Here is a 57671-nt window from a genome sequence, read left to right on the forward strand (position 1 = left end):
GCCGGCAGGCCTGGCGGGACGCTCTTCCCCGCCGGGCCTGCCGGCTTCGACCAGCCTGGAGTGCCCGTAAGGGCCCCATGTCAAATCGAGCCGGACCCAACCCGAGCAGTCACACCGAACGGGACTTGACCTGAGCGAGCAGTCACCGAACGGGACTCAACCCGCCCCACCCTCAACCACCGAGCGGAACTCGAACTTCACCACCCCTCTCCGCGCCTTCACCGCGCCCCCACCAACAACTTGTCCACCAACGTCGCGATCTGATCCGCCACCTGCCGCCGATCGAACAGCAGCTCCACCCGCCGCCGCCCGTGCGCACCCTCCAGGTCAGCCGCCGACGGATCGGCCAGCCGCACGGCCACCGCCTCCGCCAACCCCTCGACGTCACCGGCCGGCAGCACCGCCCCCGCCTCCCCCACGCTCTGCCGCACCCCGCTGACGTCGAACGCCACCACGGACCGCCCGCACGCCATCGCCTCCAACGGCACCAACGCCATGCCCTCGGCCCGCGACGGCAGCACGACCACATCCGCGGCGGCGTAGAACTCCGCGACCGAATCGTCGTGCCCCCACCACCACACGGACTCGTCCTCGCACGCCGTCCGCCATCTCTCCGCCATCGGGCCGTCCCCGACCAGCACGAGCAGCGCGTCCGGCACCTGCTCCCGCACCACCGGCCACGCCGCGAGCAACTGGTCCTGCCCCTTGTACGGCACCAGCCTCCCCACGCACACCGCCGTCGGCACGTCCGGCAGCCCCAACCGCCGCCGCGCGGCCGCCCGGTCGCCCGGTCGGAACCGCTCGACGTCCACGCCGTTGCACACGACCTCCGCCGGCCCCCGCACGCCGACCGCACGCCCGGCGGCCAACTCGTCGTCGCTCACGCACACCAACTGGTGCGTCCACCGCGCACCGACCCGTTCCCAGATCCGGGCCGCCCACGCCACCACCCCGCCGGCGCTCTGGAACGACCACATGTGCGGCTGGAACAACGTCGGCCGCCGGCCGCGCACCACCAGCCGCCCGACCAACCCGGCCTTGGAGCTGTGGAGGTGCACGACATCCGCCTCCAGGCCGCGCAACACGCGCCGGAGTCGCACCGCCTCCCCCACCGTCCCGATCCCCGGCTGCCGACGGGCCCGCCACGCCCGCACACCCACGCCCAGCCCGCGCGCCCGTTCGGCGAGCGGCCCCGGCGGGGACACGACGGTCACCGACCACCCGAGGTCCCGTTGCGCACGGGCCAGTTCCAGCACCACCGCCGCCACACCCGCCGTGACGGGTTGGCTCACGTGCACGACCCTCACCGGCGCACCACCTCCCGGTTCGCGCCCAGCACGACCACGACGCACACCACCGCCAACACGACTCCCTCGCCCAACGCGGCCACCACGGAACCGGGTGGCCCGAACACGTCACCGACTCCGAACGCCACCGCCGCGCAACACCCGGCCGCCGCGACCACCCCGGCGACGCCGCGCGCCACCGAGGCCAACGGCGGGCCGATCCCCCGCCGCGCCAACGCCCACCACGTGCACGGCACCACCAGCCACGCCGCCGCGACCTGCACCAGCGCGACCGCCACCACCCCGTGCCGGGTGAAGACCACCAGCCCGCCGGTCAGCAGCGCGAGGTGGCTCACCTCCAGCGCCAGGTAGCGACGCGCGTGCCCGGCGGCCTTGAGCACCTGGTACCACAGGTGCAGCAGGCTGATCCCCAAGCCGTACAGGCACAACAGGGTCAGCGGCACGGCCGCCTCCGCCCACCTCGCCCCGAAGACCACGACCCGGTCGGCCAACGCCGCCGTCACCGCGTACAGGCCGCCGGTCACCACCAGCACGGCCGACGTGAACCGCCCGACCACGGCGGACAGCCCTTCACCGGCGCGGATCAGCTTGGCGCACAACGGCAGCACCACGCCGCCCAGCACCACCGCCACCAGGATGTACGGCACCCACGCGATCCGGTAGGCCAACGAGTACACACCGACCGCCTCCGGCCCGTGCACCCTGGCGATCGCCAGGTAGTCCACGTTGATCAGCAGCACGGCCACCAGCGCGCCGGGCCCGACCACCGCGATCCAGCGCGTCGCCTCACCCGCCGCGCCCGCGTCCCACACCGGCCGCACCCGCACTCCGACGACCACACCGAGCACGGGCTGCGCCACCGCCGTGCACAGCAACCCGACGACCAGCGAGTACGGTCCAGCGCCGGTCACCGCCAGCACCACCGCGACCACCGCGCCGAGCACCGCGCCGCCCGCGTCCGGCAGCAGCCGACGGCGGAAGTCCAGGTCCCGGTGCAGCAGCCCCATCTGCACCCCGGCCACCGCCGAGAACGGCAGGCTCACCGCCGCGAGCCGCACCAGCGGCGCGACCGACGGGGCGTCCAGCGCGTGCGCGATCCCGTCGGCCGCGAGCACCAGCGCTAACGCCAGCACCACCCCCGTGCCCGCGCTGAGCACGAGCAACGTGCCCGCCACCCGGCGCGGGTCGCGGTCGGTGCGGCTGACCACGTCGTACACGCCCATCGACTGGACGACCTGACCGATGTTGACCAGCGCGACGGCCAGCGCCACCAGCCCGAGCCCTTCCTCGGTGAGGAACGCGGCCAGCACCAGCGTGACGGCCATCTGGCTGCCCTTGCTGAGGAGGTTGACCAGGAACAACCAGAGCGACCCCCGCACCGCCCGCCGCCCGACCGACCCCGCCGCCTCACCCGACCTCGGCGCCTGACCCGGACCCGACACCCAACCGGACGCCACCTCCGAACCAGGCACCACACCCGAACTCGACACCACCTCCGAACCTGCCCCCGACCCCGACCCCGCCCCTGACCTCGACCCCGCCCCCAAACCCAAACCCGGGCCCAACCCCGGACCCGACCCCGACCCCGCCTCCGAATCGGGCGTCACGTCCGAACCGTGCCCACGGCCGAACACCGGCGGGTCGCCGCGAACACCGCCGCCAGCACCCACGCGACCACGACGGCCACACCGTCGACCGTCACGTCCACCCGCGCGCCCGTCACCGCCCGGATCGCCAGGCTGACGAAGTGCAAGTGCGCGAACGGGACCAGCAGCAGCACTACCGACAGCCCGAGCCGCCAGTCCCGCTCACACCGACCCCGCCACAGCACGACGCCCACCGCCACCAACGACGGCACCGCGATCAGCACGTCACCCGGCTGGTGCACCATGGCCGCCACCACCGCGAGGCACGTGAGCAGGTCCGCCGCGGCGGGCTGTCCCATCCGGTCCAGTCGCCGCACCAGCACCGCGCTCACCACCAGCACACCCACCAGCGCGACCGGTTCCGCGCCGCCGGGCAGCCAGCCCGTGACCCGGTACAGCACCGCCGCGAGGTCGATCCGCTGCGCCGTCATGGAGTCCACCGCTCCGTACGCCGTCTCACCGGCGTGCGCCAGGTTCGCCGCGATCACGTCCAGGAACGGCCCGACGCCACCTCCCCGCACCACCAGCGGCACCACCACGACCATGCTCGCCACCGCCGCGACCGCCGTCCCGGTCACCGCCACCCGCTGCGACCCGCGCACGAACAGCAGCACCGCCAGCGGCAGGCCGAACTGCGGCTTGAGCCACGCCAGCGCCAACGCGACCGCCGCCCACCTCGGCGCGTCCCGCCGGGCCAGCAACGCGCCCGCCGCGCCGAGCGCGATCAGCGGGTTCACCTGGCCGACGTACAGCTGCGCCTTGCCCACCTGGCTGAGCACGAGCAGCGTCGCGATCACCCCCGTGCCCAGCGCCAGCGGCACGTGCGGGCGCAACCGGCCGGCCGCCAGCACCGCGAGCGCGACCAGCAGCACCAGCGACGCCAACGCGAACGCCACGGCGCCCACCCGGTACCCCGGCAGCGCGAACGGCGCGTGCAGCAGCAGGTGGTAGGGCTGGTACAGGTTGAAGGTCTGCCGCACCGGCCAGTGCTCGACCATCGTGGCCGGGTCGTACGGGTTGCCGCCCGCCAGGAACTCGCGGATCGGGAAGTACAGCGCGTCCCGGAAGTCCTGCATCCGCTCCTCGGGCCGGGTGGCCCAGGTCGGCAGCGGCACCTGCCACGACGGCCGCAGCGCACGCCACGACGCCACCGCCCCGACCAACACCACCAGCGCGGTGAGCACCCGCACCTTGTCCTTCGACGCAAGAGCCTTCAACGCCGCGGTCTTCACCACAGCCGCCTTCAGCGCCACGGTCTTCAGCACGTCACCACCGCCACCAGGGTCGCCGCGGCCGGCAACGCGCCGACCACGGTCGCCAGCTCGTCCTGCCGCCCGCCGTGGGGCACGACCGCGATCACCGCGTCGCCGTCGGCGGGCTCGCCGGTCTTCTCCGGCAGCTCACCGGCCAGGGCCTCGGCGCGGTCGGCCAGCTCCGGGATTACCGCCACGACGCGCGCGGGCCGTGCCGACGCCTCGCACAGCAAGGCCAACCGCTGCGCCAAGTCGGGGTCGTCGTCGGGCAGCACGGCCACCGGCCGCCGCACGCCACCAGCGGTGAGCGCCGCGCGCACCTGGTCACGCGGCCGGGTCCGGCGCAGGTGGCCGACGGCGTGCGCGGCCAGACCGGCCAGCACACCGGCGATCAGCGCCAGGCCGTAGGCCAGCGGCCGGTCCGGGGCGACCTGCGTGGTCTCGGGCCGGTCGAGCAGGCGCAGCCGGGCGGCGGGCGCGAACAGGTCGGCCTCCACCACGGTCTGCGCGATCCGGGTCGCGGCCTGCGCGGCCCGGTCGGCGCTGTCGGCCCGCACCGACAGCCGGGCCAGGCCGGAGGCCGGCACCAGCTCCACCGACACCCGGCCGGCCAGGTCGTCGATCGTGGTGCCCAGCTCCCCGGCCGGACCCCGCAGCACGGACGGGCTGCGCGACACCTCGACCAGCGCGGGCAGCGACAACGCGACCACCTCGCCGAAGCTGGCCTCGGGCGGTTGGTCGGGATCGCCGACGGCCGGCACCGCGAGCACGCCGACTCGGCTCTCGTACTCCTTGCCCGCCACCTCCACCGCGACCACCACGGCGGTCGCGACCAGCAGCGCGATCGCGAGGCTGACCGCCAGCGGACGCTTCAGGACCGCGGGCACCTCCGGGACGCGCACGTCCCACAACACGCTCAGACCCCTCATGACGCTCCGATCGCGGTGCGCAGCAGTTCGTCGTAGGACCGCATCAGCAGACGCGGGTCGTGCTCGCGCCGCACGGACGCACGGCCCGCCTCGGCCAGGTCGGCCCTGGCCCGCGGGTCGAACAGCAGTGACCGCAACGCCTCGGCCGTCGCGCCGGGATCGCGGCGCGGCACCACCACTCCCCCGCCACCGGCCAACGCCTGCCGCACGCCGTCCACATCGGTCGCCACCACGGGACGTCCGGCGGCCAGCGACTCCAGCACCGCGATCGGCATGCCCTCCCAGTCGCTGGTGAGCACGGTGACGTCGGCGGCGGCCAGCAGGTCGGGCACGTCGCAGCGGTTGCCCAGGAACCGCACCCGGTCCGCGACGCCCAGCTCGGCGGCGCGCACGCGCAGCACGTCGCGGAGGCTGCCGTCGCCGGCCAGCCACAGCACCGCATCGCCGTCGAGCTTCGCCCACGCCTCCAGCAGCACGTCGTGCCGCTTCTGCGGTTCCAGCCGGGCCGGGCACAGCGCGACCGGCACGTCCGGCGCGACGCCGTGCACCGCCCGGACCGCGTTCCGGTCCACCCGTTCGGGTTGCGGGAACACCGCGTTCGGGATCACCACCGGGTCGGGCACGCCCGCCGCGCGCAGCCGGTCGGCCGTGGCGTCGGCGACCGCGACGACCGTGCGCGAGGTCCGCTTGAGGATGCGGGCCGCGCCGGTGTAGTCGGTCTCCGCGACGCCGTGGAACACGGTCAGCAGCGGCAGCTTCCCCGGCAGCACGGCCAGGCGCGCGACGAGGCTGGCCGACACGTTGTGCGCCAGCACGACCTGCGGCCGGAAGCTGCGGATCGCGGCCTTGGTGGCCGTGGTCGCGCGCAGCACGCCGGTCGCCCTGCGCCGGGCGACGGGCACGGTGAACGTCGGCACGCCGCACGCGCGCAACGCCTCGGCCCGGTGCCCGCCGCCGCTGGCCACGGCCGACTGCCAGCCGAACTGACCGCCCGACCTGGCCATCCCGGCGACGAGCGCTTCGGCGCCGCCGGTACCCATCTCACTGATCACGTGGAGCACACGCAACGTCGCTCGCTCTCCTCAGACGCAGGTCGGCCGCGGCCACGACCGCGACCAGCGACCACAACGGCAGGTAGTACTGCTGGGACAGGAAGGTCGAGGCGACCACGACCGCGATCAGGGACGCCTGGACGGCGACGATCGGCAGCGGGTCGTCGGTGGTGCGGCGCACGCGTGCGCACGTGACCGCGGTGAGCACCAGCAGCCCGGCGAACAGCGCGAAACCGGGCACCCCGAGTTCGGCGGCGATCTCCAGGTACATGTTGTGCGCCACCGGGGTCTGCTCGTCGATCTCGGCGTTGTTCGAGGCGGCGGGGTAGCCCTCGCGGAACCCGCCCGGCCCCACGCCGAGCGTGGGGTGTTCGGCGACCATGCGCGCGGCGGCCTGCCAGCGCAGTTCGCGGGTGTCCACGTTGGTCCCGGCGACGTGGGTCTTCTCCCGCACCGCCCGGTCCAGCTCCGGTCCGGCGAACAGGACGGCGGCCACGCCGAGCACGGCCAGCGCCGCCACGCCGCCCGCCAACGCCTTGAGCGGCACCGCGCGGCGGGCCAGCAGCCACGCGACGGCGGCGGTGAGGGCGAGCGCGCCGCCCCGGGAGAACGTCGCCGCCGCGCCCGCCGCCAGCACGACGGCCGCCGCCGCGGTCAGGACCGAGCGGCGCAGCGCGACCAGCAGCGGCAGGGCGGCGACCAGGAAGTAGGCCAGGTCGTTCGGGTCCTCCAGCGGCCCGGCGGCCCGGGTCTGCCCCTCGGCGACCATGCCGAGCAGCGCGCCGACGGCCGACACCACGGCTCCGGCCACGGTCGCGGCGAGCACCGCCCGCAGCGGCACCTCACGGGAGACGACGTCGATCAGCACCACCGTGACCAGCAGGAACGGCAGCCAGCGCAGGGCGTACCCGGTCGCGAACGGGCCTCCCGCGTGCACCGCCCAGGACGCCAGCAGCACGACGGCGAGCGCGGCGAGGACCACGTGGACCGGGTGCGGCTCGGGCGCGCGGCGTTGCCGCACCCGCAGGACGGCCCAGACGAGCACCAGCAGGGCGGACGGCGCCTTGGCCAGGTGGCCGTGCACGTGCAGGAGGTAGCCCTCCAGCGGCGCGGCGAACACCGTCGCGCACGCCAGGGCCCGCACCAGCCACGTCATCCCGCCCACCGCGCCCGCCACGTCACCGCCCGCACCACGCCACGCCGCATCACCGGCCGCACCACGCCACGCCGCGCCATCCCCCGCACCACGCCACGCCACGTCACCGCCCGCACCACGCGACGCGGCATCACGGGCCGCACCACGCCACGCCCTCCCCCGCATCCGCGACGTCATCCCCCGCACCGCGCCAGCAGCCCGGTGTCGTGCTCGCGCAGGCCCGCGTCGAGCCGGTCGACGTGGGCGCCGGTGCCGATCACCTCGAAGTGGTGCTCGCGCAGCGCGCCCAGCACCCAGCCGAGGAACTCGACCTTCCGCGCGCCGGGCACCGCCATGCCGGGGAAGAACTCCATGCCGGGCGCCTCGGCCGCGCCGAGCACGTCGGTGGGGTGCAGCAGCAGCGACGGCTGAACGCCGCGTGCCCGGCACAAATGCAACGCTGCGGTGAAGTACGCACGGGCCAACCGCGGCGAGACTTGGTGCAGTTGCAGCAGGTACGAGCCGTGGATCGGGACGCGCAGCAGCGGCATGGTGGTGACCGGCAGCTCGACCAGGCCCGTGCCGACGCGCCAGCGGTAGGCGGCGTTGGGCGCGCGGACGCGGGAGAAGCCGCCGAACAGGTCGCGTTCGCCGCCGGTCGGCGCGGTGCGGTTGTGGTAGGCGCGGGCGAGCGGGCCGATCCAGGTGGGCAGGGTGCTGGCGTCGTAGCGGTAGCCGCGTTCGGCGAGCAGTTCCAGCAGGTCGCGGGTGACGCTGTAGCCGGGACCGCGGAAGCCGGTCGGTCGAGGCGCGCCCGCGGCGACGATGGCCGCCTCGGTGCGGGCGAGCTCGGCTTCGAGCCGGTCGCGGGTGTAGCGGTGCAGCCAGGGTTCGTGGCCGTAGGAGTGGTTGCCGATCTCGTGCCCGGCGGCGGTGATGTCGGCGACGGCCTGGGCGCCGTCGTCGCGTTCGGCGTCCGCGCCGACGACGAAGACGGTCGTGGTGAGGCCGTGCGTGCCGAAGGCTTCGAGCAGTCGTGGCACGGCGGTGGGCAGGAAGCTGGGGCGGCGTTCCCACCCGGGGTCGCCGTGGGTCTTGAGGTAGGCCCAGAGGTTGTCGAGGTCGAGGGAGACGCTGGCGGTGTTCACCCGGTCACCTCCGCCGGCGCCTTGGCGAAGCGGTCGGCGAAGCCGAGCAGCAGCACGCCGGACACGACGAGCGCGACGCCGAGCGCCACCCACCACTCGCGGCCGGGTGTGATCCGGTCGCCGAGGGCGGCGATGCCGATGATCGAGGTGAGCACGACGGTGGTGGCGTCCATGGTGGCGACCGTCGAGGTGGCCGAGCCGCGGCGCAGGGACAGCGCGAGGTAGGACTGGCCGACCAGGGCTGCGGCGATCATCAACCACGCCAGCGGGTACAGCGGGAGGGTGAGGAACGGTTCGTCGGCGAGCGTCCGGCTCGTCATGGCGACCACCGCGAACGCCAGGCCGGCGGACGCGGCCAGCGGCACCACGCCGCCGATCCGGCGCTGCACCAGCACGAGCGCGACCAGGGGCAGTCCGAACAGGACGATGCCGAGGCCTTGGGGCACGTCGTGCGCGGCCGACGGCGTGGCCGCCGCGACGAGCAGCACCAGCCCCGTCGCCATCACGACGAGCACCACGACCTCGATCACGCGGACCCGCCAGCCGAGCACGGCGATGCCGAAGAGCGTGGCCAGGCCCACCGCGCACGACGAGCCGGCCTGGACGAGGTACAGCGGCAGTTCGGCGCGGGCCAGGAACGCCAGCGCGAACCCGCCCACCTGGCCCGCGAAGCCGAGGAGGTAGAGCCGGTCGCGGGCGAGCCTGGCGAGCAGCCCGAGCCCGCCGCCGCCTTCGTCGGCGCGCCGGGAGGCGATCGACTGGGCGACGATGCCCAGCGCGTACAGCACCGCCGACGCGGCGAGTTCGAGGTAGCCAGTCACGCGACCTTCCCCTGGAGATAACGGCCCGTGGAGACAGCCGGCACGCGGACGCGGTCGGTGTGATCCCGATATCGGAAGGGGAGCGTAGAACCCGAAAGACCTCGACTCGTTCGAGCGATAGGTGACTACACGATCGAGCTAACCCGCCGACTACACAACGACTTCACGCCTCGGTCGGCCGGCGCGAATACCGACGCTCGGAGCACGCCGCACCAGCCGGCGCATGGGCGGGCGAATGGCAGGCGCGCGGGCCGCCGGTGGCCGGTGTCCGGGCGGGCCGACGGCAGGCGTGTGGCGGTGGCCGTGGTTACGCGGCGTCGGCGACAGCCAGGCCGATCCTGGTCAGCTGCTCCTCGGTCAACGGCAGCGTCTCGCGTCCCGCGCCCGTGCGGTCGAACGAGCTGTCCTCCTCCCGCCACGAGAAGTCCGGGCTGCCGAAGTTCGCCACCGTGATCGCGTAGGTCGCGCCGGTCGTCATGTAGACGCGCAGCACCTGCGCCACCGACTGGAACGGCTCGCTCACCCGGATCGGGTAGAACTGGAGCACCGTCCCGTCCGCGCGGACCAGTCGTCGCGGCGGGACGCAGTTGCCTTCCGCGAACACCTCCTCGTCGGCCGCCGCGACCGGGTCGACGGTGGTGTGGCCGGCCTTCAGGTCAACGCTGCCGGTGCCGTGCTCGTCGGTGACGTCGAGCCACTGGACGTGCCCGTCCACCGAGTCGGGGTGCTTCTCCTTGTTGGCGGGGATCACACGGGTGTGCAGCTCGCTCACCTTCGCGGGTGACGCGACCTGCGCCACCGCGAGTTCCCACGCGTTCAGCACGGGCAGGGGCGGGCGTGGCGAGGTCCACGTGGTGAACCGGCTGCCGGCGCCCATGTCGCACTGCGGGATGGCCAGGATCTCGCGGCCGGCCGGCGGTGGCGCGGTCGACGCGGGGGTGAAGGTGCCGTAGGCGATGCGCGTCGGCCGGTCCACGGTCGTCCACTCCGGACCCGGGGTCGCGGGCGACGTCGTCACCACCGGCCCGTCGCTACCGGGTCGCGCGTCCGGCGGCGCGGCGAGCTCGCCCAGCGCGGCCGTGCCGAAGCCGACCGCGCCGACGACCGCCAGCACGCCCGCCGACGCGCCGACGCGACGCGCCAGCAACCTGCGACGGCCCCGTTTGAGCACGTCCGCCAAGTCCGTCCGCACGGCGGGCGCCGGTCCGTCCACTTCGGACTTCAGCCGGCCGCTCAACTCCTGCTCGTCCCACATCACGCACCCTCCGTCAGGCCTTGTCCGAGGTGACCGCGCCGCGATAGGCCTCGCGGAGCGCCTGCAACCCGCGGGCGGTCTGGCTCTTCACCGTGCCGGTGGAGCACCGCAGCGCCTCCGCCGCCTGCTCGACCGAGAGGTCGTGCACGTACCGCAGCACGAGCACGGCCCGCTGCCGCGGCGGCACGTGCCGCAACGCGGCCAGCAACGGCTGGCGCTCGTCGCTGGAGGTGTCCGCCTCGACGGCCGACTCCGGCGGCGAGGCCACGCTCTGCTCACGTCGCCTGCCCCGGCGCCGCGAGTCGAGGAACAGCCTGGTCACGATGGTGCGCAGGTACGCTTCCGCGCTCTCCCGCCGCACCTTGGGCCAGTGGGCGTACAGGCGGACGAACGCGCCCTGCGCGATCTCCTCGGCCTCGCCCCAGTCGCCGCACAGCGCGTACGCAGTGCGTCGAGCCTGGTCGAACCGGCTCGCGAAGAACCGGGAGAACTCGTCGTCGCGCCCCACCCGTCGCCCTCCCCTGATGTCCTGCGGTCACCACACCTACGCACTTGCGCCCCGCGGGGTTGCACCGGCCGCCGAGTTGCCGGATCGGCAACTTTCTTTGCCGGTCTGCCGGGGTGGTCCGCACTATCGGGGCATGGACGCAACTGAGGAGTACTGGGAGACGTTCTACCGCGACCGCGACCAGGTGTGGACCGGCAAGGCCAACGAGCTGCTGGTGCGCGAGGTCGCCCACCTCGACCCGGGCGCCGCGCTCGACCTGGGCTGCGGCGAGGGGGGTGATGCGTTGTGGCTGGCCGAGCAGGGCTGGCAGGTGACCGCGGTCGACGTGTCCGCCGTCGCCCTGGCCAGGGGTGCGGCCCGGGCCACCGAGCTGGGGCTGGCCGCGCGCATCGACTGGCAGCGGCACGACCTGGCGCGCTCGTTCCCGACCGGGAGGTTCGACCTGGTCTCGGCGCAGTTCCTGCACTCGTCGGTGGCCGCGGAGGGCGAGCGGGAGGGCATCCTGGCGCGGGCGGCCGAGGCGGTGGCGCCCGGCGGGAGGCTGCTGGTCGTGGGGCACGCCGGCTGGCCCACGTGGCTGGCGGACAACCCGCCGGTGGACTACCGGTTCCCGACGAACGCCGAGGTGCTGGACTCCCTCGCCCTGGGCCCCGAGTGGGTGGTGGAGGTGGACGAGTCGGTCGAGCGCGTGGTGATCAGCCCGGAGCAGGTGCACGGCACGCGGTCGGACGTCGTGCTGCGCTTGAGACGCGGCTGAGGACGGGCGAGCGGCGACGTCAGGCGACGGCGCCGCGCTCGGCCCGCGAGGGCAGGCCCAGGCGGTCGCGGGTGCCCTCGTCGAAGTCGTCCAGGAAGTCGTGCAGGGCGTCGGCGACGTGGTCCAGCGAGCGCGTCGCGTACAGCACCGGCTGGTACCCGGCCGCGACGTACGGCGTGTCCACGACCCGTTCGACGGCCCACGGCCGGATGTCGGCGCGGTGCAGCTGCCCGAGCTCGCCGTAGGAGGACAGCAGCGCCGCCCCGTACGCCTTGACCCGCCCCTGCTCGAACGTGACGCCGTACTCCAGGGTGAACCAGTACACGCGGCTGATCAGGTCCAGGGCATCCTCGCTGGACACCCGGGACGCCGCCGCGCCGACCAGCCGGTAGAGGTCGGCGAACCACGGCGCGGACAGGTGCGTGCCGTGGCCGAACACGTCGTGCACGACGTCGGGCTCGGGCGTGTACAGGGGCATCGCCGGGTGCCGCACGTACTGCACGGCGTGGAAGTACCCGCGCGCCATGGAGCCCAGGAACCGCTCGTCCGGCACGAGCCCGCCGGCGAGGGTGAACCGGAACCCGGTCAGCTCGTGGAGGCGGTCGCCGACCTCGGCGTGCTGCGGCACGTGGTCGGCGGGTACGGGTGCGGCGTCCCGGGCGCGCAACACCGCCCGGCACACCGTGTCCCGCTGGGCCGCGGTCAGCGCGGCGTGGACCTGCCGCCAGGTCTCGTGCTCCCGCTCGGTGTAGGCGACCGGAGGTGAGGGCGCGCCCACCTCGTGGTCCTCGGCCAGGGCCGCGATCGCGTCACGGCGGCGGACGTACGCGGGATCGCTCAGACCGGGGTGCAGCGGGGCGGCGCCGAGCCTCCCGTCCGGCGCCACCGGCGTCCGTGCGCGCACGTCGACGGTTTCGCTCGTCATGTCCCGGGGCGTACCCGGCTGTTCCGCCGGCACGCGGCCGAAGGACACCGCTCACCCCGTCGGGTGACATCGGGGCCGCCTTCGGGGACGGAGCGCTACAACCGGGCGAGCAGCTCGGTCAGGGCCGGGCCGAGGGGCCGGTCGACGCGGACGGTCGCGTGGACGTCGCCCCTGGTCTCGCCCTTGTTGACGATGAGGACCGGCTTGCCGGCGGCCGCGGCGCGCCGGACGAACCGCAGGCCGGACATGACGGTCAGCGAGGAGCCGAGCACGAGCAGCGCGTCGGCGCCGTCCACCAGGCGGTAGCACTGCTCGACGCGCGGTCGCGGCACGTTCTCGCCGAAGAACACCACGTCCGGTTTCAGCACGCCGCTCGCGCAGTCGGCGCACCCGACCAGCCGGAACGACCGCACCTCGTGCTCGGCCAGGTCGACGTCGCCGTCCGGGTTGATCCTGGTGGAGGTGGCCTCGAACGCCGGGTTGGCGGCGCGGAACCGGCGGTCGAGGTCCTCGCGGGGGCTCACCGCCCGGCAGTCCAGGCACACGACCCGGTCCAGGCCGCCGTGCAGCTCGACCACGTCGGGCGTGCCGGCGGCCTGGTGCAGGCCGTCGACGTTCTGCGTGATCACGCCGGACAGGTGGCCGCGGGCGCGCAGCTCGGCCACGGCGCGGTGGCCGGCGTTGGGCGCGGCGCGGGCGATGGTCCGCCAGCCGAGGTGGCTGCGCGCCCAGTACCGGCGCCTGCCCTCGGCGCTGCCGACGAACTCGTCGTAGGTCATCGGGGTGTGCTTGCGCAGGCTGCCCGCCGCGCCCCGGTAGTCCGGGATGCCGGACTCGGTGGACAGGCCCGCGCCGCTGAGCACCAGCACCCGACCGTCCGCGACCACCCGCACGACCTCGTCCAGGCTGGTGGTGCGCGGCAACGGCGCGCCGGTCGGCGTCCAGCTCAACGTCGGCCGTGTGCGCATGCGCTCCACTTTACGTGCGGTCGGGGGCCGGGCCCGTGGACTCGCGGACCACCAGTTCGGGCGGTCGGACCTCGACCGAGGCGTCCTCGATCTCGTCCAGGGACGCGAGCAGCACGCGCGCCGCCGCACGGCCGAGGCCGACGAGGTCCTGGCGCACGGTGGTGAGCTGCGGGTAGACCAGCTCGCCGAGCGGCAGGTCGTCGTGGCCGATCACCGACAGCTCGCCGGGCACGTCGACGCCGAGCCGGCGGGCCGCGCTCATCCCGGCCACGGCCATGGAGTCGTTGGCGAACAGCACGGCGGTGGGGCGTCGGCGGTCGGCGAGGAGCCTGGCGGTGGCGTCGACCGCGCCGGCCGCGGTGAAGTCGGAGACGATCGAGTGGCTGGGCGCGAGGTCGTGCGCCGCCAGCGCGTCCTCGACCACGCGCCGCCGGTAGAGCGTGTGGACGCGGTCCTCGGGGCCGGAGACGTAGGCGACGCGCCGGTGCCCGTGTGCGACGAGGTGCTCGACGGCCGCGCGGAGGCCGCTGTCGAGCCCGGTCGCCTGCACCGACGGCACGGGGTCGTCCCGCCACGGCGTGCCGATCAGCACGGCGTTCACGCCGAGGGTCCGCAGCAGCTCGAACCGGGTGTCGCCGATCCGGCTCTCGGTGAGCACGACGCCGTCCACCCGGCGTTCGTCGGCCAGCCTGCGGTAGGCGGCCTCCTCCGCGCTCGGCTCCTCGCCGACGATGTGCAGCAGCAGGCCGTACCCGAGCGGGGACAGCTCGCTCTCGATGCCGGAGATCAGCAGGGTGAAGTGCGGGTCGGCGCTGAGCAGGTCCGGCGACCGCTTGGCGACCATGCCGATCGCGCGGGTCTTCGCCGAGCGCAGCGCGACGGCGGCGGCGGACGGCGTCCACCGGAGCTTGCTCGCGGCGGTGAGGACGCGTTCGCGGGTGGCCGCGGAGATGCTGCCCTTGCCGTTGACGACCTTCGACACGGCCGCCACCGACACCCCGGCGAGGGCGGCGACGTCGGTGATCGTCGGCTTGCGGCTCGGCACCCGGTGAACGTTACACCGATCGGCCCCAGTGCCTCGACAGACGCCAGGTTAAACGATATACCTGTGGCCATGCAGCGCAACTCCGCCAAGCTCGCCGGCCCCGACACCTGGGTGGGGGTCAACTACTGGTCGCGGACCGGTGGCCCGTTGATGTGGCGCGACTACGACCCGGCGGTCGTGGACGAGGAGCTGCTGGTGATGCGCGACCACGGGATCGGCCTGACCCGCAGCTTCTTCTACTGGCCGGACTTCATGCCGACCGAGGACGCGCTCGACCCGGAGCTGCTCGCCAGGTACGACGACTTCCTCGACCGGCACCACGCGCTGGGCATGCGGACCATCCCGACGTTCGTCGTGGGGCACATGTCGGGTCAGAACTGGGACCCGCCGTGGCGCGACGGCCGGGACGTCTTCGCCGACGCGTCGTTCCTGGACCGGCAGCGCTGGTACGTCCGCGAGCTGACCGGCCGGTGGCACGACCACCCGGCGGTGGCGGGGTGGCTGCTGAGCAACGAGATCCCGATCTACGCCGACTGGCGGTCGCGGGGCATCGGCACGCTGGACCCGGACGCGGTGACCGCGTGGGCGGCGGCACTGATCGGGGAGATCCGCGCGGCGGGCGCGACGCAGCCGGTGTCGGTCGGCGACGGCGCGTGGGGCGTGGAGGTCACGGGGCTGGACAACGGCTTCCGGGTGCGCGACCTGGCGCCGTTGATCGACTTCCACGGGCCGCACGTGTACCGGATGGAGGACGACCAGCTGCGGCTGCACCTCGGCGCGGCGTTCGTCTGCGAGCTGCTCGACATCGGCGGCAGGCCCGTGGTGCTGGAGGAGTTCGGCGTGACGTCCGACTACGCGTCGGAGGAGAACGCCGCCCACTACTACCGGCAGGTCCTGCACACGACGTTGCTGGCGGGCGCGACCGGCTGGATACCGTGGAACAACACCGACTACGACGACCTGGCCGACCAGGAGCCCTACCGGCACCACCCGTTCGAGATGCACTTCGGCCTCACGGACTCCTCGGGACGGCCGAAAGCGCAGCTGCGGGAGGTGCGGGCGTTCACGGAGGTGTTGCGGCGCACGGACTTCGCGCGGCTGCGGCGGCCGGACACCTCGATCGCGCTGCTGGTGTCGTCGTTCCTGGAGGCGCGGTACCCGTTCACGCAGCCCGAGGACGCGACGAGCGTGGCGAACAACTCGCGGCAGGCGTACATCGCGGCACGGGAGGCGGACCTGCCCGTGGGCGTGGCGCGCGAGCTGGACGGCGTGCCGGACGACTGCGCGTTGTACCTGGCGCCGTCGGTCAAGCAGCTCACCGCGCCGACGTGGCGGGCGTTGGTGGAGCGCGCCGCGGCGGGCGCGGTGGTGTACGCGTCGTACTTCGTCGGCGAGCACCGGACGCAGCGCGGACCGTGGTGGCCGAAGCTGGACGAGACGTTCGGCGTGGTGAAGCAGCTGCGGTACGGGTTGGTCGACCCGATCGAGGACGACTCGCTGCGGATGGTGTTCCAGCGCGGGTTCGGCGGCATCGGCGCGGGTGAGGAGCTGGTGTTCCGGGTCGGCGGCACGGCGGAGTCGCGCGCGTTCCTGCCGGTCGTGCCGGACGGGGCGGAGGTGGTCGCGGTCGACGGGCACGGGCGGCCCGCCCTGCTGCGGCACCGGGTCGGCGACGGGTGGATGGTGCTGTGCACCTACCCGTTGGAGCACATGGCCGCTTCGACGCCGCGGGTCAACCCGGAACCGACGTGGCGGCTGTACGCGGCGCTGGCCGCGGTCGCCGGCGTGCCCCCGGCGGTCCGGGTGGACGACCCGCTGGTGATGACGGGGCTGATGGAGCACTCCTCCGACGGGCGGGTGTTCGCGTGGTTCGTCAGCCAGCACGCCTCACCGGTCACGGTGGACCCGGTCCTCGACGGGCGGTTGGTGGCGTTGGACGGCTCGCCGTTGGGCTCCGTGGAGTTGGACCCGTACGGCGTCGTGGTGGCCGAGGTGCGGGAGGTGGAGTCGTGAAGATCGCGGCGGTGGAGGTCGTGGTGACCTGTCCGGGGCGGAACTTCGTCACGCTGCGGATCACCACCGAGGACGGGATCACCGGTCTGGGCGACGCCACGCTGAACGGGCGTGAGCTGGCGGTGGAGGCGTACCTGCGCGAGCACGTCGTGCCGCTGCTGCTGGGGCGCGACGCCTCGGCCATCGAGGACACCTGGCAGTACCTGTACCGGGGCGCGTACTGGCGACGCGGTCCGGTGACGATGGCCGCGATCGCCGCCGTGGACACGGCCCTGTGGGACATCAAGGCGCGTGCGGCGGGGATGCCGCTGTACCAGCTGCTCGGCGGGGCGTGCCGGGTGGGCGCGCTGGCCTACGGGCACGCGTCGGGGCGTGACCTGCCGGAGCTGTTCGACTCGATCCGGCTGCACCTGGAGCTGGGGTTCCGGGCGATCCGGGTGCAGACCGGGATTCCCGGGCTGGAGACGGTGTACGGGGTGGCGGCGTCGGCGGCCGGCGGCGGTGACCGGTACGACTACGAGCCGGCGCGGCCGACGGCGTTGCCGGTGGAGGAGAGCTGGGACACGCGGGCCTACCTGCGGCACGTGCCCTCGGTGTTCGAGGCGGTGCGGTCGGAGTTCGGGCCGGCGTTGCCGCTGCTGCACGACGGCCACCACCGGATGACCCCGATCGAGGCGGCCCGGCTGGGGAAGGCGCTGGAGCCGTACGACCTGTTCTGGCTGGAGGACGCGACGCCCGGCGAGGACCAGGCGGCGTTGCGGCTGATCCGGCAGCACACCACCACGCCGTTGGCGATCGGCGAGGTGTTCAACTCGATCCACGACTACACGACGTTGCTGAGCGAGCGGCTGATCGACTACGTCCGTTCGGCGGTCACCCACACGGGCGGGGTGACGGCGTTGAAGAAGGTGCTGGACTTCGCCGCCGTGTACGGGGTCAAGTCGGGGATGCACGGGCCGACGGACATCTCACCGGTCGGCATGGCCGCCGCGCTGCACCTGGACCTCGCCGTGCACAACTTCGGCATCCAGGAGTACATGCGGCACTCGGCGCGGACGCTGGAGGTCTTCCGGACGTCCTACACGTTCGCCGACGGCCTGCTGCACCCGTCCGACGCGCCGGGGTTGGGGGTCGAGCTCGACGTGGACGCGGCCGCCCGGTTCCCCTACCGTGCCGCGTACCTGCCGGTCAACCGGCTGGCGGACGGCACCCTCCACGACTGGTGAGTGACCCATGCGGAAGATCGTGTATTCCCTGTCGGTGTCCGTGGACGGCTTCTTCGAGGACCTCGACGGGTCGATCGACTGGCACCTCGTGGACGAAGAGCTGCACGAGCACTTCAACACCGTGTTCGCGGAGATGGGCGCGTTCCTGGAGGGTCGGCGGACCTACGAGCTGATGGAGGCGCACTGGCCGACGGCGGACGAGGACCCCGACGCCTCCGCGCCCGAGCGGGAGTTCGCCCGGATCTGGCGCGGCATGCCGAAGGTCGTGTACTCGCGGACGTTGGCGACGGCGGGGCCGAACGCGACGATCGTGCGCGACGTGGTGGCGGAGGAGGTGCGGGCGCTGAAGGCGTCGGCGCGCGGCGACCTGGTCGTGGGCGGCCCGGACCTGGCCGCCTCGTTCCGCCGCCTCGGCCTGGTCGACGAGTACCGGGTGTACGTCCACCCCGTGCTGCTGGGACGCGGGCGGCCGATGTTCGGGCCGGAGGACGACAAGGCGGACCTCGACCTGGTCGAGACCCGGGCGTTCGGCAACGGGGTGGTGCTGCTGCGCTACCGCGTCCGGACCTGACGTTCACCGGAAGAGCGTGGCGCCCAGCGGGTGTTGCCGGTCGAACCCGGGCAGGACCAGGAACGTCGCGGCGGCGGTGGCGGTGGTGAACGGCAGCAGGGCGTCGACGGCGTCCATCCGGGTGAGGGTGTTGGTGAACGTCCGCAGGTCGTTCTGGAAGCTGATGAACAGCAGGCCCGGCGCGGGTTCGTCGATGGTGTACGAGCGGCGCAGCATGTGGCCGACGCCGACCGCGTTGGGGTGCGCCCGGCGGACGTGGGCGTCCGCCGGGATCAGGTAGCGCCCGTCCGGCGTCTTCGCGCCGAGGTCCGGGTCGGAGGCGATGACGCCGCCCGAGAGGGGCGCGCCGGTGTCCCGACGCCGACCGAAGACCGCCTCCTGGTCGGGGACGGGCAGCGCGGCGAACTTCGGCAGGTCGAGCTCCATGCGGCGGAGCACGGCGATCGTGCCGCCCGCGACCGGGGCCGGCCCGGCCAGCCACAGGTCCCGCTGCTGTTCGGCGGTCGTGTGCGGGCCCACGATGCCGTCGATGAACCCGAACGCGTTGCGCGGCGCGGTGATGCCCTGGTCCACCGCGACGGTCGCGCCGCGGCGCCCCGACTGCCGCCACCGTTCGCGCACCCGATCACCGGCCTGGCCCAGCAGGGCCGCGGCGACGACCGACAGGACGACCGGGTCGCCGGCGCAGACCTGCACCAGCAGGTCGCCGCCCCGTTCCCGCTCGGCGATCCGCTCGCGGGAGAACTGCGGGAGGTCCGCGCCGCCGGGCAGGGCGGGGTCGGCGAGGCGCACCAGCCGGGGGCCGATCCCGATCGTCACGGTGAGATCGCCCGGCGGCAGGCCGAGCAGTCGCGCGTCGGTCCCCTCGGCCAGCGTGCGCACCGCTTCGCCCAGCTCGGCCAGCAGCGGGCCGACCGCCACGTCGTCGACGACGTCGGCCACCACGACCAGCAGGTTGGGCTGGGCCTGCGCGGGGAGCGTGATGCCGGCCTGATGAGGACCTGTCGGCGACACCGCCGGGACGTCGTGCCGCTCGGGCGGGGCGGCGGCGCGCGGTTCGCACCCGGCGGCGAGACCGGCGGCCAGCGCGGTGGCCCCGGCGCCGAGGAACGTGCGGCGTGACGGGTGGTCTTCGGCTCGGCGCACGGTGGCGAGAGTGCCAGATTCGCCCTACCGCAGGCGAATCCGCCGGTCGTGCCAGACTGGGTCCATGCTTCGTTTCGGCCTCGTCGTGATCACCGCGGCGCTCGTCCTGGCCGGCTGCGGCGGATCAGGCGAGGGCGGCGCCGCCGAGGGCAGGCGGCCCGCCGGCACGCACGTGACGATCCGGGTGCCGGTCGACGCGCCGACGATCTCCGCCGCGGTGGCCCTCGCCCAGCCCGGTGACCTGGTCCTGGTCGCGCCCGGCGTCTACCACGAGTCGGTCGAGGTCGGCACGGACCGGATCACCCTGCGCGGCGAGTCCCGGGACGGGGTCGTGATCGACGGGCAGCTGCGGCAGCCGAACGGCATCGTCGTCACCGCGCCCGGTGTGGCCGTGGAGAACCTGACCGTCAAGAACAACACGCACAACGGGGTCCTGGTCACCGGTTCGGCGGCGGCGGCCGGCGGCACCCCGGGCGACGGCGGCTACGACACCGGCGACGAGCCCGTCACGTTCCTGAAGTCGTTCCTGGTCTCCCACGTGACCGCCACCCGCAACGGGCTCTACGGCATCTACGCGTTCTCCGCCCAGGACGGCGTCATCGAGCACTCCTACACCTCCGGCTCGGCCGACTCCGGGATCTACGTCGGGCAGTGCAAGCCGTGCCGCATCGTCGTGCGGGACAACATCGCCGAGCTCAACGCGGTCGGCTACGAGGGCACCAACGCGGGCGGCGAGCTGTACGTGGTCGGCAACCGCCTCGTCGGCAACCGGGTCGGGCTCACCAGCGGCTCCGACCACCAGGAGAAGCTGCTCCCCCAGCAGGACGCCGTCGTCGCCGGCAACCTGATCGCGGCCAACCAGCAGGACCCGACCCCCGAGCAGGCCGACGGCGGGTGGGGCATCGGCGTCGGCATCGACGGCGGCAGCGACAACCAGGTCGTCCGCAACCGGATCGCCGGCAACGCCACCGCCGGTCTGGTGATCACCGCGACCGCCGACATCCCGCCGAACGGCAACCAGGTCCTGGACAACGCGTTCGCGGCCAACGGCGTCGACGTCGGCTGGACGTTCCCCACCGCCACCCGGGGCCGGGGCAACTGCCTGCGCGGCAACGACCTCGTGACGACGGCGCCCGACGGGCTCGCGACGACCGCGGCCTGCCCGGCCGCCGACCAGTCGCCGTCCGGCACGTGGGCGAACCCGAGGCCTCCTCGCGGTATCCCGTTCACCGACGTGGCCGCACCCGCCCCGCAACCGCAGTTCCCGAACGCCACCACCGCCGGCGCCACCGCCGTGCCGGCCGTTCCGGTGCTGCCGGACATCGCGACGATCGCGCTGCCGTCCGCGTCCCTGCTCGCCGACCTCGCGCTGGTGCGGCTGCCCTGAGCGGCCCGGGCGCCGCGCCACCGCCTTCCTCGCCGCACCGGAACGTCTACGGCGTAGACCCACGCTGTGTACGGTGTAGACATGACGGAGACGGCCGACCGGATCTCGGCGGCGGCGTTGGCGATCCTGCTGGCGGAAGGCGCGCCGGCGGTGAGCATGCGGCGGGTGGCGGCGGATGCCGGGGTGACCGCCATGGCCACCTACCGCCACTTCCCCAACCGTGAAGCGCTGCTGCGCTCGGTGGCGGACGCGGCGGTGGCAGAGCTGACCGCCGACTGGGCCGGACGCGGCCGCGGACTGGGCCTGGCCCAGCGGCTCGACGCGCTGGCCGACGCGTTCCTGGACTTCGCGCTCGGCCGGCCGAACCTCTACCGCTACCTGGTCACCGAGCACCGGCCCGACGCGCTGCGGTTCCCGGACGACTTCCACACCGGCGGCTCGCCCGCGTTCGCGCCGGTGTTCGCGACCGTCGAGCAGGCCTTGGCGGACGGCGTGCTGCGCGACGACGACCCCCTGGAGGTCGCGTTGGCCGTCACCACACCGGTCATGGGCCTGGTCCAGCTGTACCTGGGCGGCCGGATGACCCTGTCCGAGAACGACTTCCGCGCGCTGTGCAAGCGCACGACCAGAAGGGTCCTCAATGGACTCCGAACGTGAGCTTCCGCTGGTGGTCCTGGCCGGGTTGGGCTCGGCCGCCCTGTTCTACTTCGGCACGGGACTGGCGCCGATAGCCGCGCTGGCCTGGCTCGCCCCGCTGCCCGTGCTCCTCGTCGCGCCACGCACGTCCGGGCGCGTCGCCGCGGCCCTGGCGTTCGGGGCGTGCCTGTTGGGGCTGACCAACACCTGGCCGTTCCTGGCCCACTCGCACGACCTGCCGCTGTTACCGTGGGGCGTCGCCATCGGGATCGGGATGGCGGCGACCTTCGCCCTGGTGGTGACCCTGTTCCGGGCACTGCTGAACCGCGGACGCGCGCTGCTCGCGGTGACCACGGCGCCCGCCGCCTGGGTCGCGGTGCTGTACGTGGCGGCGTCGACCAACCCCGTCGGGATCATGGGCACGCTCGCGACGACGCAGGCCGACGTGCCGCTGGTCCTGCAGACCACCGCGATCACCGGCGCGTGGGGCGTCGAGTACCTCGTCCTCTTCGCGCCGGCCGCCGTCGCCGCCGTGGTGACCAGGCGTGACGTGCGGGTCGCCGCGTTCGCCGGTGTCGTGCTCGCGGCGGTGTCGATCGGCGGTGCGGTGCGGCTGGCCCAGGACGACGGGCCGGTGCAGCGCGTCGCGCTGGTGGCGAGCAACAACCACGGCTGGGCCACCGACCTGGGCACGCCGGCCGGACCCGAGTTGGTCGCCGCGTACGCGCGGCAGGTCGAGGCGCTGCCGGACGGGGTGCGGGTCGCGGTGCTGCCCGAGGCCGCGTTCGGCGCGCGCGAGGCCCGCCCCGCGGTGCTGGTGGACACCATGACCGCGCTCGCCCGCGCGGAGGGCATCGACATCGTGGTCGGCTTCGCCCAGTGGACCGACGGGAAGAAGTACAACTACGCGGTGACGTTCCCCGCGTCCGGCGGCGAGCCCGTGAAGTACCTCAAGCACCACGACCTGGTCAGCCCGGCCGGGCGCGACCTCGCGCTCCTCGGCTCGACCGGTGTCGCGATCTGCGCCGACGTCAACCACCCCGACCCGAGCTCGGACTACGCGACGGCCGGCGCGCGGCTGCTGGCGATCCCGGCGTCCGACGAGGACGACAACGGGTGGCAGCACAGCCGCACGGCGTTGCTGCGCGGTGCCGAGAACGGGGTCGCGGTGGCGTGGGGCGGGCGCAAGACGCGGTTGATGGCGTCCGACGCCCGAGGTCGGGTGGTCGGCGAGGCGGCCACCGGCGGCGGGGGCCCGTTCACCGTGGTGGTCGCCGACGTGCCGACGGGTGAGGGGCCGACGCCGTACGCGCGGTTGGGCGACTGGTTCGCGTGGCTGTGCGCGGGACTCGCGGTGGCCGGTCTGGTCGGCGCCCGCGTCAGGGCCGGGTGACGAGCGGTCAGAGGCGGAACTCGGCGCGGACCACGGCGGCGTCGAACGCGCGGCTGCCGGACTGCACCGGCATGGCGTCGGGTGGGCGGGGGCCGACCAGGGAGGACGCCTCGGCGGGCAGCCCGGCCCACTGGTCGGCCACGGCCACCTCCAGCGGCGCGCCGAGGTCCAGGTCGCAGGTGATCTCGCGAGCGGACGGGCCGTACAGGTCCAGGGTGGCGCCGGGGAGGGGCGTGGCGCCGAGGCGGCACGCCGGCCGACCGGGGCCGGACAGCGTCACGTGCGTCCGCCACGCGCGCGCGTTCGGCGTGACGCGGAACGTCACCGTCCGCACCGCGGCCTCGGCGGTGGCCACCGGGACGACGGTGGGCGCGGGCAGGCCCAGGTCGGGCGCGGCGGCGCGCATCATCGGCCGGTCCAGCGCCGGGTACGGCAACGTCACCCGTTCCGGGTCCTCCCCCAGCACCCGCGAGGTCCACTCGTCGGGCGCGGGATCGGCGGACAGCCAGCTCGCGCCGCCCGTGTCCTGCAGGTAGATCAGCGAGTCGGGCCGCGGCTCGTCCGGTGCGAAGCCGAACCGCACCGTCCCCACCGCGATCAGCGCCACCGCGACCGCCGCCGCGCCGAGCGCCGGCCGCCACGAGCGCCACCCCGTCAGCAACGGCAGCAGCAGCACACCGGCCAGGACCGCGAACACCACCGCCACGGCGCTCAGCGGCATGCCCAGCGCCACCATCATCGTGCCGACCAACGGCGGGTAGATCGCCGCCGCGACCAGCGGCGGGAGGAAGGCCGCCCGGGTCGTCCGCAACGCGGGCAGGCCGGCCAGCAGGGTCCACTGGAACAGGAACCCGGCACCCGGCACGGCCACCGTGGTGGCCGCCAGCAGCACGCCCGTCACCACCAGAACTCCGGCGACGACCTCGGCCGGCGACCACCGCCGCACCACCCGTGCCGCCGCCAGCAGCACCGCCGCCCCGAGCAGGCAGAACCCGGCGACGAACCAGCCCCGCTCGGGCGGCTCCGACAACGCCAGGAACCCCAACCCCGGCCGGACGGCCGCCACGAGTGCCCACACCCCGAACGCCGACGCGCCCGCCACGACCACCGCGCCGACCGCGACCCCGGCCACGGCGGCCACCGCCCGCCACCGCAATCGTCCACTTCGGACACCCAGGACCAGCAGCGACGCCAGCGCGAGGACCGTCACCGCGGCCAGCGCCACCGCGAGCCACGTCGGGTAGCGCACCAGCACCCGGGAGAACAGGTCGAAGTACACCGCGTCACCGGCGCCGGCCCGCAGGTCTCGGTCGCCCAACGCCCGCACCAGTCCCACCATCGTCTCGCCGTGGTGCTGCAGGCTGCCCCGGTCCAGCCGCTCCAGGTCGTCGTACGGCGAGTGGTAGTCGCCGACGTGCTCGATGAACGCGCTGTTCAACCCCCGTGCGCCCGCCTCCGCGAACAGGGTGAAGTCGCTGTAGTTCGGCATCCGCCGGTAGACCTCGTAGGCGAACGAGTTCGCGATGGGCCTGCTGCTCGCCTCGCCGAACGCCGACACGAGCGGCGCGTTGTCCGCACCCGTCTGGAACATCCACACCGGCCCGCCGCTGCCCCGCGCCTCCCAGTTCAGCACCGCGCCGACGCCGTCGACCCCGTGGCGTTCCACGTACGCCGCCGCGCCGAGCGCCCCGGCCTCCTCGCCGTCGGTGAACAGGAACACCACGTCGTTGCGCACACCGCCGGTCCTCAGCGCGCGCAACGCCTCCAGCATCGCCGCGACCGCCGCGCCGTCGTCGGCCGCGCCGGGACCGGTCGGCACCGAGTCGTAGTGCGCGACCAGCAGCAACGCCTTGCCGCCGCTGACCGACGGTTCCGTGCCGCGCACGCGTGCGACGACGTTGTGCGTGGTGGCCACCCGGACGCCCCGCCACGGCCGGACGACCTCGTCGGACTCCACCACCACGTCCGCGCCGAGGCCGCGGGCGGTGTCGACGAGGTACTCGCGGACGCGCTCGTTGTCCGCCGACCCGATCGGGTGCGGTCGTCGGGCGATGGCCGCCAGGTGCCGCTCGGCGCGTCCGGCGGCGAACTCGGACGGCGGCGCGTCCGCCACGGGCGCCGGCGGCCGGAACGCCAGCACGGCCGCCACACCCACCACCGCGATCACTGCGAGCAGGACCGACACCCGACGGACGCCCTCGACCATCCGGAGACCCTAACCCGCCCGAAACCCGGTCGACAGGGGCCGGACGCGCGGCGCACCATCTCCCGCCATGGACGCCCTTCCCGCCGGTCACACCGTCCGGCCGCCCCGCACCGACGACGCCGAGCTGGTCCTCGGCCTGGTGCACGCCTGCACCACGGCGGTCATCGGGTTCGCCGACTACACGCTCGAGGACATGCGCGACGAGCTGACCCGGCCGGGCTTCGACCTGGAGCGCGACGCGTGGCTGGTGCTCGACGCGGCGGGCGCGCCCGTCGGCTACGCGACCGCGAACGGCAAGAGCGGCAGCGACGAGGTCGACGTCGACGTGGTGTCGCAGGACCCGGTGCTGGTGGACTGGCTGTTCACCAGGGTGCTGGAGCGCGCGCGGGAGATCGGGCGCGCCGGCGGGCACGACGCGGTGACCGTCGACCACGGCGTCTACCGGGACGACGTGGCGTTGCGCGCCCGGGTGGCCGCGCTGGGGCTGGAGGTCGCCACCACGTTCCACCGGATGCGGGTCGACCACGTCGGCGACGTGCCGCCGCCCGCGCCCGTGCCGGGGCTGGTGCTGCGGCAGGCCGTGGACGAGGACGTGCGGCGGGTCGCGCACGAGGTGTGGAACGCGTCGTTCGCCGGTCAGTTCGGGTTCGTGCCGAAGACCTACGAGGAGTGGCACGAGCGGCAGGAGCGCAAGTCGACCTTCGACTGGTCGGGGCTGTGGCTGGCGGAGCTGGACGGGCGGCCGGCCGGGTTCCTGGAGCGCACCGACCAGTTCGCCGACGAGGACTGCGGTTACGTCGGCTTCCTGGGCGTCCTCGCCGAGGCGCGCGGGCGCGGGGTGGCGAAGCACCTGCTGGGGCACGCGTTCCACCTGGACGCGTCCACCGGGCGCGCGGGCACGATCCTGCACGTCGACTCGAACAACCCGACGCCCGCGCTCGGCCTCTACGAGTCGGTGGGCATGCGGCCGGTGCTGGTGATCGACGTGTGGCGCGGCCGGTTCGGGTGAGCCGCGCCCTCGGTCCGGCGGACGGCCGCTAGGCGTTCTGCTGCCCGTCGATCGCCCACTGCCCGTCGACCTTGATCAGCGTGTAGAGGTGCCGCTCGGTCTGGGTCCCGCCGGACTTGAACGTGTACGACACGGTGGCCGTGACCTGCTGCGGCCCGACCGCCTGCACGTTGCTCACGGTCACCGCGCTGATCCCGCCCCACCAGCCCTGGTAGTCGGCGAACGTCGGCGTCTTCTCGGCCTTGAAGCCGTCGGTGAGGCGGGCGTACGCGACTTCCAGGTTGTTCGGCAGCAGGCCGTAGTAGTCGCTCAGCGCCTGGTCCGGGCCGATGTCGGCGGGCGGCTGGGACGTGCTCGGGGTCGTCGGCTCCGGCGCCGCGGTGGTGGTGGTCGTGGCCGGCTGCTCGTCCTCGGTGGTCTGGGCGGGCTGGGTCCCGGCGGGCGCGTCGGACGTCGGCTGGGCGGTGGTGGTCTCGCTGGTGGCGCCCGATCCGGCCGACGGTGAGCCGCCGTCACCCCGGTTGACCAGCCACGCCACGAAGGCGATGGCGATCAGGGCCACGACGGCGAGCGCGACCAGCGCCTTGCGGTCGCCTCGCTTCTCCTCGTTCGACGGCGGGACCGCCGGCAGCGGCTGAGGCGGGGTCGGTTGCGAAGGGGTGGGTTGGGACGGGGTCGGCTGCGGAGGGGTGGGTTGGGACGGGGTCGGCTGCGGAGGGGTGGGGTTGGCCGGAGCGGGGTTGGCCGGAGCCGCGTTGGCCGGAGCGGGGCGGATCGGCTCGGGCGTGGGTTCGGCCGGTGCCGGTTCGGGAGTGGCGATCGGTTCGAGGGGCGAGGCCAGGATCGCGGTCGGCGTCGGGGACGGTGGCGGTGACGTGCCGTCGAACCGCACGTCCCGCAGCATGTCCGCCGCCTCGGCCATGCTCGGCCGGGTCTCCGGGTTCGTGTCGAGCAGGCGCATCAGCACCGGAGCCAGCGGGCCTGCGTTGCGCGGCGGCGGGAAGCGGCCGTCGGCGACCCGGTGCAGCAGCGCGATGGTGTTGCCGTCCACGCCGAACGGCGGCGTGCCCTCCAGCGCCGCGTAGAGCGTCGCGCCGAGCGCGAACACGTCCGCCGGGAACTCGCCCTTCCCGCCGCGCGCCACCTCCGGCGCCAGGTAGGCGGGCGTGCCGACGAGCATCCCGGACGCGGTGACGGTCGCCTCGTCCGTCGCGCGCGAGGTGCCGAAGTCGGTGACCTTGACCGTGCCGAACTCGGTGACCAGCACGTTGCCCGGCTTCACGTCCCGGTGCGTGACGCCCGCCTTGTGCGCGGCGGCCAGCCCGTCCGCCAGCTGCACGCCGAGCCGGGCCACCTCGTCGGGGGGCAGGGTGCCGCGTTCGGTCATCACGGTGGCCAGGCTGCGCGACGGCAGGTACTCCATGATCAGCCACGGGTGGCCGTCGTACTCGACGACGTCGTACAGCGCGATCACGTTGGGGTGCGACAGGCGGGCCGCGATGCGCCCCTCCCGGATCGCGCGGTCGATCGACTCCTGGTCGAACCCGGTGCGGGACAGCAGTTCCTTGACCGCGACGATGCGGCGCAGCCGCTGGTCCTCGGCCCGCCACACCACCCCCATCCCACCCGTGCCGATCCGCTCGGTCAGCCGATACCGGCCTGCGATAGTGCGGTCCACCACCCGTGCTCCCAACGTCGCGCGCGCGTCCGGCGACGGGGGTACCCGATCGGGTGACCCCTCGAACGTGCGTTTCAGTCGTAACACTTCCAGTGGTCGTTTGTCCCTTCACCACGCGGGTCCGCCACGCAGGTGAGCCGAGCGCCACCGAACCGCCGGTGGCGGGCGCCCACCGCACGTGTCAGTCCTTTGTGGACTCGCGCGTGCTCCGGTTCGGCGAGGTGGGGCGCTCCAGCCCCGACCACAGCCGACCGTCGACCAGTCCGGGCGGCACCTCGACGGGATCGTCGTCGAACAGCGCGTGCACCGGGCCGTCGGGCAGCAGCACGGCGTGATCGGTGACGACCGCGACGTACCCGCCCGCGCGGAAGTCACCGACGACGGTGGCCGGGAACAGGTCGTCCGGCGGCCGGCCCTCGTCCTCCGCGACCGCGATGGCGGCGTGGGCCGCGAGGACGTCAGGCGCTTCCGCGTCCGCGGACCGGTGCACGACGCGGTCGAACACCAGCCAGGCGACCTCCCGGCGGTGCTTGTCGGCGGTGAACAGGGTCGTCCGCGGTCCCGGCTCGAACCGGACCAGCACCTGCGCGCCCGGTGCGGGGCGGGACAGGAGCCGACGCGGGGCGAGCCGGGCGGCGGTCAGGCGTGCGGCCTGGACGGCGGCGATGAACGCGATCACGCCCACCACCAGCCACAAGGTGGGGTGATCGCCGCGCCACGCCCACACCGCGAGCGCCGCGCACGTCACCACCATCACGCCGATCAGCAGCTTCCGCAGCCCCGCAGGCCGCCGCGTGACCGGGTCGTCCTGCGGCAGGTCGACCGTGACGGGTGCGGCGAGTCCGGCGAACGCCCGCCGTTGCCGCCTCGGGCCGACCAGGAACCGGGCCAGGGAGTACGCGCAGTACGCGCCGTTGATCGCGAACGGGACGACGACCCACGGCGGTTCACCGGCCACGCCCAGCAGGACCGCCGAGGCGATCGCCACCGCACAGCCCAGCCTCGGCCGCGCGATGAGCACGATCGGGGTGGCCAGCACGACCAGGTAGCGCACGCTGCGCGGGACGGGGCTGTCGGCTTCGGAACCGTCCGCGATCAGCGCGATCACCAGCGCGATCAGCCACGTCGTCACCGCCGGCGCCACCCGACCGACCCGGAAGGACGCCGGGTGCCGCCACTTCCGCGCGAACGCCCAGTCCAAGACCGGCGCCGGAGGTCTAGCCATGACGTCTCGCCCCTTTCACCGCCAACGGGGTTCGTCGGTGCCCCAGAGGGTTGGCGGATGGTCCCACTTCCCATGATCGGTGAGCGGCGGGCGGGCGTGGCGGAGGACGCCGTAGGGCGACGGGGTCTCGACCAGCCAGGGGTCGGGGTCGTAGTCGCCGTGGACGGGCGAGGGCTCGATGTCGTGCAGGAGCCAGGACGCGGTGCCGGCGAGCGACAGGCTGACGTGCCGGCCGTGGGGTTCGGCGAGGGCGCGGAGGACGGCGGCGGCGAGCAGGTAGCCGGTGCCGTGGTCGAGGGCTTGGGCGGGCAGCACGCCGGGGACGCCGTCGGTGCTCTCGGCGGCGGCGATGCCGGTGGCGGCCTGGACCAGGCTGTCGAACCCGCGCCGGCCGGCCAGGGCGCCGGTGTCGCCCCAGGCCGTCAGCTGGGCGACGACCAGGTCGGGGCGTTTCGCTCGCAGCGCCTCCGGGCTCACGCCGTGGCGGTCGAGCGCGCCCGGCCGGTAGCCGGTGACCACGACGTCGGCGTGGTCGAGGAGGTCGTCGAACGTGCGCCGGTCGTGCCGGTCGGCGAGGTCGAGGAGGGTGGAGCGCTTGCCCGTGCCGGTGTCCGCGTGGGCGTCGGGGTCCTCCGGCAGGTGGGGCGGGTCGACGCGGAGGACGTCCGCGCCGAGGAACGCGAGGGTGCGGGTGGCGACCGGGCCGGCGATGACCCTGGTGAGGTCGAGGACGCGGACGCCTTCGGCGGGGCGGGAGGCCGGTGGGAGGACGCGTTTCGCGGCGTCGGTGGGGCGGGTTTCGACCAGGGGACGGCGGGTCGGGTCGGGTTCGGTGGCGACCGCGACGGCCAGGCCGCCCGCGGCGTAGACGGTTTCCTGGACGTCCAGGGCCCGGCGGGTGGCCAGTTCGCGGGCCAGCGCGGCGCGGTCGTCGGTGACGCCGAGGGCGTCGAGCAGGCGTTCGCGGTGGTGGGGGTAGTTGGCGTGGGTGCGTACCCAGCCGTCGGCGGTGCGCCAGAACCCGGACAGCGGCGCGAACGCGGCGCCGGGGCGGCCGTCGACGAGGAGGTGGCGTTCGCTGGTGAAGGCGGTGGCGACGGCGGCTTCGCGCACCGTGACCGGCGGGGTCGGGGTGCGGTCGCGCGCGGCTTTCAGCTCGGCCGCGGCGAGGGCGCACACGCCGACGGTGGCCCGTGCCAGGTCCCGGACGGGCAGTCGGGCGGCGAGCACGTCGCCCGCCGGGGTGTAGTCGACGGTCAGGTCGGGTCGGCCGCCGAGGGCCGCCCAGGCTTGCGCTGTCACCGGGTCCACGGGTGCAGTCTGCTTCTTCTCGCGCCTGTGGGAGGTTGGTGGCGGCTATAAGGTCGATCACCATGGACTACCCGATCGTGCGTCGTCCCGGGTTCGATCCGCCGGCGGAGTTCGCGGCGTTGCGGGTGGAGTCGCCGGTGTGCCCGGTGTCGTTGCGGCACGGCCAGCAGGCGCACCTCGTGACGCGGTACGACGACGTGCGGGCGGTGCTGCGCGATCACGGCCGGTTCTCGTCGGACCCGAGCACGCCGGGCTTTCCGCAGCTGCGGCCGGTGGTGGACCGCAAGGCCGCGCCGGGGAGCTTCCTGGTCACCGATCCGCCCGAGCACACGCGGTACCGCCGGCTGGTGACGGGCGAGTTCACCGTGCGGCGGATGGCGGCTCTGCGTGCCGACGTGGAGCGGATCACACGGGAACGGTTGGCCGCGTTGCGCTCGGGGCCGCGGCCCGCCGACCTGGTGACGGCGTTCGCGCTGCCCGTGCCGTCGGACGTGATCTGCCTGCTGCTCGGCGTGCCGGTGGCGGACCAGGAGTTCTTCTCCACCCGGAGCCGGGCCCACCTGGACCGGTCGTTGTCGGCGGCGCAGGTGCAGGGGGCGTTGGACGAGCTGCACGGGTACCTGGCCGACCTGGTCCGGGCGCGCCGGCTCGCGCCGCGGGACGACCTGGTCAGCCGGTTGGTGCGGGAGCCGGGGCTGACCGACGAGGAGGCGGTCGGGATGACCGTGCTGCTGCTCGTCGGCGGGCACGAGACGACCGCGAACTCGATCGCGCTGTCCGTGCTGGCGCTGCAACGGGAGCGGGCGTGGTGGGAGGCGCTGGTCGCGTCGCCCGACCTGGTCGACAACGCGGTGGAGGAGCTGCTGCGGTTCTTGAGCCCCGTGCACCACGGGGTGGTGCGGGCGGTCGCGGGTGAGGCGGCCGTCGGTGGCACGGTGCTCGCGGCCGGCGAGGGCGTGATCGCGTCCCTGTTCGCCGCGAACCGCGACCCGGCCGCGTTCCCCGACCCGGACCGCCTCGACCTGCGCCGGGACGCGCGGGCGCACCTCGCGTTCGGCAGCGGGGTGCACCAGTGCGTCGGGCAGCTGTTGGCGCGCTTGGAGATGCGGGTCGCGCTGCGGGCCTTGGTGACGGAGCTACCCGACCTGCGCCTGGCCGTGCCGTTCGAGGAGGTCGAGTTCAAGTTCGACGCCCCGATCTACGGCCTCCGCTCCCTGCCGGTCACCTGGTAGCGCACGCCTGTGAGGATGCCCCGATGTCAGCTCGCGCGCGTGCCGTCGATCCCGGCCTGCTCGCCCGGTGGTGCGTGGAGCACCTGGGCAGCCCGCCGGCGGCGGAGTTGTTCAGGTCCGGGTTCCTGTCCGCCGTCATCGGGCTGCGGCTGGCCGACGGCCGTGAGGTCGTGGTCAAGGTTCGTCCGGACTCGCCGCGGACCGCGGCGTGCGTGGAGGTCCAGCGCCGCGTGTTCGAGGCCGGCTACCCGTGCCCGCGGCCGCTCATCGGCGCCGAGCCGTTGGGTGGTGACGTCGCGACCGCGGAGGCTTACGTGCCCGGCGGTGCGCTGCTCCCGAGCGCGGAGCGCGCGGCCGAGGCCTTCGCCGAGGCGTTCGCGCGGCTGATCCGGCTGGCTCCGCCGCCGGGCGAGGTGCCCGCGCTCGACCCGCCACCGTCGTGGGCGGCCTGGAACCAGGGCGGGGACGGGCTGTGGCCGCGTCCCGAGGGCTCTGAAATCGACCTCGACGAGGTGTCCGGCGCGGCGTGGATCGACGATGCCGGGCGCCGGGCCCGTGACCGGCTGCGCGCCGGCGGGTCCGACGCCGTGAACGGCCACTGCGACTGGCTCGCCGGCAACCTGCGCTGGAGCGGCGACGCGCTGCTGGTGGTGCACGACTGGGACAGCGTGGTCGCGGAGAGCGAATCCGTCCTGGTCGGTCTCGCCGCCGCGCTGCACTCGACCGTCAGCCCGGACGACCTGGCCACCGTCGAGGAAACACAGCGGTTCCTCGACGCGTACGGCCGTGCGCGTGGCCGGGAGTTGAGCACCGAGGAACTGCGGCGGGCGTGGGCGGCAGGCGTCTGGACCAGGGCCTATGACGCCAAGTACCAGCACGCGGTCGGCAGGCCCGTCACGTCGCTGTCGCAGGACGAGGCCCGCGAGCGCCTCCGTCGTGCCGGGATCGACCCGCCGAGGCCGTAGCCGACGATCACGCGGCGACGCGACGCGACGGGACGACGCCGGCGCCCACCCGGTCAGGTGGGCGCCGGCGTCGGCGGGGTCACTCCCCCGTGCTGAAGGCGGCGTCGAACGAGGCGGCCGGGGGGTCGAAGAGGTGCCGCCGGATGAAGCCGACCGCCTCCTCCGCCCCGCGCAACCGGTCCATGCCGGCGTCTTCCCACTCCACCGAGATCGGACCCCGGTAGCCGATCGCGTTCAACGCGCGGAACGACTCCTCCCACGGCACGTCACCGTGCCCGGTCGAGACGAAGTCCCAGCCGCGGCGCGGGTCGGCCCACGCCAGGTGCGAGCCCAGCCGGCCGTTGCGGCCGTCGAAGCGCTTCTTCGTGTCCTTGCAGTCCACGTGGTAGATCCGGTCGGCGAAGTCGAGGATGAAGCCGACCGGGTCCAGGTCCTGCCACACGAAGTGCGACGGGTCCCAGTTCAGCCCGAACGCGGGCCGGTTGCCGACCGCGTCCAGCGCCTTGCGCGTCGTCCAGTAGTCGTACGCGATCTCCGACGGGTGCACCTCGTGCGCGAACCGCACCCCCACCTCGTCGAACACGTCGAGGATCGGGTTCCACCGCCGGGCGAAGTCGGCGTACCCCTCGTCGATCACGGCCTGCGAGACAGGCGGGAACATCGCCACGTACTTCCAGGTCGACGAACCCGTGAACCCGACGACCGTGTCCACGCCCAGCCGGGCCGCCGCGCGCGCGGTGTCGGCCATCTCCGCGGCGGCACGCTGCCGCACGCCCTCCGGCTCGCCGTCGCCCCAGATCCGCGCGGGCAGGATCGCCTGGTGGCGGAAGTCGATCGGGTCGTCGCACACCGCCTGCCCGACCAGGTGGTTGGAGATCGCGAACACCTCCAACCCGTACTGCTTGAGCATCGCGCGCTTGGCCGGCACGTAGTCGTCGTCCGCCAACGCCCGGTCCACCTCGAAGTGGTCACCGGAACAGGCGATCTCCAGCCCGTCGTAACCCCACCCGGACGCGAGCCGGCACACCTCCTCGAACGGCAGGTCGGCCCACTGGCCGGTGAACAACGTGACCGGTCGGCTCATCGGTGGTCTCCAATCGTGGTCCAGGTCGACTGCTGCCCGGCACTCTCCTCCACCGCCGCGAGCACCCGCTGCACCCGCAGGCCGTCGGCGAAGCTCGGCGACGGGTCGACGCCGCCGCCGATGGCCGTGAGGAAGTCCGCCGCCTCGTGCGTGAACGTGTGCTCGTACCCGAGCAGGTGACCCGGCGGCCACCACGCGCCCACGTACGGGTGATCGGCCTCGGTCACGAGGATCCGCCGGAACCCGGCCGCCGAGCCGTCGTCGGCCGAGAACACCGACAGCTCGTTCATCGACTCGAAGTCGAACGCCAGGCTGCCGCGCGTGCCGTTGACCTCCAGCCGCATCGAGTTCTTGCGGCCCAACGCGTACCGGGTCGCCTCGAACGTGCCCAGCGCGCCGGAGGAGAAGCGGGCCAGGAACACGGCCGCGTCGTCCACCGTCACGTCGGAGAACCCGTCGCCGTCGGGCCGGGAGCGGACGAAGGTCTCGGTGGTGGCGCTGACGCCGGTGATCAGGTCGCCGGTGACGTACTGGGCGGCGTCCACGATGTGCGCGCCGAGGTCGCCCAACGCGCCCGAACCGGCCTTCTCCTTCCGCATCCGCCACGTCATCGGCGACGACGGGTCGGACAGCCAGTCCTGCAGGTACACCGCGCGCACGTGCCGGACCTCGCCGATGCGGCCTTCCTCCACCAGCCTGCGGGCCAGCGCGATCGCGGGCACGCGCCGGTAGTTGAACGCGACCATCGACCGGACGCCGCGCCCGGCGGCCTCCTCGGCGGCGGCGGCCATCGCCTCGGCCTCCGCGACGGTGTTGGCCAGCGGCTTCTCGCACAGGACGTGCTTGCCGGCGGCGAGCGCGGCGAGCGCGATCTCGGCGTGCGTGTCGCCGGGGGTGCAGATGTCGACGAGGTCGACGTCGTCCCGGGCGACGAGCGCGCGCCAGTCGGTCTCCACGGCCGCCCAGCCGTACTTCGTCGCCGCGTCCTTGGTGCGCACCGGGTCACGGCCGCCGAGGACGGCCAGGCGGGGCGTCAGGGGCACGTCGAAGAACCGGTGGACGCTGCGCCAGGCGTGCGAGTGCACCGCGCCCATGAACGCGTGGCCGACCATGCCCACGCCGATCTCTTCCGTCATCAGCAGCCTTTCGCAGCAGTGTCGATCCAGCGACGGTGTCGGTCCGGCGACCCGGTCAGGAGTCGAAGCCGACGTCGAGGTACTGGTCGACGTTCTCCTTGGTCACCACGGCGGAGTAGGTGGTGATGGACGCCGGGATGTCGTGCTCGGCCATGTCGCCGATGCCCTTGGCCTGGCCGAGCAGCCTGGCCAGCGCGATCGCCGAGGACGCCATCGACGGGCTGTAGAGCACGGTCGCCTTGACCACGCCGCTGTCGGCCTTGATCAGGTCCATCATGTTCCGCGAGCCCGCGCCGCCGACCATGACGAACTCCTTGCGGCCGGCGCTGTCGATCGCCGCCATCACGCCGATGCCCTGGTCGTCGTCGTGGTTCCACAGCGCGTCCAGCTTGGGCGCCGACTGGAGCAGGTTGGCGGTCTGCTGCTCGCCGGACTCGGACGTGAACGACGCCGAGACGCGCGGCCCGACGGAGAAGCCCGCCTTCGCCAACGCGTCGCTGAAGCCCTTGCTGCGCTCCTGGGTCAGCGGCAGCGAGTCGATGCCCGCGACCTCGCCGATGATCGGGTTCGAGACGTTCTTGGCCTTGAGCTGCGCGGCGATGTACTCGCCCGCGTTGACGCCCATGCGGTAGTTGTCGCCGCCGATCCACAGCCGGTAGGCCAGCGGGGTGTCGAAGACGCGGTCCAGGTTGATCACTGGGATGCCCGCGTCCATGGCCTGGCGGCCGACCTCGGTGAGCGCCTTGCCGTCGAACGGCAGCACCACCAGCACGTCGACCTTGTCGTTGATCAGCGTCTCGACCTGGCCGATCTGCTGGTTGACGTCGTTGGTGCCCTCGGTGGCCTTGAACGTGACGTCGGAGAACTCGTCGGCCTGCGCCTTGGCGTTCTTCGTCATCGCGGCCATCCAGCCGTGGTCCGCGGCGGGCGCGGAGAAGCCGATGGTGACCTGCTTGCCCGGCTGGCTGTTCTGGCCCGAGCCGCCCGCGACGGCGTTCGGCGCGGTGTTGCCGGACTCGTTGGACGTGCACCCGGCGAGCAGGGCGGCGGTGCCGACGGCGGTGGTTCCCCAGAGGAAGCGGCGACGGTCGAGTGAGGGCATGGCTGACTCCCGGGCGGTGTGTCGGGTCGGTGTGGGTGGCTGTGCCGTGCGCGTCAGGTGGTGTGCCCGCCGCGGCGGCGGGCGGTGGTCCGCTGCAGGAGCACCGCGGCGATGATGATCACGCCCTTGGCGATGTTCTGGATGTCGGTGTCGAGGTTGTTCTGGGTGAAGATGTTGCCCACCACGGTGAAGATGAGGACGCCGATCAGCGTGCCGATCAACGAGCCCCGGCCGCCGCTGAGCAGCGTGCCGCCGATGACGACCGCGGCGATCGCGTCCAGCTCGTAGAACATTCCGTTGGTGGACGCGCCGGAGGTGGTGCGCGCGACGACCATGAGCGCGGCGATGCCGCAGCACAGGCCGGCGATGCCGTAGACGAGCGCGGTGTGCCTGCGGACGTCGATGCCGGCCAGGCGGGCGGCTTCGGCGTTGCCGCCGACGGCGAACGTGCGACGGCCGAAAGCGGTGCGGTTGAGCACCACCCAGCCGACCGCGAACACCGCGGCCAGCATCCAGATCAGCACCGGGACGCCGAGGATGTCGCCGCGGAAGAAGGTGGTGAACCCGGTCTCGGTGACGACCTGCGTGCGGCGGCCGGAGAGCCGTTCGGCCAGGCCCTTCGCCGACGCGTACATGGCGAGGGTGGCGATGAACGGCACGATCTTGCCGTAGGAGATCAGCACCCCGTTGACCAGGCCGCAGCCGAGGCCGACCAGCAGGGCGCACAGCACCATCACCACCGGCCCGTAGGACTGGGTGGCGACGGTGGTCATCCACACGCCCGACAGCGCCACGATCGAGCCGACGGACAGGTCGATGCCGCCGCTGATGATCACGAACGTCATGCCGACGCTGACCACGCCGATCGCCGCGGCCAGCCGCAGCATGGTGGAGATGTTGGCCTCGGTGAGGAAGCTGTCGGGTCGGGTGGCGTAGCCGACGACGCACAGCACCACGAGCACGCCGAGCAGCCCGGTGAGCCTCAGGTCGAGGTTGCGGCGGTGCTTGGGCGGCTCCTGGGGTGCGGCGGATTTCGGGTCGAGGACCCTTGCTTCGGTCACGGGGCCTCCTCAGGCACGACATCGGTGGTGTCGGTGGCGGCGGCTTCGGTGACGGCGCTGCCCGCCATCACCATGTCCAGCACGGCGGACTCGGTGAGCTCGTCGGCACGCCGGTCCGCGATCACCTCGCCGTCACGCAGCACCAGCACCCGGTCGGCGAGGCCGAGCACCTCGGCGACCTCGCTGGACACCAGCACCACGGCCACGCCGGCCGCGGCCAGTTCGTGGATCACCCGGTACAGCTCGGCGCGCGCGCCGACGTCCACGCCGCGCGTCGGCTCGTCCAGGAGCAGCACCTTGCAGCCGCGGACCAGCCACCGCGCCACCACGGCCTTCTGCTGGTTGCCGCCGGAGAACTCGGCGACCAGCCGGCGCGGGTCGGCGGGGCGCAGGTCGAGCCGTTCCAGGGTGGCCTTGGAGTCCTTCAGCTCGCGGGCGCGGTCGAGGAAGCCGGCGCGGCTGTAGGCGGGGAGGCTGGACAGCGTCACGTTGTGCGCGACCGTCAGGTCCAGCAGCAGGGCCTGGGCCTTGCGCTCCTCCGGGGCCAGGCCGATGCCCGCCTTCACAGCGGCGACGACGCTGCCCGGCCGCACCGGTTTCCCGTCGACCGCGATGTGCCCGGCGTCCGGTTTCCGCGCGCCGAACACGGTTTCCAGGATCTCGCTGCGGCCCGCGCCGACGAGGCCGGCGATGCCCAGGATCTCGCCCGCGTGCACGTGGAAGCCGACGTCGCTGAACTCGCCCTTGCGGCTCAGGCCGGTGACCGTCAGCACCTCGCGCGTCGTGTCCACGGTGGACGCCTCGCGGTGCGGGAAGACCGTCTCGACCTTGCGGCCGGACATCAGGTCGACCAGGTCGGCGGTCGGGGTGTCGGCGGGGAGGTTCGCGGCGACCGTGCGGCCGTCCTTGAGCACGGTGACGCGGTTGCCGATGCGCCGGATCTCTTCGAGGCGGTGGGAGATGTAGAGGACGGCGACGCCGTCCTTGGTGAGCTCGCCGACGATGCGGAACAGGTTGTCCACCTCGTCCGCGGCCAGGGCGGCGGTCGGCTCGTCCATCACGATGAGCCGGGCGTCGTGCGCGAGGGCGCGTGCCATCGACACCAGCTGCTGACCGGCGGCGGACAACCGGCCGACCTCCCGGTCGGGGCCGATCTCGGGGTGGCCGAGGCGCGCCATCAACGTCCTGGTGAGGTCGCGGGCCGCGCGGCGACGGGTGAAGCCGAACCTGGTCGGCTCGTGGCCGAGGAACACGTTCTCCGCCACCGAGATGTCCGGGACCAGGTCCAGTTCCTGGTACATGGTGGCGACGCCCAGCCGCAACGCGGCCACCGGCGACGGGAGGGTGGTCCGCGCGCCGCGCCAGGTGATCTCGCCGTCGTCGGGCTGGTGCGCGCCGGCCAGCACCTTGATCAGGGTGGACTTGCCCGCGCCGTTCTGGCCGAGCAGGCAGTGCACCTCGCCCTCGGCGACCTCCAGGTCCACCTGGTCCAGGGCGCGCACGCCGGGGAACGTCTTGCCGATGCCGGTCATCCGGAGCAGGGTCATGCCGAGGCCCCTTCGTGTGAACCGCCCGTCTTCGGGCCGCTGTCCTTGACGGGCACGACGGTCGGGTCGTCCAGCACGCGGCGCAACGCGGCCAGCGCCGCGCCCTTACCGCCCGCGGTGAAGCCGAGGGTGGAGGCGGTGACCCGGGTCCGGCCCTGCTCCTGCGGCGCGACCAGCCAGTCCTGCAGGGCGGCGAAGTAGCCGCCGAGCACGATCTTGCGCGGGTCGAGCACGGTGACGAGGATCGAGAGGCCGGACGCCAGCGCGGCGGCCGTGCGGTGCAGCGCGTCGAGGGTGCGGGCGTCACCGCGCTCGGCCCGGCCGCGCAGGATGGACATGCGCTCGGTCGGCGCGAGCTCCGGGTCGTGCACCCGGTCGTGGCGCGGCGCGCAGGCGTGCAGGAACGCGTCCAGGCCCACCTGCGTCTCCCAGCAGCCGCGGCGGCCGCACGCGCAGTACGTGCTGCCGAGCGGGTCGAGCACCATGTGGCCGACCTCGCCCGCGCGGTTGTCCGCGCCGCGCACCAGCGCGCCGTTGGCGATCACGCCCGCGGCCACGCTGTGGTCGCCGTTGAGGTAGACGAGGTCGTCGACCGGGTCGCCGTCGTGCACGGCGTAGGCGGCGAGGTTGGCCTCGTTGTCGACGTCGAGCCGGTCGAGGGGCAGGCCCGTCCGCGCGGCCAGGCCGTCGACCACGGCCACTTCGCGCCAGCGCAGCCGGGTGGCGGTGGCGGTGCCCGCGGTGCGGTCGGCGCGGCCCGGCACGGCGACCGTGACGGCTGCCCAGTCGGCCTTCGGCAGGTCCTTCAGGGCGGTGCGGGCCAGGTCGGCGAGTCGGTCGAGGGCGTGCTCGGGCGCGCTGGTGTCGCACCTGGTCTGGCGGCGCAGGCGGACGTCGCCGGTCAGGTCGGTGATGGTCGCGCCGACGTGGCCGGGGCGGATGTCGAGGCCGATGCCGCACACCGCGCCGGGGCGCAGCTGGACCAGCTGGCCGGGCCTGCCCTGGGTGGTCGTGGTGCCCGCGCGTTCGGTGAGGCCGCGTCGTTCGAGGTTCGCGAGCAGCGGGGAGAGGGTGGCCTTGGACAGGCCCGACCCGGCGGCCAGTTGGGCGCGGGAGAGGGGGCCGCGGGCGCGGAGCGTGCGCAGCAGGAGGGCGAGGTTGGCCTCACGCCTGCCTTCGGTCTGCGCCTGCATCGTGGCTCCGACTTCGTCGGGGAGTCGATCGAACGAGGTGGTCCAGCTCACGTTCGGGGGTAGGTTGCGGCAGATCCTGGCAGTTGAGCGCGCCGTCTGACAAGAACTTGGGCTCTCTTTTGTCGATTCGTTGCAAAAGTCGGCTCGGTTTTGACGGAAGCTCGCGACTGCCGCCACGCCCGACTGCTGCCGCCGAGGAGTGGAGGTGAGGGAGGTGGGGAGGGGCGCGGGGTGGAGGTCGGCGCTGCGCTCCGGGACACCGACAGGCTCAGCTGTGCGCTCCGGGACACCGATCGGCTCGGTACTGCGCTCAGGGGTGGCCTGGCGGTGGGCTCGTGCCAGGTGGGGTGGTCAGGGCCGCAGGGCGCGGAAGGTCTGGCGCAGGTCGGTGGTCCAGGCGTTCGGGTTCTCCCAGGGGATGAAGTGGCCGCCCTGGTCGTGGGCGTTGACGTTCACGTGGTTGAACCAGGTCGCCGGCGGGCCGTTCTCGAACGCTCGGACGCGGTCGTCCGCGGTGTGGATGCCCGGTGGGTTCTCGTAGGTGACGAAGGTGAGGCCGACCGGGGCCTGCACGACCGGGGTGCGGTGGTGGGCCGGGGTCCAGGGGTGGCGGTTGGCGTTGGCGTAGTAGCGCATCGAGGTGGCGATCGAGTTGTTCACCCAGTAGATCGTGGCGTGGGTGAGCAGGTCGTCCTTGGTGAAGACCGACTCGACGTCGCCGCCGTGGTCGCTCCACCCGTGCCAGCGCCGCAGCAGCCAGGCCAGCAGTCCCGCCGGCGAGTCGCTCAACCCGTGGGCCAGGGTGGCGCCGTCGAGCACGTGCACGGCGAGGTGGGACGCCCAGCGGTGGTCCAGTTCGACGATCCGGGCGCGGACGTCGGCGGGCTGGTCGTCGGTCAGGGGCCGGTTGCGGGCGAAGTCCCAGGCGCGGGGGCCGGTGAAGAAGTCCAGCGGCAGCCCGGAGCCGATGTGGATGCCGTACAGCTCGTCGGGGTACTTGTGGCCGAGCTGGCTGGAGACGATGCCGCCGATGTCGCAGCCGCCGGCGGCGTACTTCGCGTAGCCCAGCGTCTCGGTCATCAACGTGTGCCAGAGGTCCGCGACCTTCCAGAAGTTGACGTCCGGGAAGCCGGTGAGCGGCCCCGGGAAACCGAAGCCGGGCAGGGACGGCACGATGACGTCGAACGCGTCCGCGGGGTCGCCGCCCGACGCGGCCGGGTCGGCGAGCGGGTCGATCACCTTCGACCAGTGCCAGAACGTCCACGGCCAGCCGTGGGTGAGGATCAACGGGATGGGGTTCGGGCCCCGGCCGGGCTTGCGCATGAAGTGCACCGGGACACCGGCGACGTTCACCTGGTACTGCTCGTAGGCGTTGATGGCGGCCTCGGCCTCGCGCCAGTCGTAGCCGTCCCGCCAGTAGGCGACCAGCTCGCGCAGGTAGCTGTCCGGGACGCCGTAGGACCAGTCCTCGTTCCCCTCGTCCAACGGCGGACGGGTCGCGGCCAGGCGGGCGCGCAGGTCGTCGAGGACCCGGTCGGGCACGTGGATCGGGCTGGGTTCCAGGGGGAAGGCGTGCGAGGTGGTCACGGCGTGGTTCCTCAACGGGACGGCGGGATCGGCGGTCGGGGGACGGCTCGACTGGGCCGGGACTCGGCGGTCGGGGGACAGCTCGGCGGCCGGGCTTCAGCCGGCAGCCGGGCTTCAGCCGGCAGCCGGGGACAGCTCGGCGGCCGGGGTTCAGCCGGCCGGGGAGAAGGCCCGGTCGGTGGCGGACCAGGCGGCGCCCGTGACGCCGGCCAGGTCGCCCAGCTCCGAGAGCACGATGGGCAGGTTGCCCGTGGCCAGCGGCAGTGAGCGGCGGTAGACGGCGCTGCGCACCTCGGCCAGCAGGGAGTGGCCCAGTCTCGACACGCCGCCGCCGATGACCACCATGCCCGGGTTCAGGAAGCTGACCAGGGAGGCGACCACGTGCCCGAGCCGCCGGCCGCCCTCGCGCACGAGGTTGGCGGCGGCGAAGTCGCCGGCCGCGGCGGCGGTGCCGACGTCCTCGGCGGTGAGCAGGCCCTTGTCGTGCAGGGCGGTGGCCAGGGCGACGGAACGACCGCTGCGGGCCAGCGTGTTGGCGTCACGGGCCAGCGCCGAGCCGCCGAAGTACGCCTCCAGGCAGCCGACCTCGCCGCACGCGCAGGCCGGGCCGAAGTCGTCCAGCCTGATGTGCCCGATGTCGCCCGCGGTGCCGGCCACGCCGCGGTAGACCTTGCCACCCAGCACGATCCCGCAGCCGATCCCGGTGCCGACCTTGACGAAGATCAGGTCTTCCAGCGACCGCGCCACGCCGGCGTGGCGTTCGCCCAGCGCCATGGCGTTCACGTCGTTGTCGACCGTCACCGGGCAGCCCCACCGGCCCGCCAGCTCGTCCCGCACGGGATAGCGGTCCCAGCCGGGCATGATCGGCGGCGCGACCGGCATGCCGTCGCGGAAGCTCACCGGACCCGGCAGGCCGATGCCCGCGCCGATGAGCCGGCCCGACGCCTTGGCGTAGACGACGTCGGCCAGCTCGGCGACCCGGCTCAGCACCGGCGCCGGCCCGCTGCGCACGTCGCACTCTTCGCTGCGGCTCTCCAGCACCTCGCACCGGCCGTCGGTGACCGCGACCGTCACCGAGGTCGCGCCCACGTCCACGCCGAGCACGCGCAGGTCGTCGGCCAGGTGGACGAGCGTCGACCGCCGCCCGCCCCGGCTCGCCGCCGGTCCACCGACCTGGACCAGGCCCACGTCCACCAGCCTCGCCAGCTCGGCGGTCAGCTTCGCCCGCGGCAGCTCCAGCCGCTCGCCCAGCGCGACCCGGGACATCGCGCCCTCGTCGCGGAGCAGTCCCAGCAGTTCGGACTGCCTGCCGGAAACCACCCGCGGCTGCTGGCCGCTGCCCGTCGCGCTCATGGCACCAATTTACGGCCAGCGGTCCTCCAGGTGCGCGGCGATCAGGGCGGCGTGGGACAGCGGGGTCCGCAAGTCCGCCACGTCGCCGTTCGTCGTGTAGTCGAGCAACACCACCTCCCCCCGTCGGCTCAACTCCTTCAGCTGCGCCACCTCGTCGGCGACCCGGTGCTCCAGGACCCAGCGGTAGGTGGGCAGGTAGATGGCGCGCCGCGCGTCCTCGTAGACCAGCAGGCGCTCACCGGCCAGCCCTTCGCGGTGGCCCCGGACCGGGCCCGATCTCCGGACCGTGCGCTTCAACCCGGTCATGGTCTTCACGTCGAGCTTCGCCCGGTCGACGTCCTCGCCCTCGAAGACCTTCAACGCCTGCCAGACGCCCTCCACCGACTGCGCCGTCACCTCCGGCGTGAACGGCACCGGGATGCCGCCGTGCGGGAAGAACGGGCTCAGCCGCACCCACGGCGGCGGCCCCTTCGACGTCACGTCCACCACCGTCGCGCCGGGATGCGTCTTCGCCAACCACGCCGCGCCCCGCCGCCTGCTCGCCACCCGCACCGCCATCGCCGCTCCCCTCCTCGACGCCGTGATGGTGCCAAAGGGGTCCGACAATTCCGGGGGCGTCCACTCCGGACGCCCGGTGTCGCGGCGTGCAACCCGCCGGTGCGCCCCGGCGGTCAGGCGGGAGGACCACGGGTGTCCCGTCCCGTCTGCGGTGACCTGCCGGCGGTCCAGTCGTCGGGAATTCGCGGGCGCACCGCGCCGGGCGGGTGTTGCATACCGGCATGCCGATCGACCAGCACCTGCTCGTCCTGTTCACGCTGACCACCGTCGTCGCGATGGTCACGCCCGGTCCGGACATGCTGTTCGTCCTCGGCTGCGGGATGCGCGGCGGCCCGCGCGCCGGCCTGCTGGCCACGGCGGGCGTGGCGACCAGCGAGGCCGTCCACGTGATCGTGGCCGCCGCCGGCCTGGCGGCGCTGTTCGCCGCGGTGCCGGTGGCGTTCACGGTGGTCCGCACGATCGGCGCGGCCTACCTCGTCTACCTGGGCGTGCAGGCCATCCGCCACCGCGGGCGCACCGTGGTCGGCGAGCCGGTGGCGGGCGGCATGTCCGGTCGTCGGGCCTTCCTGACCGGGATGGCGACCAACCTGCTCAACCCGAAGATGGTCACCTTCACGATCGCGTTCCTGCCGCAGTTCATCAACCCGGACCTGGGCCGGGTGTGGCTCCAGTTCGCCATCCTGGGCGCCATCCTCATCGCGCTGGAGTTCGTGGTGGACGGCGCGGTGGGCGTGCTGGCCGGTCGCATCGGCGGCTGGCTGCGCCGCAGGCACGCCGCCCGCCGCCGGATCGACGTCGCGACCGGCGGCGTGTTCATCGGGCTGGGCGTCCGGCTGGCCGTGGAGCGCTGACCAGCGCGGGCAGGCCGGCGCGGGCGCAGGGCGGCCAGGCTGGGCCGCAGCCGCGCGGGCCCCAGCCGCGGCGACGTACGGGCGGCCAGGCGGGCGAGCACGAGCGTCGACTCCGCAGCCCGTCGGCGGCGATCACCTCGATCGCCGCGTCCACCGCGCGCTGCCTGCGACCGGCCACCACCTCACCCCCGCCTTCGTCGGGTCGGCGGGCTGGTCTACCCCACCCACCCGGACCAGTGGCAGCGGTTGCGGGCGGAGCGCCGCCTTGCCAGGGTGGCGTTCGACGAGGCCGTGCGACGGGAGGCGCCCGTGCGGGCGTTCTCCCGCACGACGACCGCCGACACCCGGATCGGCCCGACCCCCATCCCCGACGGCAGGAAGATCCCCCATGCTCCTCGGCACCGCCGACCTCGACCCACGCCGGCGAAGCGGGTGCACCACGTCGACCAGGCCGGACCTTCGGAACAGCGCCACGACGACACCTCGCGCGCAGCGACCCGTGCACGCGCACGACGACGGAGGCTCTCAGTGACTCACACGGTTCGTGGCGTGGTGGCCCGGGGCAAGGGCGCGCCGGTCGAGGTGACCGAGGTCGTGGTGCCGGATCCGGGACCGGGTGAGGCCGTGGTGGAGGTCCAGGCGTGCGGCGTGTGCCACACCGACCTGCACTACCGCGAGGGTGGCATCAACGACGAGTTCCCGTTCCTGCTCGGCCACGAGGCGGCCGGGGTGGTGTCACAGGTCGGCGACGGCGTCACCGGTGTCGCGCCGGGCGACTTCGTGGTGCTGAACTGGCGCGCGGTGTGCGGCGCGTGCCGCGCGTGCCTGAAGGGCAAGCCCTGGTACTGCTTCGACACCCACAACGCCGCTCAGCCGATGACGTTGGCCGACGGCACGCCGCTGTCGCCCGCGCTCGGCATCGGCGCGTTCGCCGAGAAGACCCTGGTGCACGCCGGGCAGTGCACCAAGGTCGACCCGAAGGCCTCCCCCGCCGTCGCCGGGCTGCTCGGCTGCGGCGTGATGGCCGGGTTCGGCGCGGCGGTCAACACCGGCGGCGTCGGCCGGGGTGACAGCGTCGCCGTGATCGGCTGCGGCGGTGTCGGCGCGGCGGCGGTGGCGGGCGCGAGCCTCGCCGGCGCGACCACGATCATCGCGGTCGACCTCGACCCGAGGAAGCTGGAGTGGGCACGCGGCCTCGGCGCCACCCACACCGTGGACGCCGAGTCGGAGGACGTGGTGGCCCGGGTGCGGGAGCTGACCGGCGGGTTCGGCGCGGACGTGGTGATCGACGCGGTCGGTCGGCCCGAGACGTGGGAGCAGGCGTTCTACGCCCGCGACCTCGCCGGCACCGTCGTGCTGGTCGGCGTGCCGACCCCGGACCTGCGCGTCGACCTGCCGCTCATCGACTTCTTCTCGCGCGGCGGCGCGCTGAAGTCGTCCTGGTACGGCGACTGCCTGCCGTCCCGCGACTTCCCGTACCTGATCGACCTGCACCGGCAGGGCAGGCTCGACCTCGACGCGTTCGTCAGCGAGACCATCGCGCTCGACCAGGTCGAGGAGGCGTTCGCCAAGATGCGCCGCGGCGACGTGCTGCGCTCGGTGGTGGTCTTCTGATGGCACGCGTCGACCACGCCGTCACGCGCGGCACGTTCAACCTCGACGGGCAGACCTTCGCCGTGGACAACAACGTCTGGGTCATCGGCGACGACACCGAGTGCGTGGTGATCGACGCGCCGCACGACGTGGGGGCGATCCTCCGGGTCGTCGGGGGGCGGGAGGTGAAGGCGATCCTCGCCACGCACGCCCACGACGACCACGTGCGCGTCGCGCCGGAACTCGCCCGTGCGACCGGCGCGCCCGTGCTGCTGCACCCCGCCGACCGCGTGTTGTGGGACCTGACCCACCCGGACGTGGAGCCGGACGGCGACCTCGCCGACGGCCAGGTGGTGGAGGTGGCGGACGTCGCGCTGCAGGTGCTGCACACGCCCGGCCACGCGCCCGGCGCGTGCTGCTTCCACGTGCCCGCGCTGGGCGTGGTCTTCACCGGCGACACGCTGTTCCACGGCGGTCCGGGGGCGACCGGGCGGTCGTACTCGGACTTCGACGTCATCGTCGACTCGATCTCGCGGCGGCTGCTGACCCTGCCGGAGCGGACGGTCGTGCACACCGGCCACGGGGAGGACACCACCATCGGCGCGGAGGCGCCGCACCAGGGCGACTGGATGACGCGGGGCCGCTGACCGCGCCGGGCCCGCGTGCGGTCGACGACGCGGGCCCGGCGGCCGTCACCCGCGAGTCGCACCAGGAGCCTGTGGCCGGGTCGGCGGCGGCCACCCGGCTGATCGTCCGCCGCATCCGCAGGTCGCGCCACGACGCGCGGCCAGGTCGGCGGCGCCCACCGCGGTGATCCAGTCGTCCCGGTCGCCGGGCGGGCCGGTCGGGTGACACAGGCGTCAGTAGATCCGCGTGGACGTGTAGATCAGGGTGAAGCCGGTGTTGGTCAACGCGCCGGCGGAGTCGAAGCACGCGATCCAGAGGTGGGTCTCGTCGGCACGGCTGTAGTCGTTGAGCTGCATCACGCTGCAGTGGTTGCCGTGGCCGTGCGCGGTCACGTGGACGGTGCTGCGGATGTGGCCGTTGGTGAAGTACGCCTTGTACTTGCCGGTGGACAGCCGGTCCAGCGTCATCGGGGCGTTGCCCGACGCCCACCTCGTGGTGATCACCGGCGCGCCCGAGGTCGGCGAGTCCTCGGCGACGAGGTAGTCGCCGACCGGCTTGCGCGGGTCGTCCAGCAGGTTGCCCTCGACGGTGAACGCGGCGGTGAACGCGGTGTCCGCCGGCGAGCCGTCCGGCGCCGTGCACGCCAGGTCGGCGAGGTGCCCGCGCCTGCCCACCACCGCGCAGTGGCGCAACGCCGGGCCGACCGCCGTCACCTCGACCGCGCCGCCCGACGAACCGGGGAACTCCGCCGTGTACCGGCCGACACCCGTCCTGGTGACCGCGCCCGCGTTCACGCCGTGCCGCCAGTCGGGGACGAAGGTGGCCGCGGTGGGCTGGTCGTCGAAGACGAACCCGCGCCTGGCCGAGGCGGACCCGGCCAGGTACCGCACGAAGAACGGCACGTCGTCCGGGTTGCCGGCGCGGTCGAAGCACACCACGTCGACCACCTCGTCGGCGCCGTCCTGGAACCACCCCGCCGGCTGGCACGACACCCCTGGCCGGTAGCCGACCGAGCCACCCCAGGCGGCGAAGTCCTGGGTGGTCACCTTCACGCTGCCGCCGGGCGCGCCGACGGCGGGCAGCCGGATCCGCTGCCTGCCGACGGCGACGTGCGTGGCGGTCGGGTGGCCGACGGCCGGCTTGGTCATCTCCCACGGGCCGTAGGTCCAGTTCGCTTCGTCGTTGTCGGGCACGGGCCCGGACAGCCACCGGGTGGTCCCGACCGCGCCGTCGACCGGCCAGACGCGGACGTGACCCCACGTGGCCGGGATCGTCGGGCGGGTCGTGGTGGTGGTCGTGCCGGTCTCGGTCTTGGTCGTCGGGTATCCGGGCCGGCCCGTGTCGTGCCCACCCGACCCTTCCCGGTCCTCCGGCACGCCACCCGGTGTGGTGCCGTTCGTCGGGGCCGGTGCGGTCACGGGGCCGTCCGGCGCGGTGGTGGTGGGGCCGTCGGTGACGTTCGTGCCCGGCGGCTGACCCACCACCGCGGCGGTCGGTGGCATGGCCGTGGCCTGGTCACGGCTGCCGGACGCCGACATGGTGGCCAGCACGAGCCCCGCCACCGCCACCATCGACACGACCCCGCGCACCACGGCCGGGTTCTCCTGCACCAGCCGTGCCAGCTGGACGCCTCCCGGCGTGCTCGTCAGCACGCCGACGCACGCGTCCCGCGCCGCCTTGGCCGACGCCGCCACCGTGCCGCCCGCCTCGGCGATCCTGGCCAGTAGAGCGTCCACAGTGGACAACGGCTGCCGCGCGGACAGGTGCTGGACCTCCCCGTCCAGCTCCCGCACGCGGGACGCCAGCCGCTCGTCCTGGTCGTCGCCGATCAGGCTCACCGCGCCGGCCAGCAGCTCGGCGGCCTGCCTGGTGTGGCCGTCGTTGAGCCGGCACACGGCCAGCGCGTAGCGGAAGGACAGCTCGTCGCGCACCGAGCCGGCGCCGACCGCGGCGCGCAACCCGAGCCCGAGCACGATCGCCAGCGCGCCCCAGTGCCGGGTCCACGCGAGCGCGGCGGACGCCGTGCGGGCCAGGGCCAGCGCGGTCTCGTGCAGCTCCGCGTCCAGGGTCCGCTCCAGCGCCCGTTCGACGACGTGGATCTCACCGGCGACGGCGGCGGGTCGCGCGCCCGCCACCCACTCCGCGACGCGTTCCACGAGCGGGACGAGGTCGGCACCGGCGGACGGCGGCACGGCGCCGCTGACGCGGTAGCCGCCGTCCTCGACGTGCGCCAAGCGCTTGCGCGCCAACAAGGCCGCACCTTCGGCCTCGGGCACGCCGCAGACGGCGGTGAGCAGTCCCACGCCCCACCGCACGTCCCCGAGCGCGGCGAGCGTGCGCAGGGCGCGATCGGCCTGATCGGTGAGCGAGTCGAGGACGACGGCGACGCCCTGCGCGAGCGCCTCGGCGCTCGACACGCCCTCGGGCACCGTGCCGAGACGGCGGGCGGAGTCCCGGACCGCGGCGCGCTCGATGACGTCCAAGGGGTTGCCGTCGCACGCCCGCCAGTCCTCTGCCACCTCGTCGGCGTCGACCTGGTCGCCGAGTTCGTCCCGCGCCATGAGGAGCGCGTCGTCGAAGGACAGCCCGCCCAACGGCCGCCGCCGGCCCGCCACCCACAGGTCGTCGCGCCGGGACGTCAGGACGAACACGCTGCGGGGCATCGCGGACAGGAGCAGGAGCGCTTCGTCCGGGGGCAGGTCGACGCCGTCGAGCACCACGAGCGCCCGGACGTCGCCGAGCGCCCGTCTCGCCAGGTCGTCGGGCACGACCGCGTCCGCGTCGACCTCGAAGCACTCGTGCACGAGCTCCCGGACGGCGTGCGCGGCGGTCCGGAACCGCCCAGTCGACCACACCACGCCAACGTCGTCACCGAGCACGCGCCCGGACAACGCCCCGGTGTTCGCCGCGTGCTGGAGCAGCAGGGTCTTGCCCGAGCCTCTCGGTCCCGTCACCACCACGTGGCTGCCGGCGGCCACGGTGTCGCGCAGGAAGGCCAGGTCGTCCTCACGCCCGCGCAGCGGCGAGCGGGGCGTCTGCTCGACGGTCGCCGGCAGCGCCCGTCGCACGAGGTCGCCGCGCCTGAGCACCGGCCGCCGATCGACCACCTGGTGGACGTGGATGTCCCGCCCGGCCTGCAGGACCTGGGCGGCTCCGAACGCCAGGGCCCGCTGGCCGGGCACCCTCCGCCCGATCCCGGGCCATCGCCGAGTACCCACCGCCAGCCATGGTCCTACGACCTCCCGCAGCGGAGGCCGCAACGATGCGGACCAACCAGGGAAATGCTCGGTCCACCGGATCTCAGCGGCACGCGCGGTCGGCCGGACGAAGAGGTGTGGCGTCGCGGTCGACCGCGTGCCGGACCGCGGCGGTCCAGGTGGCCCCCGCGCCTCAGCGTGGCGTGGTGGGGCACCAGGACGCGCGGCGGAGGTCGACGTCCTGGCGGTTCGGGTAGTCGCCGCACGACGCCAGCACGGTGGGCGCCTTGCCGTCCGCCACCCGCAGCACGGCCACGAACTTGTCGATCGGCACCTGGCCGTCGCCGAAGTCGATCACGCCGCTCTCGCCGGACAACGCCCGCGCGCCGCCGACGTCGCTCATCTCCTTCCAGATGTGACCGGGCGAGACCGGGATGTTCCCCAGCTGGATCATCGCGTGCACGTACAGGTACAGGGTGTCGTAGGTGAGCGCGGCGTGGCCGTCCAGCGACGGGTTCGCGCCACCCTCGCACTCCTCCGGCATGAGCTCCCGCAGCTTCTGGTGCATCTCGGTGGCCGCCGCGCAGTCCGGCGAGCCGATCGCGAACGACACGTACTCGAACGGGATCTCGGGGTGCTGCCCCCGCAACGTGTCGTTGGCCGCGTAACGGGCGATGTCGTCACCCGCGAGCAGCGCCGGCGGGTCGCTCTTGCACCCGGCGCTCAGCCCGTCCATCAGCTTGCCGAAGTCCGCCGGCCGGCCGGCGAAGAACACCACCTCGTCCTCGCCGACGCCGCACAGGTCCTGGCCGAGCCGCCTGGCGTCGGAGCCCTGCCCGTCCGACGCCGGTCGGTACGACTCCTCGCGCACCCGCAGCCCCTGTTCGGCGAACCGCTCCGCCACGTCGAGGCGCAGGTTGGCCGCGTAGGAGTCCGCCTCGTCGCTGGAGTGCACGATGACCACGCCCCGCTTGGCGGGGTGCGCCGCCCGCACGTGCCGTGCCGCGACCTGCGCCTGGCGGTCGTTGGTCGGCGAGACCTGGAAGTACATCCGGGTCGCGGTGGGCATCGCGTCGTCCGAGAGCGTCGCGGCCACCACCGGGAGCCCGACCTCGCCCAGCTCGGTGATGGTGTTCCTGGTCGGCGTGCTGCTCAACGCCATGCCGAGCACGCCGATGATGCTCTTGTCCTCCGCCAGCATGGGCCGGAGCTTCTCGGCCAGCACCTCACCGTGCTGCATGGCCGAGCCCGCGTTGCTGAGCAGGACCCGGATCAGGGGCTCGTCGGAGTCGGTGCGGTCGAGCAGCCTCGCCTGGCGGGCCGCGACGCCGACCAGCCGGGCGGTGTTGCTGGCCAGCGCGTCGTGGCTCGCGCTCATGGCCGACACGTACACGACGGTCGCGTAGGGACGTCCGGGGTCGCGCTCGTGCGCCTCCACCACCCGCCGGTTCTGGTCCACGATCAGCTGCTGGATCCGGTTGAAGCGCGTGAGGTCGTCGCCGGCGGGCGCTTCGAGCAGCGGCACGAGACCGGTGGTGACGCCGACGCAGTCGTCCCCGATCCGCTGCAGCGTGTGCGCGTCGGGGTTGTCGCGGTCCAGCCCGCAGTGCGCGTGGCGCCAGGACTCGTCCGCCGCGACGATGTCGCGCACGTGCCGGTAGCCGACCGTCGCCACCGACGCGAGCAGCAGCACCACCACGATCGCGAGCACCGACGTGCGCGACCAGACCGGCGCCTGCCGCACGGACAGCGTGGCCGTCGGCGGCACCTCCCCGCGCACGACGCTCACGTCGGGCACCTGCAACGGCAGGAACCACGCGGTGGGCCGGCGGGCCCGGCTGTCGGTGGCCAGCTTGCGCGCCCACGTCTCGTAGGCGTGGCCCGCCTGGCTCACCGACGCCGGTTCGCGCTCGGCGGTGGTCTCCGCGTCCGGCGGCACCTTGGCGCTGCCGGAGATGATGACCAGCGGGTCGAACGCGCCGGTGTCGTTGCGCACGTCGTTGATGATCTTCAGCACGGCGTAGCCGCCGTTGTCGCGGCGGATGCCGTCCAGCAGCACGACCGGGTACACCGTGCGGCGGGCCGACCTGATCCGCCACCACGACCGGCGGTACGCGCGGCGCACGTCCTCCAGGAACGCGTTGACCAGCAGCTTGGCCAGCTGGCCGGTGTCCTCGCGCGGCTCGGCGCTCTCGCCGGGCACCAGCGCGGAGGTCAGCCGCTCGGCGAAGCCGATGAACGTGCCCGGGTCGTGCGGCGCGAGGTAGGGCTGGCGCAGCAGCCACCGGTACTCGCTGCCCGGCACGAGCCCGCGCAGCTTCGCCCGGAACAGGAACGACGGCGCGAGCCGCACCACCAGCCGCACCCACCACGGCGCGGTGCCGGTGGCGTCGTCCAGCACGTCCTTCAGGTCGTCGCCGCTGCGGCGGCCGAGGTCGCGCTCCCGTAATCGGGTCAGCAGGGTGGCGGCCGACTCGGGGTCGGCGCCGTCCATCCGCTGGTTCATCAGCCAGTAGACGAGCTCGAAGCGCCGGAACTCGTGCCGCCCGTAGCGGTCGTTGGCGCCGTGGGCCAGTTCGCGGGCGACGTGCACCAGCACCGAGCCGACCGCTTCCAGCGTGCCGGTCTCGGGCTTGTCGGCGTCGGCGGCCGGTTCGGCGAAGCGGTGGTAGGCGTGCGGCACGCGGCCGGGGTGCGCGCCGCGCAGGTGGGCCTGGAGCGCCTGGAGCAGGCCGTCGGCCGGCTTGCCGCGGACGAGGCAGACCAGCGGGATGCCGCGGTCGCCGCTCGCCCGCGCGCCCGCCCGGCGGCCGGGCAGCTCGCCGAACCGGGGTCGTTCGGTGAGGTCCTGCAGGAGCTTCACCAGCTCGTCCACGACGTCGACCGACGACAAACGCTCCCCTGCACCGTGTTCGGCCACCGGACTCCTCGCGGACCAGCCTCGTCCCACCCTCGGCGGCGTGACGCAGGACTTCCGACTTTAGCCGTCCGGAGGGTCCGGTTCGGGCGGTTCCGCCAGGATCGCCCCACGTCACCGCACTCTTGCGGACCAAGACGGGCCGTGGTCCGGGCATCAACGTCGGCGGCGGAGCCGGGCCGGTTCGACCTCGACCGCGACCTCGACCGCGACCGCGCCGCGCCCGACGTCCGCAACCTGAGCCTCGGGCCGGCGCGACACCTACAACCCGCCGACGGGCACCGGTGGCTCCCGTGTTTGCGCCGTTCGAGGCCGGTCCCTCCCACGCCCACTACCCTTCTCACCCGTTAGTGGCACACAGAGCAACAATCGGTAGTGGTTGCTCGCCACAAACGTGACGAGCGTCACCCATTAACGCCCATGCCTTGCCTCCGCAAAACACGAACGGTTACGTTCTCGGCCGCAGATCACGGTTCCATCACCGAAGGGACACGGGCCCGACATCCCCCGATACGGCCCAAGTCCACCTGGATCCCCCGCCAGGTCTCCGGTGACGGAGTTCCCCGACCGCAGGAGGCTGCACCCTTGGCTCGGCACGTCCGTCACAAGAACAAACGTGGGCAGACCACCTTCCAGGTACCCCCGCCGCCGCCCGGCTACAAGGGCGCGCACCGGGCCGAGGCCGAGCGGGTGCTCCCGCGACGCATCGCCGGTGTCGCGGTGGCCGTCGGCATCGTCTCCGGCGCCGGAGCGGCGGCGCACGCGATGACCGGGACGTTCAGCCCGGTGGCCGGTGGCGCGGACCTCGGCGGCGTGCCGGACGAGACGGTGCGCACCGGCAAGGTCGACACGGTGCACGCCGTGGACCTCGGCTCGGAGACCGCCCGGATCATCCGCCAGGAGCAACTGGCCGCGCTGCACACGTTCAACCAGGCCAGCGGCATCGCGCAGGACGGCTACACGGCCCGCAAGGCGGCCGAGGAGCAGGCGGCGCGCGAAGCCCGCGAGGCCGAGGAGGCGCGCAAGCCGCCGAAGCAGCGCCAGGTCGAGGGCTGGATCCGCGAGGCGATCGCCGTCCTGGCCGCCAACGGCACCGCGATCGACGAGAGCAGCGTCGACGAGATCTACACGATCATCATCAAGGAGTCCAACGGCAACCCGAACGCCGTCAACACCTGGGACTCCAACGCCGCCCGCGGCACACCCTCCAAGGGCCTGATGCAGTGCATCGACCCGACGTTCCAGTCCTACAAGCTGGCCGGGTACGACGACATCTACGCGCCGGTCGACAACATCATCGCGGGCGTCCGCTACACCTACGCGCGCTACGGCGGCTTCGCCCGCCACCCCGGGCTCGTCGGCATCAACGCCGGCACCGGGTACGTCGGGTACTGAGCGGGTCGAGCCGGTCGCCGTCCCGGTGGGACGGGTCACGCCGACGCACCGCGACGAACGGGTGCACGAGAGCCGCGGCCGACCGCCGTGCGCGGCGACCGGTTCGACGAACGCCTGGTCCGACGAACGCCCGAGCCGCGGGCCGTCGCGGTGACCGGACGTTCCCGATCGGCTCCCGCGTCGCGCCGGGTCACCCGACCGACCCGGCTCAGGGGCCCTCTGGCCGAGGACCCCTGACCGAACCTCAGCCCAGGCGGAAGTCGGCGACCCGGATCGGCGACGGCGTGGTGCCGCTGGAGCGCTGTTGGTACTGCACCGACAGCACGCCGTCCGCGGCCAGCCTGGACGTGTCGACGTTGACCTCGCCGAACGCGTTCATCGACGACCGGTCGAAGACCAGGGTCCAGTCGGTCCACCCACTGGCCTTGCTCGCCGACACGATCCGGCCGCGCGGCATCACCAGGTAGGCGTTGTCGGCGCGGTCGAAGACGAGCTTCGTCCTCTGGGTGCTGCCCGGCGCCACCGGCACCTCGCGCTTGGTCCACGTGCCGTTCGAGTTGCGCACCACGTGGAACGTCCGCCCGTACTGGGTGCGCTGCTGCGAGTAGTTCGAGACGCACTGCGTGAACCGGCCAGGCACGTAGCTGATCACCACGTGGGGCGTGCCCGCCGAGTCCGCGTTCTGGCCCTCCTGGTTCATCAGGCCGTGGTTCGGGTCCAACGGGTCCGCGACCAGGCCCGGCGAGGTCACCGACACCCGCGTGCCGCCCGTCGTGCCGACGACCGCGCCCGCCCCGTTGCGCCAGGTCCGACCGCGGTCGTCGCTGTAGACGTAACCGGTGTCGTGGTTGGTCAGGCCGCCCGGGCTGCACAGCACGCCCGAGTTGCCCTCGCGCCAGGTGAACGCCGCGTGCAGCCGACCGCGCCGGTCGTAGGTCAGGCCGTGCAGGTACATGTTGCGGGTCGTGGACACGACACCGTTCGGCCCCTGGTAGTTGCCGGTGGCCGACGACCACCCGCCCAGCCGCCGCCACGCGCCGCCGGTGTACTCGGCCAGCTCGTTCACGCCGTTGCCCGACCTGCCGGTGCGGAAGCTGAACTGCAACGCGCCCTCGGGCGTGACGACGAACTGCGGGTACGTCATGTTGCCGAGCTCCACCCCGCCCAGGGTCCGCTGCACGGCGCCGAACACCGACGGCGACCAGGCGTGCGAACCGGGCTGCGAGGCGAGCCCGGCGACCGACTTCGAGTAGTACAGCCGCGTGTCGTGGGTGTCCATCGCGACGTGCAGCGTGCCGTCCTGGGGCGAGATGCCCAGCGAGATCACGTTGTGCGAGTCGTCGGCGCTCAGCCGGTGCGGCAGCACCGCCTTCTCCCAACTGCCGCCCAACGCCCGCCGCGCGATCACGGCGTTGCGCGTGGAGGTGTACCAGGCCGCGTACTGGTGGCCGTTGTAGGTGACCAGCGCGTCCTGGAACGCGTTGTTGTTGACCAGGCCGTCGTAGGACACGAAGTACAGCGCCGACTGGTCGAGCAGCGTGTCGGACAGCAGGGTGACGCCCGGCGCGGCCTGCGCCACGCCGGGCTGGACCAGGGACGCGGCCAGCACGATGGCCGCCGCGAGTGGTGCCTTCCTCATTGAAGACCTCGGGGATCGGTTGTCGGTGACGACGGCGGACCACGACTGTGACACAGGGATGAAACGTTTCACAAGAAGTGGTCCACCGGGTGCCGATCACCCACCCGCGGTCGGGCCGCGCGGAAGCCTGTCGGCGGACGTGTCAGGGGCGCAGGCCGGCGCGCACGACGAGCGCGTCGTGGTCGGTGTGCGTGGTCGGCTCGATCTCCAGCACGGGCGCGGCGAGGGTGCCGTAGGCGTGCTGGATGCCGGGCGCCTGCGTGGCGGCGGCGTCGGTCAGCGTCCAGTGACCCCGCGGCGCGCAGGAGGCACGCCGGTTGACGTCGCCGGCGAAGAGGGTCGGCCGCCCGCGGGAGGCGAGCACCCCGGTCAGCTCGGCGCACTGGACCGCGTTGGGGGTGCCGGGCGCCTCGCCGCCGGTGGACAGGTGGGTGGTGCACACGTCCACGCGGCGGGCGGTCGTCACGCACAGCCAGCGCCGTTGCTCAACCCCGTTGAACACCGAGAACGGCGCGTCCTCGGCGGCGTGGATCGCCTCCTTGGTCAGCACGGCGTTGCCGAACACGCCCCGGCCCTCCGGCGACTTGCAGGCCAGCGGGGCGCCGCGGTAGATCACCGTCGCGAAGCGGTGGTGGTAACCGGTGCGCGCGGCGATCTCGGCCACGTCACCGCTGCACGCCTCGTTGAGGGTGACCGCGTTGACGTCGTTGGCCTCGATGCGGGCGACCACCTCGGCCACGATCTTCGGGTACTCGGTCCTGGCGTAGCAGCCGGCGTACCCGCTGGAGCAGACATTCATGTGCAGCAAGGAGTAGGGCGGGCGCGCGCCCGGCCCGTCGGCCTCGGCCACCCCGGGTGACAGCAGGCCGATGGCCACCAGGCAGGCGAGCAGTGCGGCGCGCGAGCGCGCGGTGCGTCGTGGGATCACAGCGGGATTGTGCGGACCGCGCACCGGGATCCCGAAGGCCCTTCGGCAACTGTTCACCGCGGCGCCCGCCGCCGGTCAGCGCCCGGTCGTCATCGGGGCGCCCACGGACGGGTCCTTGGTGTTGACGAGGTAGTCGGTGGGCGGCAGGGAACCGTCCGGGGCCCGGGGGCCTTCGGCGGTGGTCGCGTCCAGGCTGCGCAGCACGTGGGTGCCCCAGTCGGGTAGGTCCCAGGTGTTGCCGTCGGCGGGGACCCGGCGGGCGGGGACGACCTGCTCGCGGTTGCCGAAGGAGAAGTTGCGGCGCACCGCGGAGTCCGAGGAGCCCAGGGCGAAGCCGTCGCCGGCGTTGCGCAGGGCGCTGTTGCCGGTGAACGCCTTGGGCGTCGAGCCGCCGGCCGCGAAGCCGTCGCCGTTGTTCTTCCACGCGGCGCTGCGGGTGACCACGTGCGCGCCCAGCTCGCCGAGGTCGAAGCCGCGGCCCGAGCCGCCGACCGAGGGCAGGGACCAGCGGTTGACGCCGTTGCCCCAGGACCAGGTCGAGTCCACGGTGACCGGGTCGGTGAAGCCGTCGACCACCAGCCCGTCGTCGACGTTGTGGAACGTCCGGCAGCCGCGCACCACGTTGCCCGCGCCCGAACCGGGACCGAGGACCAGCCCGTCCGCGTCACGGCCCGCCGGGTCGTGGTTGTCGTGGAAGTCGCTGTCGAGCACCTGGTTGTCGGCGGTGCCGGGTCCGTGCAGGTGCAGCCCGGAGCCGAGGTTGCCGTGCACCGACAGGCCCTGGAACACCGTGGCGCGGCACGACCGGCACGAGTACGCGACGCCCGGCGCGCCGGTGATCTCCAGCCCCCGCACGACCCAGTGCGCGGCTTGCTGCGTGACGAACGGCCCGCCGCCGCGCACCAAACCGCCGTCCAGGACGGCGTGCTCCCCCGCCGCGCTCATCAGCGTGATGGGCTGGTCGGGCGTGCCGCTGGTGGTGATCTCCACCGGGGAGGCCGGGCGGTGCGTGCCGCCGCGCAGGTAGATCGTCTGACCGGGCCGCACCACGGACACCGCGTGGCCCAGCGAGGCGAACGGCTCGGCCTCGGTGCCCGCGCCGGCGTCGCTGCCGCCCGGTGCGACGTAGAGCGCCACCGGGACGTCCGTGACCACC

General features: G+C 73.7%; 46 protein-coding genes (1 of these 46 running past the window's edge). 14 read left to right on the plus strand and 32 right to left on the minus strand.

Annotation, left to right across the window (positions count from 1 at the left end; translation table 11 throughout):
- Positions 1 to 218: 218 nt before the first annotated feature.
- The 10 genes from ABTZ99_RS28010 to ABTZ99_RS28055 all read right to left on the minus strand — a co-directional run bounded on the left by ABTZ99_RS28010 (position 219) and on the right by ABTZ99_RS28055 (position 11054).
- Positions 219 to 1307 (minus strand): glycosyltransferase, encoded by a 1089-nt coding sequence (locus tag ABTZ99_RS28010; protein WP_498773155.1) that lies wholly within the window; start codon positions 1305 to 1307, stop codon positions 219 to 221.
- Positions 1304 to 2749: an oligosaccharide flippase family protein gene (locus tag ABTZ99_RS28015; protein WP_499615281.1), complete on the minus strand. Its 1446-nt coding sequence runs from the start codon at positions 2747 to 2749 to the stop codon at positions 1304 to 1306. The genes ABTZ99_RS28010 and ABTZ99_RS28015 overlap by 4 nt, the downstream gene beginning before the upstream one ends.
- Positions 2750 to 2910: 161 nt before the next feature.
- A complete protein-coding gene (locus tag ABTZ99_RS28020; protein ID WP_499615284.1) occupies positions 2911 to 4218 on the minus strand; it encodes a glycosyltransferase 87 family protein in 1308 nt (435 codons plus the stop codon).
- The gene (locus ABTZ99_RS28025; RefSeq protein WP_499615287.1) at positions 4212 to 5135 is read right to left on the minus strand and encodes a YveK family protein; all 924 of its coding nucleotides are present in this window, start codon (positions 5133 to 5135) and stop codon (positions 4212 to 4214) included. Before ABTZ99_RS28025 ends, ABTZ99_RS28020 begins: the two co-directional genes overlap by 7 nt.
- Complete coding sequence (locus tag ABTZ99_RS28030) at positions 5132 to 6187, minus strand: glycosyltransferase (RefSeq protein WP_499615290.1); 1056 nt, start codon at positions 6185 to 6187, stop codon at positions 5132 to 5134. Before ABTZ99_RS28030 ends, ABTZ99_RS28025 begins: the two co-directional genes overlap by 4 nt.
- The gene (locus tag ABTZ99_RS28035; protein ID WP_499615293.1) at positions 6177 to 7520 is read right to left on the minus strand and encodes an O-antigen ligase family protein; all 1344 of its coding nucleotides are present in this window, start codon (positions 7518 to 7520) and stop codon (positions 6177 to 6179) included. The genes ABTZ99_RS28030 and ABTZ99_RS28035 overlap by 11 nt, the downstream gene beginning before the upstream one ends.
- Complete coding sequence (locus tag ABTZ99_RS28040; RefSeq protein ID WP_499615296.1) at positions 7517 to 8470, minus strand: polysaccharide deacetylase family protein; 954 nt, start codon at positions 8468 to 8470, stop codon at positions 7517 to 7519. The genes ABTZ99_RS28035 and ABTZ99_RS28040 overlap by 4 nt, the downstream gene beginning before the upstream one ends.
- Complete coding sequence (locus ABTZ99_RS28045; RefSeq protein WP_499615299.1) at positions 8467 to 9291, minus strand: DMT family protein; 825 nt, start codon at positions 9289 to 9291, stop codon at positions 8467 to 8469. The genes ABTZ99_RS28040 and ABTZ99_RS28045 overlap by 4 nt, the downstream gene beginning before the upstream one ends.
- Before the next feature lie 307 nt (positions 9292 to 9598).
- On the minus strand, positions 9599 to 10549 hold the full coding sequence (locus ABTZ99_RS28050; RefSeq protein ID WP_499615302.1) for a hypothetical protein: 951 nt from the start codon (positions 10547 to 10549) through the stop codon (positions 9599 to 9601).
- A 10-nt stretch (positions 10550 to 10559) separates the two neighbouring features.
- Positions 10560 to 11054, minus strand: coding sequence for a SigE family RNA polymerase sigma factor (locus ABTZ99_RS28055; protein WP_498773137.1), 495 nt, complete (start codon positions 11052 to 11054; stop codon positions 10560 to 10562).
- Between the two features lie 133 nt (positions 11055 to 11187).
- Here ABTZ99_RS28055 and ABTZ99_RS28060 point away from each other — a divergent pair, with 133 nt between their 5' ends.
- Positions 11188 to 11811 (plus strand): SAM-dependent methyltransferase, encoded by a 624-nt coding sequence (locus ABTZ99_RS28060; protein ID WP_498773136.1) that lies wholly within the window; start codon positions 11188 to 11190, stop codon positions 11809 to 11811.
- A gap of 19 nt (positions 11812 to 11830) precedes the next feature.
- On the opposite strand, the gene ABTZ99_RS28065 is transcribed toward ABTZ99_RS28060, so the two are convergent.
- The 3 genes from ABTZ99_RS28065 to ABTZ99_RS28075 form a co-directional block, all read right to left on the minus strand.
- Positions 11831 to 12736 carry a phenylalanine 4-monooxygenase gene (locus ABTZ99_RS28065; protein WP_498773134.1) on the minus strand — a complete coding sequence of 302 codons (906 nt, stop codon included), beginning with the start codon at positions 12734 to 12736 and terminating at the stop codon, positions 11831 to 11833.
- A 95-nt stretch (positions 12737 to 12831) separates the two neighbouring features.
- Positions 12832 to 13704, minus strand: coding sequence for an NAD-dependent protein deacetylase (locus ABTZ99_RS28070; protein WP_499615305.1), 873 nt, complete (start codon positions 13702 to 13704; stop codon positions 12832 to 12834).
- Between the two features lie 10 nt (positions 13705 to 13714).
- Complete coding sequence (locus tag ABTZ99_RS28075; protein ID WP_498773130.1) at positions 13715 to 14749, minus strand: LacI family DNA-binding transcriptional regulator; 1035 nt, start codon at positions 14747 to 14749, stop codon at positions 13715 to 13717.
- Positions 14750 to 14818: 69 nt separating this feature from the next.
- Between ABTZ99_RS28075 and ABTZ99_RS28080 the strand changes: the two genes are divergently transcribed.
- From ABTZ99_RS28080 to ABTZ99_RS28090, 3 genes are read left to right on the plus strand one after another with little or no spacing between them, the layout of a single operon-like run.
- A complete protein-coding gene (locus ABTZ99_RS28080; RefSeq protein WP_499615308.1) occupies positions 14819 to 16762 on the plus strand; it encodes a glycoside hydrolase 5 family protein in 1944 nt (647 codons plus the stop codon).
- Positions 16759 to 17988 (plus strand): D-mannonate dehydratase ManD, encoded by a 1230-nt coding sequence (gene manD, locus ABTZ99_RS28085; protein ID WP_499615311.1) that lies wholly within the window; start codon positions 16759 to 16761, stop codon positions 17986 to 17988. Before ABTZ99_RS28080 ends, manD begins: the two co-directional genes overlap by 4 nt.
- A 7-nt stretch (positions 17989 to 17995) precedes the next feature.
- The gene (locus ABTZ99_RS28090; protein ID WP_499615314.1) at positions 17996 to 18559 is read left to right on the plus strand and encodes a dihydrofolate reductase family protein; all 564 of its coding nucleotides are present in this window, start codon (positions 17996 to 17998) and stop codon (positions 18557 to 18559) included.
- A gap of 3 nt (positions 18560 to 18562) precedes the next feature.
- Here ABTZ99_RS28090 and ABTZ99_RS28095 read toward each other — a convergent pair whose 3' ends face one another.
- The gene (locus tag ABTZ99_RS28095; protein WP_498773122.1) at positions 18563 to 19705 is read right to left on the minus strand and encodes a Dyp-type peroxidase; all 1143 of its coding nucleotides are present in this window, start codon (positions 19703 to 19705) and stop codon (positions 18563 to 18565) included.
- A gap of 64 nt (positions 19706 to 19769) precedes the next feature.
- Between ABTZ99_RS28095 and ABTZ99_RS28100 the strand changes: the two genes are divergently transcribed.
- The 3 genes from ABTZ99_RS28100 to ABTZ99_RS28110 all read left to right on the plus strand — a co-directional run bounded on the left by ABTZ99_RS28100 (position 19770) and on the right by ABTZ99_RS28110 (position 23121).
- Entirely contained in the window at positions 19770 to 21092 is a 1323-nt protein-coding gene (locus ABTZ99_RS28100; protein ID WP_499615315.1) for a right-handed parallel beta-helix repeat-containing protein, read from the plus strand.
- Between the two features lie 81 nt (positions 21093 to 21173).
- The gene (locus ABTZ99_RS28105) at positions 21174 to 21749 is read left to right on the plus strand and encodes a TetR/AcrR family transcriptional regulator (RefSeq protein WP_499615318.1); all 576 of its coding nucleotides are present in this window, start codon (positions 21174 to 21176) and stop codon (positions 21747 to 21749) included.
- Positions 21733 to 23121 (plus strand): nitrilase-related carbon-nitrogen hydrolase, encoded by a 1389-nt coding sequence (locus tag ABTZ99_RS28110; protein WP_499615321.1) that lies wholly within the window; start codon positions 21733 to 21735, stop codon positions 23119 to 23121. Before ABTZ99_RS28105 ends, ABTZ99_RS28110 begins: the two co-directional genes overlap by 17 nt.
- Positions 23122 to 23128: 7 nt before the next feature.
- Here the strand turns inward: ABTZ99_RS28110 and ABTZ99_RS28115 are convergent, their stop codons facing one another.
- Positions 23129 to 25327: a M20/M25/M40 family metallo-hydrolase gene (locus tag ABTZ99_RS28115; protein WP_499615324.1), complete on the minus strand. Its 2199-nt coding sequence runs from the start codon at positions 25325 to 25327 to the stop codon at positions 23129 to 23131.
- Between the two features lie 67 nt (positions 25328 to 25394).
- Here ABTZ99_RS28115 and ABTZ99_RS28120 point away from each other — a divergent pair, with 67 nt between their 5' ends.
- Positions 25395 to 26336, plus strand: coding sequence for a GNAT family N-acetyltransferase (locus ABTZ99_RS28120; protein WP_498773110.1), 942 nt, complete (start codon positions 25395 to 25397; stop codon positions 26334 to 26336).
- A gap of 28 nt (positions 26337 to 26364) precedes the next feature.
- Here ABTZ99_RS28120 and ABTZ99_RS28125 read toward each other — a convergent pair whose 3' ends face one another.
- From ABTZ99_RS28125 to ABTZ99_RS28135, 3 genes are all read right to left on the minus strand, one after another.
- Positions 26365 to 28017 carry a protein kinase domain-containing protein gene (locus tag ABTZ99_RS28125; protein WP_499615327.1) on the minus strand — a complete coding sequence of 551 codons (1653 nt, stop codon included), beginning with the start codon at positions 28015 to 28017 and terminating at the stop codon, positions 26365 to 26367.
- 178 nt (positions 28018 to 28195) lie between these two features.
- Positions 28196 to 29239, minus strand: a complete 1044-nt coding sequence (locus ABTZ99_RS28130; RefSeq protein WP_498773106.1) for a hypothetical protein — start codon at positions 29237 to 29239, stop codon at positions 28196 to 28198.
- 15 nt (positions 29240 to 29254) lie between these two features.
- The gene (locus tag ABTZ99_RS28135; RefSeq protein ID WP_499615331.1) at positions 29255 to 30550 is read right to left on the minus strand and encodes a CoA transferase; all 1296 of its coding nucleotides are present in this window, start codon (positions 30548 to 30550) and stop codon (positions 29255 to 29257) included.
- Positions 30551 to 30612: 62 nt separating this feature from the next.
- Between ABTZ99_RS28135 and ABTZ99_RS28140 the strand changes: the two genes are divergently transcribed.
- Both ABTZ99_RS28140 and ABTZ99_RS28145 read left to right on the plus strand, forming a co-directional pair.
- Complete coding sequence (locus ABTZ99_RS28140; RefSeq protein WP_499615334.1) at positions 30613 to 31782, plus strand: cytochrome P450; 1170 nt, start codon at positions 30613 to 30615, stop codon at positions 31780 to 31782.
- A 23-nt stretch (positions 31783 to 31805) separates the two neighbouring features.
- A complete protein-coding gene (locus tag ABTZ99_RS28145; protein ID WP_499615338.1) occupies positions 31806 to 32747 on the plus strand; it encodes a phosphotransferase family protein in 942 nt (313 codons plus the stop codon).
- A gap of 79 nt (positions 32748 to 32826) precedes the next feature.
- Here ABTZ99_RS28145 and ABTZ99_RS28150 read toward each other — a convergent pair whose 3' ends face one another.
- The 9 genes from ABTZ99_RS28150 to ABTZ99_RS28190 all read right to left on the minus strand — a co-directional run bounded on the left by ABTZ99_RS28150 (position 32827) and on the right by ABTZ99_RS28190 (position 43368).
- Positions 32827 to 33831: a sugar phosphate isomerase/epimerase family protein gene (locus tag ABTZ99_RS28150; protein WP_498773098.1), complete on the minus strand. Its 1005-nt coding sequence runs from the start codon at positions 33829 to 33831 to the stop codon at positions 32827 to 32829.
- The gene (locus ABTZ99_RS28155; RefSeq protein WP_498773096.1) at positions 33828 to 34967 is read right to left on the minus strand and encodes a Gfo/Idh/MocA family protein; all 1140 of its coding nucleotides are present in this window, start codon (positions 34965 to 34967) and stop codon (positions 33828 to 33830) included. Before ABTZ99_RS28155 ends, ABTZ99_RS28150 begins: the two co-directional genes overlap by 4 nt.
- 55 nt (positions 34968 to 35022) lie before the next feature.
- Positions 35023 to 36069: a substrate-binding domain-containing protein gene (locus ABTZ99_RS28160; protein WP_498773094.1), complete on the minus strand. Its 1047-nt coding sequence runs from the start codon at positions 36067 to 36069 to the stop codon at positions 35023 to 35025.
- A 53-nt stretch (positions 36070 to 36122) separates the two neighbouring features.
- Positions 36123 to 37130, minus strand: a complete 1008-nt coding sequence (locus tag ABTZ99_RS28165) for an ABC transporter permease (RefSeq protein WP_499615342.1) — start codon at positions 37128 to 37130, stop codon at positions 36123 to 36125.
- Complete coding sequence (locus ABTZ99_RS28170; RefSeq protein ID WP_498773090.1) at positions 37127 to 38677, minus strand: sugar ABC transporter ATP-binding protein; 1551 nt, start codon at positions 38675 to 38677, stop codon at positions 37127 to 37129. Before ABTZ99_RS28170 ends, ABTZ99_RS28165 begins: the two co-directional genes overlap by 4 nt.
- Positions 38674 to 40047, minus strand: a complete 1374-nt coding sequence (locus ABTZ99_RS28175) for an ROK family protein (RefSeq protein ID WP_499615346.1) — start codon at positions 40045 to 40047, stop codon at positions 38674 to 38676. Before ABTZ99_RS28175 ends, ABTZ99_RS28170 begins: the two co-directional genes overlap by 4 nt.
- 174 nt (positions 40048 to 40221) lie before the next feature.
- Positions 40222 to 41457: an epoxide hydrolase family protein gene (locus ABTZ99_RS28180; RefSeq protein ID WP_499615348.1), complete on the minus strand. Its 1236-nt coding sequence runs from the start codon at positions 41455 to 41457 to the stop codon at positions 40222 to 40224.
- Between the two features lie 150 nt (positions 41458 to 41607).
- Positions 41608 to 42810: an ROK family transcriptional regulator gene (locus ABTZ99_RS28185; RefSeq protein ID WP_230569628.1), complete on the minus strand. Its 1203-nt coding sequence runs from the start codon at positions 42808 to 42810 to the stop codon at positions 41608 to 41610.
- Positions 42811 to 42819: 9 nt separating this feature from the next.
- Positions 42820 to 43368 carry a DUF6939 family protein gene (locus tag ABTZ99_RS28190; RefSeq protein ID WP_499615351.1) on the minus strand — a complete coding sequence of 183 codons (549 nt, stop codon included), beginning with the start codon at positions 43366 to 43368 and terminating at the stop codon, positions 42820 to 42822.
- Between the two features lie 221 nt (positions 43369 to 43589).
- On the opposite strand from ABTZ99_RS28190, the gene ABTZ99_RS28195 reads away from it, so the two are divergent.
- The 3 genes from ABTZ99_RS28195 to ABTZ99_RS28205 all read left to right on the plus strand — a co-directional run bounded on the left by ABTZ99_RS28195 (position 43590) and on the right by ABTZ99_RS28205 (position 46459).
- A complete protein-coding gene (locus tag ABTZ99_RS28195; RefSeq protein ID WP_499615354.1) occupies positions 43590 to 44219 on the plus strand; it encodes a LysE family translocator in 630 nt (209 codons plus the stop codon).
- A gap of 528 nt (positions 44220 to 44747) precedes the next feature.
- Complete coding sequence (locus tag ABTZ99_RS28200; protein ID WP_498773080.1) at positions 44748 to 45833, plus strand: S-(hydroxymethyl)mycothiol dehydrogenase; 1086 nt, start codon at positions 44748 to 44750, stop codon at positions 45831 to 45833.
- Positions 45833 to 46459: an MBL fold metallo-hydrolase gene (locus ABTZ99_RS28205; protein WP_499615357.1), complete on the plus strand. Its 627-nt coding sequence runs from the start codon at positions 45833 to 45835 to the stop codon at positions 46457 to 46459. Before ABTZ99_RS28200 ends, ABTZ99_RS28205 begins: the two co-directional genes overlap by 1 nt.
- A 213-nt stretch (positions 46460 to 46672) precedes the next feature.
- On the opposite strand, the gene ABTZ99_RS28210 is transcribed toward ABTZ99_RS28205, so the two are convergent.
- Together ABTZ99_RS28210 and ABTZ99_RS28215 are read right to left on the minus strand one after the other, a co-directional pair.
- Positions 46673 to 49657, minus strand: a complete 2985-nt coding sequence (locus tag ABTZ99_RS28210; protein ID WP_499615360.1) for a hypothetical protein — start codon at positions 49655 to 49657, stop codon at positions 46673 to 46675.
- A gap of 172 nt (positions 49658 to 49829) precedes the next feature.
- Positions 49830 to 52556 (minus strand): ABC transporter substrate-binding protein, encoded by a 2727-nt coding sequence (locus ABTZ99_RS28215; RefSeq protein WP_498773076.1) that lies wholly within the window; start codon positions 52554 to 52556, stop codon positions 49830 to 49832.
- A 582-nt stretch (positions 52557 to 53138) separates the two neighbouring features.
- On the opposite strand from ABTZ99_RS28215, the gene ABTZ99_RS28220 reads away from it, so the two are divergent.
- A complete protein-coding gene (locus ABTZ99_RS28220) occupies positions 53139 to 53948 on the plus strand; it encodes a transglycosylase SLT domain-containing protein (RefSeq protein WP_498773074.1) in 810 nt (269 codons plus the stop codon).
- A 244-nt stretch (positions 53949 to 54192) separates the two neighbouring features.
- Here the strand turns inward: ABTZ99_RS28220 and ABTZ99_RS28225 are convergent, their stop codons facing one another.
- The 3 genes from ABTZ99_RS28225 to ABTZ99_RS28235 all read right to left on the minus strand — a co-directional run.
- Positions 54193 to 55587 carry a BNR repeat-containing protein gene (locus tag ABTZ99_RS28225; protein WP_499615363.1) on the minus strand — a complete coding sequence of 465 codons (1395 nt, stop codon included), beginning with the start codon at positions 55585 to 55587 and terminating at the stop codon, positions 54193 to 54195.
- 142 nt (positions 55588 to 55729) lie between these two features.
- The gene (locus ABTZ99_RS28230) at positions 55730 to 56515 is read right to left on the minus strand and encodes an endonuclease/exonuclease/phosphatase family protein (RefSeq protein WP_498773070.1); all 786 of its coding nucleotides are present in this window, start codon (positions 56513 to 56515) and stop codon (positions 55730 to 55732) included.
- A 75-nt stretch (positions 56516 to 56590) separates the two neighbouring features.
- Positions 56591 to 57671 carry the 3' portion of a sigma-70 family RNA polymerase sigma factor gene (locus ABTZ99_RS28235; RefSeq protein ID WP_499615367.1) on the minus strand. The gene runs 1001 nt beyond the window's last position, so 1081 of the gene's 2082 nt are visible here — the last part of the coding sequence; the start codon falls outside the window, past its right edge — the gene reads right to left on this strand; it ends in the stop codon at positions 56591 to 56593.

It is taken from the genome of Actinosynnema sp. NPDC002837 (assembly GCF_040295345.1).
Taxonomy (GTDB): Bacteria; Actinomycetota; Actinomycetes; order Mycobacteriales; family Pseudonocardiaceae; genus Actinosynnema.

Bases quoted from the DNA above. Each gene is read 5' to 3' on its own strand.
- ABTZ99_RS28025 (WP_499615287.1), bottom strand. From the start codon at position 5,135: ATGAGGGGTCTGAGCGTGTTGTGGGACGTGCGCGTCCCGGAGGTGCCC.
- ABTZ99_RS28035 (WP_499615293.1), bottom strand. From the start codon at position 7,520: ATGACGTCGCGGATGCGGGGGAGGGCGTGGCGTGGTGCGGCCCGTGAT.
- ABTZ99_RS28185 (WP_230569628.1), bottom strand. From the start codon at position 42,810: ATGAGCGCGACGGGCAGCGGCCAGCAGCCGCGGGTGGTTTCCGGCAGG.
- ABTZ99_RS28150 (WP_498773098.1), bottom strand. From the start codon at position 33,831: ATGAGCCGACCGGTCACGTTGTTCACCGGCCAGTGGGCCGACCTGCCG.
- ABTZ99_RS28130 (WP_498773106.1), bottom strand. From the start codon at position 29,239: ATGGCTAGACCTCCGGCGCCGGTCTTGGACTGGGCGTTCGCGCGGAAG.
- ABTZ99_RS28170 (WP_498773090.1), bottom strand. From the start codon at position 38,677: ATGACCCTGCTCCGGATGACCGGCATCGGCAAGACGTTCCCCGGCGTG.
- ABTZ99_RS28060 (WP_498773136.1), top strand. From the start codon at position 11,188: ATGGACGCAACTGAGGAGTACTGGGAGACGTTCTACCGCGACCGCGAC.
- ABTZ99_RS28160 (WP_498773094.1), bottom strand. From the start codon at position 36,069: ATGCCCTCACTCGACCGTCGCCGCTTCCTCTGGGGAACCACCGCCGTC.
- ABTZ99_RS28140 (WP_499615334.1), top strand. From the start codon at position 30,613: ATGGACTACCCGATCGTGCGTCGTCCCGGGTTCGATCCGCCGGCGGAG.
- ABTZ99_RS28105 (WP_499615318.1), top strand. From the start codon at position 21,174: ATGACGGAGACGGCCGACCGGATCTCGGCGGCGGCGTTGGCGATCCTG.
- ABTZ99_RS28065 (WP_498773134.1), bottom strand. From the start codon at position 12,736: ATGACGAGCGAAACCGTCGACGTGCGCGCACGGACGCCGGTGGCGCCG.
- ABTZ99_RS28195 (WP_499615354.1), top strand. From the start codon at position 43,590: ATGCCGATCGACCAGCACCTGCTCGTCCTGTTCACGCTGACCACCGTC.
- ABTZ99_RS28205 (WP_499615357.1), top strand. From the start codon at position 45,833: ATGGCACGCGTCGACCACGCCGTCACGCGCGGCACGTTCAACCTCGAC.
- ABTZ99_RS28155 (WP_498773096.1), bottom strand. From the start codon at position 34,967: ATGACGGAAGAGATCGGCGTGGGCATGGTCGGCCACGCGTTCATGGGC.
- ABTZ99_RS28190 (WP_499615351.1), bottom strand. From the start codon at position 43,368: ATGGCGGTGCGGGTGGCGAGCAGGCGGCGGGGCGCGGCGTGGTTGGCG.
- ABTZ99_RS28090 (WP_499615314.1), top strand. From the start codon at position 17,996: ATGCGGAAGATCGTGTATTCCCTGTCGGTGTCCGTGGACGGCTTCTTC.
- ABTZ99_RS28080 (WP_499615308.1), top strand. From the start codon at position 14,819: ATGCAGCGCAACTCCGCCAAGCTCGCCGGCCCCGACACCTGGGTGGGG.
- ABTZ99_RS28225 (WP_499615363.1), bottom strand. From the start codon at position 55,587: ATGAGGAAGGCACCACTCGCGGCGGCCATCGTGCTGGCCGCGTCCCTG.
- ABTZ99_RS28070 (WP_499615305.1), bottom strand. From the start codon at position 13,704: ATGCGCACACGGCCGACGTTGAGCTGGACGCCGACCGGCGCGCCGTTG.
- ABTZ99_RS28100 (WP_499615315.1), top strand. From the start codon at position 19,770: ATGCTTCGTTTCGGCCTCGTCGTGATCACCGCGGCGCTCGTCCTGGCC.
- ABTZ99_RS28120 (WP_498773110.1), top strand. From the start codon at position 25,395: ATGGACGCCCTTCCCGCCGGTCACACCGTCCGGCCGCCCCGCACCGAC.
- ABTZ99_RS28110 (WP_499615321.1), top strand. From the start codon at position 21,733: ATGGACTCCGAACGTGAGCTTCCGCTGGTGGTCCTGGCCGGGTTGGGC.
- ABTZ99_RS28145 (WP_499615338.1), top strand. From the start codon at position 31,806: ATGTCAGCTCGCGCGCGTGCCGTCGATCCCGGCCTGCTCGCCCGGTGG.
- ABTZ99_RS28115 (WP_499615324.1), bottom strand. From the start codon at position 25,327: ATGGTCGAGGGCGTCCGTCGGGTGTCGGTCCTGCTCGCAGTGATCGCG.